This window comes from Variovorax sp. MPBD4-3 (assembly GCF_058809745.1).
Genome location: NZ_JBXASW010000049.1, coordinates 1 through 47,265, shown reverse-complemented (window position 1 = coordinate 47,265; position 47,265 = coordinate 1). Strand labels below are relative to the sequence as shown.

The 47,265-nt window shown below is 67.3% G+C and carries 38 protein-coding genes and 1 tRNA gene; 30 read left to right on the top strand and 9 right to left on the bottom strand.

Features of this window, described 5'->3' with window-relative positions; all coding sequences use genetic code 11:
- Positions 1–57: 57 nt before the first annotated feature.
- The 3 genes from AC1RVW_RS23490 (at position 58) to AC1RVW_RS23480 (ending at position 3,985) form a co-directional block, all read left to right on the top strand.
- Positions 58–771, top strand: coding sequence for a 4Fe-4S dicluster domain-containing protein (locus AC1RVW_RS23490; RefSeq protein ID WP_493202841.1), 714 nt, complete (start codon positions 58–60; stop codon positions 769–771).
- 4 nt (positions 772–775) lie between these two features.
- The gene (locus AC1RVW_RS23485) at positions 776–1,708 is read left to right on the top strand and encodes a dimethyl sulfoxide reductase anchor subunit family protein (RefSeq protein WP_493202839.1); all 933 of its coding nucleotides are present in this window, start codon (positions 776–778) and stop codon (positions 1,706–1,708) included.
- Between the two features lie 114 nt (positions 1,709–1,822).
- Entirely contained in the window at positions 1,823–3,985 is a 2,163-nt protein-coding gene (locus AC1RVW_RS23480) for a histidine phosphatase family protein (RefSeq protein WP_493202837.1), read from the top strand.
- 40 nt (positions 3,986–4,025) lie between these two features.
- Here AC1RVW_RS23480 and AC1RVW_RS23475 read toward each other — a convergent pair whose 3' ends face one another.
- From AC1RVW_RS23475 to AC1RVW_RS23465, 3 genes are all read right to left on the bottom strand, one after another.
- A complete protein-coding gene (locus tag AC1RVW_RS23475) occupies positions 4,026–4,850 on the bottom strand; it encodes a hypothetical protein (protein ID WP_493202835.1) in 825 nt (274 codons plus the stop codon).
- An 82-nt stretch (positions 4,851–4,932) separates the two neighbouring features.
- The gene (locus AC1RVW_RS23470; RefSeq protein WP_106937202.1) at positions 4,933–5,463 is read right to left on the bottom strand and encodes an Lrp/AsnC family transcriptional regulator; all 531 of its coding nucleotides are present in this window, start codon (positions 5,461–5,463) and stop codon (positions 4,933–4,935) included.
- An 89-nt stretch (positions 5,464–5,552) separates the two neighbouring features.
- Positions 5,553–6,341, bottom strand: a complete 789-nt coding sequence (locus tag AC1RVW_RS23465) for a DeoR/GlpR family DNA-binding transcription regulator (protein ID WP_493202832.1) — start codon at positions 6,339–6,341, stop codon at positions 5,553–5,555.
- 225 nt (positions 6,342–6,566) lie between these two features.
- On the opposite strand from AC1RVW_RS23465, the gene deoC reads away from it, so the two are divergent.
- The 9 genes from deoC (at position 6,567) to AC1RVW_RS23420 (ending at position 20,096) form a co-directional block, all read left to right on the top strand.
- Positions 6,567–7,634 carry a deoxyribose-phosphate aldolase gene (deoC, locus tag AC1RVW_RS23460; RefSeq protein WP_493202831.1) on the top strand — a complete coding sequence of 356 codons (1,068 nt, stop codon included), beginning with the start codon at positions 6,567–6,569 and terminating at the stop codon, positions 7,632–7,634.
- A 5-nt stretch (positions 7,635–7,639) separates the two neighbouring features.
- The gene (locus tag AC1RVW_RS23455) at positions 7,640–10,081 is read left to right on the top strand and encodes an aldehyde dehydrogenase family protein (RefSeq protein ID WP_493202829.1); all 2,442 of its coding nucleotides are present in this window, start codon (positions 7,640–7,642) and stop codon (positions 10,079–10,081) included.
- A gap of 126 nt (positions 10,082–10,207) precedes the next feature.
- Positions 10,208–10,660, top strand: coding sequence for an RbsD/FucU family protein (locus AC1RVW_RS23450; protein WP_493202827.1), 453 nt, complete (start codon positions 10,208–10,210; stop codon positions 10,658–10,660).
- 6 nt (positions 10,661–10,666) lie between these two features.
- The gene (locus tag AC1RVW_RS23445) at positions 10,667–11,614 is read left to right on the top strand and encodes a ribokinase (RefSeq protein ID WP_493202825.1); all 948 of its coding nucleotides are present in this window, start codon (positions 10,667–10,669) and stop codon (positions 11,612–11,614) included.
- 25 nt (positions 11,615–11,639) lie between these two features.
- Positions 11,640–12,692: an ABC transporter permease gene (locus AC1RVW_RS23440; protein WP_493202823.1), complete on the top strand. Its 1,053-nt coding sequence runs from the start codon at positions 11,640–11,642 to the stop codon at positions 12,690–12,692.
- A gap of 13 nt (positions 12,693–12,705) precedes the next feature.
- The gene (locus AC1RVW_RS23435; RefSeq protein WP_081271245.1) at positions 12,706–13,710 is read left to right on the top strand and encodes a substrate-binding domain-containing protein; all 1,005 of its coding nucleotides are present in this window, start codon (positions 12,706–12,708) and stop codon (positions 13,708–13,710) included.
- Positions 13,711–13,721: 11 nt separating this feature from the next.
- Positions 13,722–15,299, top strand: coding sequence for a sugar ABC transporter ATP-binding protein (locus tag AC1RVW_RS23430; protein WP_493202821.1), 1,578 nt, complete (start codon positions 13,722–13,724; stop codon positions 15,297–15,299).
- Complete coding sequence (locus tag AC1RVW_RS23425) at positions 15,296–16,333, top strand: ABC transporter permease (RefSeq protein WP_493202819.1); 1,038 nt, start codon at positions 15,296–15,298, stop codon at positions 16,331–16,333. Before AC1RVW_RS23430 ends, AC1RVW_RS23425 begins: the two co-directional genes overlap by 4 nt.
- Positions 16,334–16,484: 151 nt before the next feature.
- Positions 16,485–20,096 carry an indolepyruvate ferredoxin oxidoreductase family protein gene (locus tag AC1RVW_RS23420; protein ID WP_493202817.1) on the top strand — a complete coding sequence of 1,204 codons (3,612 nt, stop codon included), beginning with the start codon at positions 16,485–16,487 and terminating at the stop codon, positions 20,094–20,096.
- A 10-nt stretch (positions 20,097–20,106) separates the two neighbouring features.
- Here AC1RVW_RS23420 and AC1RVW_RS23415 read toward each other — a convergent pair whose 3' ends face one another.
- On the bottom strand, positions 20,107–21,060 hold the full coding sequence (locus AC1RVW_RS23415) for a phosphate acetyltransferase (RefSeq protein ID WP_493202815.1): 954 nt from the start codon (positions 21,058–21,060) through the stop codon (positions 20,107–20,109).
- Between the two features lie 97 nt (positions 21,061–21,157).
- Between AC1RVW_RS23415 and AC1RVW_RS23410 the strand changes: the two genes are divergently transcribed.
- The 18 genes from AC1RVW_RS23410 (at position 21,158) to AC1RVW_RS23325 (ending at position 41,483) form a co-directional block, all read left to right on the top strand.
- The gene (locus AC1RVW_RS23410) at positions 21,158–21,874 is read left to right on the top strand and encodes an SIR2 family NAD-dependent protein deacylase (protein WP_493202813.1); all 717 of its coding nucleotides are present in this window, start codon (positions 21,158–21,160) and stop codon (positions 21,872–21,874) included.
- A gap of 269 nt (positions 21,875–22,143) precedes the next feature.
- Positions 22,144–22,269, top strand: coding sequence for a hypothetical protein (locus AC1RVW_RS23405; protein WP_493202811.1), 126 nt, complete (start codon positions 22,144–22,146; stop codon positions 22,267–22,269).
- A 117-nt stretch (positions 22,270–22,386) separates the two neighbouring features.
- Positions 22,387–24,378, top strand: coding sequence for a type VI secretion system Vgr family protein (locus tag AC1RVW_RS23400; protein WP_493202809.1), 1,992 nt, complete (start codon positions 22,387–22,389; stop codon positions 24,376–24,378).
- A 37-nt stretch (positions 24,379–24,415) separates the two neighbouring features.
- The gene (locus tag AC1RVW_RS23395) at positions 24,416–26,155 is read left to right on the top strand and encodes a DUF4150 domain-containing protein (RefSeq protein ID WP_493202807.1); all 1,740 of its coding nucleotides are present in this window, start codon (positions 24,416–24,418) and stop codon (positions 26,153–26,155) included.
- Positions 26,156–26,194: 39 nt separating this feature from the next.
- Positions 26,195–27,211, top strand: a complete 1,017-nt coding sequence (locus tag AC1RVW_RS23390; protein WP_493202805.1) for a beta propeller repeat protein — start codon at positions 26,195–26,197, stop codon at positions 27,209–27,211.
- Between the two features lie 19 nt (positions 27,212–27,230).
- Positions 27,231–27,743 (top strand): hypothetical protein, encoded by a 513-nt coding sequence (locus AC1RVW_RS23385; RefSeq protein WP_493202803.1) that lies wholly within the window; start codon positions 27,231–27,233, stop codon positions 27,741–27,743.
- A complete protein-coding gene (locus AC1RVW_RS23380) occupies positions 27,740–28,048 on the top strand; it encodes a sulfurtransferase TusA family protein (RefSeq protein WP_285414668.1) in 309 nt (102 codons plus the stop codon). Before AC1RVW_RS23385 ends, AC1RVW_RS23380 begins: the two co-directional genes overlap by 4 nt.
- Positions 28,049–28,081: 33 nt before the next feature.
- Positions 28,082–29,224: a DUF2169 family type VI secretion system accessory protein gene (locus AC1RVW_RS23375; protein WP_493202801.1), complete on the top strand. Its 1,143-nt coding sequence runs from the start codon at positions 28,082–28,084 to the stop codon at positions 29,222–29,224.
- Positions 29,225–29,446: 222 nt separating this feature from the next.
- A complete protein-coding gene (locus AC1RVW_RS23370) occupies positions 29,447–29,929 on the top strand; it encodes an Hcp family type VI secretion system effector (protein ID WP_081271256.1) in 483 nt (160 codons plus the stop codon).
- A 41-nt stretch (positions 29,930–29,970) separates the two neighbouring features.
- The gene (locus tag AC1RVW_RS23365; protein WP_493202799.1) at positions 29,971–33,144 is read left to right on the top strand and encodes a type VI secretion system Vgr family protein; all 3,174 of its coding nucleotides are present in this window, start codon (positions 29,971–29,973) and stop codon (positions 33,142–33,144) included.
- Between the two features lie 4 nt (positions 33,145–33,148).
- Positions 33,149–33,592, top strand: coding sequence for a hypothetical protein (locus AC1RVW_RS23360; protein WP_106937212.1), 444 nt, complete (start codon positions 33,149–33,151; stop codon positions 33,590–33,592).
- 23 nt (positions 33,593–33,615) lie between these two features.
- Positions 33,616–34,059, top strand: coding sequence for a DcrB-related protein (locus tag AC1RVW_RS23355; RefSeq protein WP_106937213.1), 444 nt, complete (start codon positions 33,616–33,618; stop codon positions 34,057–34,059).
- A 26-nt stretch (positions 34,060–34,085) separates the two neighbouring features.
- On the top strand, positions 34,086–38,525 hold the full coding sequence (locus tag AC1RVW_RS23350) for an RHS repeat-associated core domain-containing protein (protein ID WP_106937214.1): 4,440 nt from the start codon (positions 34,086–34,088) through the stop codon (positions 38,523–38,525).
- A gap of 2 nt (positions 38,526–38,527) precedes the next feature.
- Positions 38,528–38,854 carry a hypothetical protein gene (locus AC1RVW_RS23345; protein ID WP_106937215.1) on the top strand — a complete coding sequence of 109 codons (327 nt, stop codon included), beginning with the start codon at positions 38,528–38,530 and terminating at the stop codon, positions 38,852–38,854.
- Between the two features lie 36 nt (positions 38,855–38,890).
- A complete protein-coding gene (locus tag AC1RVW_RS23340; RefSeq protein WP_267898700.1) occupies positions 38,891–39,025 on the top strand; it encodes a hypothetical protein in 135 nt (44 codons plus the stop codon).
- 89 nt (positions 39,026–39,114) lie between these two features.
- Positions 39,115–39,453: a hypothetical protein gene (locus AC1RVW_RS23335; protein WP_159053725.1), complete on the top strand. Its 339-nt coding sequence runs from the start codon at positions 39,115–39,117 to the stop codon at positions 39,451–39,453.
- Positions 39,454–39,685: 232 nt separating this feature from the next.
- The gene (locus tag AC1RVW_RS23330; protein WP_199851897.1) at positions 39,686–39,958 is read left to right on the top strand and encodes a hypothetical protein; all 273 of its coding nucleotides are present in this window, start codon (positions 39,686–39,688) and stop codon (positions 39,956–39,958) included.
- A 325-nt stretch (positions 39,959–40,283) separates the two neighbouring features.
- Positions 40,284–41,483, top strand: a complete 1,200-nt coding sequence (locus AC1RVW_RS23325; protein WP_106937217.1) for a restriction endonuclease — start codon at positions 40,284–40,286, stop codon at positions 41,481–41,483.
- A 53-nt stretch (positions 41,484–41,536) separates the two neighbouring features.
- Here the strand turns inward: AC1RVW_RS23325 and AC1RVW_RS23320 are convergent.
- From AC1RVW_RS23320 to prfB, 5 genes are all read right to left on the bottom strand, one after another.
- Positions 41,537–41,612: transfer RNA gene (locus AC1RVW_RS23320), tRNA-Thr, on the bottom strand.
- A 25-nt stretch (positions 41,613–41,637) separates the two neighbouring features.
- Positions 41,638–42,651 carry a class 1 fructose-bisphosphatase gene (locus AC1RVW_RS23315; protein WP_106937218.1) on the bottom strand — a complete coding sequence of 338 codons (1,014 nt, stop codon included), beginning with the start codon at positions 42,649–42,651 and terminating at the stop codon, positions 41,638–41,640.
- A 23-nt stretch (positions 42,652–42,674) separates the two neighbouring features.
- The gene (gene pepN, locus AC1RVW_RS23310; RefSeq protein WP_106937219.1) at positions 42,675–45,368 is read right to left on the bottom strand and encodes an aminopeptidase N; all 2,694 of its coding nucleotides are present in this window, start codon (positions 45,366–45,368) and stop codon (positions 42,675–42,677) included.
- Positions 45,355–46,041: an HAD family hydrolase gene (locus AC1RVW_RS23305; RefSeq protein WP_493202794.1), complete on the bottom strand. Its 687-nt coding sequence runs from the start codon at positions 46,039–46,041 to the stop codon at positions 45,355–45,357. The genes pepN and AC1RVW_RS23305 overlap by 14 nt, the downstream gene beginning before the upstream one ends.
- A 5-nt stretch (positions 46,042–46,046) precedes the next feature.
- Positions 46,047–47,151 (bottom strand): peptide chain release factor 2 gene (gene prfB / locus AC1RVW_RS23300; RefSeq protein ID WP_106937221.1). Its coding sequence is split into 2 segments (ribosomal slippage): positions 46,047–47,069 and positions 47,071–47,151, totalling 1,104 coding nucleotides; the frame shifts between segments, so codons are not numbered across the junction.
- Positions 47,152–47,265 lie beyond the last annotated feature (114 nt).

Sequence of the window (47,265 nt, the reverse complement as noted above, 5' to 3'; positions counted from 1 at the left end):
GGCGGGGGTGGGGGCATCGGCGTTGGAGCTGGAAGCCTTGTTGCATCGAAGGTCGGCGTGCCCCCACCCCGATCCTCCCCCAGAGGGGGAGGGAGCAATGCAACCCAGCGCGCAGAGCAGGGCGAAACCCTCGCCAAGCAACTCGCCCTCGTCATCGACCTCAACGTCTGCGTCGGCTGCCACGCCTGCGTCACCTCCTGCAAGCAATGGAACACCTCCGGCAGCGCAGGCCCGCTGGCCGATGAACGCCCCTATGCCGCCAACCCCACCGGCACCTTCTTCAACCGCGTGCAGACCTACGAGGCCGGCGCCTTTCCCGTCACCGAGACCATCCACTTCCCCAAGAGCTGCCTGCACTGCGAAGACCCGCCGTGCGTTCCGGTGTGCCCCACGGGCGCGAGCTACAAGCGCAAGGAAGACGGCATCGTGCTGGTCGACTACGACAAGTGCATCGGCTGCAAGTACTGCGCATGGGCCTGCCCCTACGGCGCGCGCGAACTCGACGAGGAGCGCCAGGTCATGACCAAGTGCACGCTGTGCGTGGACCGCATCTACGACGAGCAGTTGCCCAAGGAAGACCGCAAGCCGGCCTGCGTGAAGGCATGCCCCACAGGCGCGCGCATCTTCGGCGACGTGAAGGACCCGGACTCCGAAGTGTCGAAGGCCATCCGCGAGCGCGGCGGCTACCAGCTGATGCCCGAGTGGGAGACCAGCCCGGCCAACCAGTACCTGCCCCGGCACATCACGCAGCCGGCGGACGCGAAGGAGTAGCCGCATGCATCCCGCGTTCTCGATTCTTTTCTTCACCACGCTGGCCGGCGCCGCGCAGGGACTGGTGTTCGCGCTGGCGCTGGCGGTGCTGTTCGGCCTGGAACTGGCGCCGGGCTTCCTGGGCATCGCGCTGGGCGTGGCCGAGGTGCTGCTGGTGGCGGGCCTTGCCGCATCGTTCATGCACCTGGGCCGCAAGACGCGCGCATGGCGGGCGGTGCTGATGTGGCGCACTTCGTGGATGTCGCGCGAGGTCATCGTGCTGCCGGTGTTCATCGCGCTGGTGGCGTCGTGGTGGCTGTCGCTGCGGCTGGGCGCCGGCGCGCCGTGGTCGTGGCTGTTGCCGCTGCTGGTGCTGTGCGGCGCGATGCTGCTCTGGTACTGCACCGCGATGATCTACGCCTGCCTGCGCTTCATCGAGGAATGGGCGCACCCGCTGACGGTGCTCAACTTCACGCTGATCGGGCTGTCTTCGGGGCTGGTGCTTGCATGCGCGATGGCGACCCTGAGCGGCGAGGCGCGCTTCGTGCAGATATTCGGGCCATGGGCGCTCGTCGCCACGCTGGCCGCCTGGGCGGCGCGCGGCGGCGCCTTGCGGCGCAACGCGCGCCTGCGCCACAAGTCGACCTTGCAGTCGGCCACGGGCATCCGCGCGCAGAAGCTGGTGCAGAAGTCCATGGGCATGTCTGCCGGGTCGTTCAACACGCGGGAGTTCTTCCATGGCGTGTCGCTCGCGGCGCTCGGGAACATGAAGCTCGGTTTTCTGCTGCTGGCCTTCGTGCTGCCCGCGTTGCTGGCGGCATGGGGCATCGCGAGCGCGTCGGTGCTGCCGTGGCTGCTGGCGGTCGCCGTGCAGGCGCCGGGCCTGCTGGCCGAGCGCTGGTTCTTCTTCGCGCAGGCCAGGCATCCGCAGAACCTCTATTACCAGGTCGTTTCCTAGGCTTGTTGCTGTTTGCGCCACGGGTCATCGGCGCGTCATGCATGGATGGAAGGATTCGAAACTTTTGTTTCCTGCCCTTCCTCCATGTTGCCGAACCTGCCCCTTCCCCGTGCCTTGACCGGCCTGCCGTCTTCGTCCCTCGGCCTTGTTGCGCTGCTGCTGGCCTCTTGCGGCGGTGGAGGCGGCGGTGGCGGCGGCGTTCCTTTCGCGCTGCCTCCGGCCGCCACGACGCCCGCGCCCGCACCTGCCGCTTCGTCGGACGTGAGCGGTGTGGTCGTGGGAAGCTATTTCGTCAACGCGAAGGTCTGCCTCGACATCAACGCCAACGGCCGCTGCGATGCCGACGAACCCTCCACGCGCACCGACAAGCAGGGCGGCTTCACGCTGGCTGGCGCAAGCGCAGGCATCGTGGCCGAGATCGGCACCGATGCCACCGAACTCGACCCCGCCACCTCCACCTCGAAGCCCGTGACCTCGCGGCTCGTGCTGCGCGCTCCGAAAGAGGCACCGGGCGTCGTCGACTACCAGTCGACCGCCGTGGTCGCCGAAATGGAAGCCGGCGGCCTGGACTTCAAGGCGGCCAGCAGCAAGGTCGCCATCTCGGTCGGCGTGGTGGCAGCCAAGCTGCTCGGCGACTTCAACACCGAGAGCGATCCGGTGACCAAGGCCGCGCTCAAGGCCGCGTCCGACGAGGGGCTGCAGCGCATCCGCGATGCGCTTGCGTCGGCCGCCGCCGGCGACGACGTCAAGGCCGTGCTGACCGCCGCGGCCCTGACCGACCGCTACTACCAGACCAAGGCCCCGTACCGTCCGCAGCAGGACGTGAGCACCTACGAGGCGCCGCCCGCGGGCTTTGCGCCGGTCTACACCGAGATGATCGCGCGCCACGGCTCGCGCGGACTGTCCAGCCTCAAGTACGACCTGGCCGTCTACAACATGTGGGAGAAGGCACGGGACGATGGTGCGCTCACGCCGCTCGGGCAGAAGCTCGGGCCCGACGTGCTGAAGATCATGAAGGCCAACTTCCTGCTGGGCTACGGCGTGGCGGGCATCAGCACGCCTGGCTACGGCAACGAGACGCAGGTCGGCATCAACGAGCACACGCAGTTGGCGGCGCGGCTGGTGCAGCGGCTGCCGGCCTACTGGAAGCAGGTCGGCGACAGCGCCGGCTCGGCGCCCCGGCAGATCGTGACCGTCACTTCCGGCGTCGACCGCGCGGTCGACAGCGGCAACTTCTTCGTGCAGTCGCTCAAGGCGGCGCAGCCGGCGCTGGCGCCGCTCGTCACCTATCCGCCCGCACCGGCGCCTTACCCCGACACCGGCACCGCGGTGAGCCAGCCGGCCGGCACCAACCGCTTCCTGCTGTACTTCCACAAGCTGGTGAAGGCCACCGACCAGGTGACCAAGCCGGCGGACCCGCTCTACACGACCTACCAGGACAGCCAGGCCTACCAGGCCTACAAGTCCGGCGACGCCGACCTGGCCGCCAAGCAGAGCGGCCTCACCGTCACACCCGAGGCCGCGGCGGCCGGCCGGGTGCTGCTGGAGCGCCTGTTCGCCAAGAGCTTCGTCGACAAGATCGCCGACGGCAGCTACAGCTTCGCGAATACAGGCACCCGCACTTTCGCGAGCGACGACGGCAAGTTTTCGTCCAGCCTGAGCGGTGACGGCAAGACCACGATCAAGTCCCTGGGCGATGCCGGCTCGCTGCTGTACGAGCTCTACGTGATCGCGCCGGCCATGCGCAGCGAGGCCGGCGTCGACTTCGCCGCCTACATGCCCGCCGCGCAGGCGAAGTTCTTCGCCGCGCTCAACGACGGCTCCGACTTCTACGACAAGGGCCCCGGCATGACCGAGAAGGGCGACATCACTTCGCGCATGTCGCAGATCCTGGTGGACGACATGTTCAACGAGGTCGACGCCATCGCGCGCGGCGACCGCTCGCACGCCGCCAAGCTGCGTTTCGCGCACGCGGAAATCCTCATGCCGTTTGCCGTGCGCATGGGCCTGAAGGGCGTGGACCAGAGCGTGCCCAAGGCCGCCAACTTCAGCTACGGCAGCAACGCATGGCGCGGCGAGTACGTGTCGCCGATGGCGGCCAACATGCAGTGGGACGTGTATGCCGACGCCAGCGGCAAGCTGCTGGTGAAGATGCTCTACAACGAGAAGGAAACCGACTTCAAGGCCGCCTGCGACGGCGCGAAGAAGGCGGGCACCGCCCACTACTACGACTACACGGCCCTGAAGGCCTGCTACGGCCACGCGGTGGCGCAGTAGGCCTGCCTTCCGTTGCAGCGGCGGCCGGTCGCGGCTGCGCCTACTTGCGTAGCGGTTCGCGTATCGCGGCCCGCGCAAGCCGCCACGCCGCGAACAGGAACACCAACGGCAGCACGATGGTCTGCAGCACGAACAGGGCGATCAGCTTCACGATGCGCTCCGCCCAGTCGGAGGCCGACTTCAGGATCTGGTCGTACGTCGCCTTGAGGTTGGGCAGCTTCGGCAGCCAGCGTTCGACGCGGTCGCGCCAGCCTTCCTGCGCCACGGGGGCCTCCTGCGTGGCATCGACCACGGCGGTCGGCGACTTCTCGATGCCCGAGAGCGCTGCCTGGTAGTCGTTGGCCATGAACACGCGGTAGAGGCCTTCGTTGGCCACGGCCGCCAGCGGCACCGCGAAGCGCACCAGCAGCAGGCCGATCAACGCCGATTGCAGCCAGCGCGGCGAACTGCCGCGCCGCCAGCGCCACACGATCCAGGCCAGCGCCACCGCGCAGACCAGGTAAGACATGAGGTGGTGCGCGCCGATGCTCAGCAGCACCAGCTGAATGCCGAACGACACGCTGGCCGCCAGCATCACCGCCGCGAATTGCTCGATGAGTTCGTTCAGCGGCTTCAGCGCCTGCCCCGGCGCGAAGCTCACGCCCACGCCGCCCGGCGTGGCGTCGACCTGCGTGCCCTGCGCCACCGACACCACCGCGCCCAGCGCGCGTGCCGCGGCAAAGGTGGTCAGCGCGCGCTTCAGTCCGTCGTTGACCTGGGCTCGCGCGGGCGCGTCGATGGGCGCGACCCAGCAGCCGGCGAACACCAGCACGGCGATGAGCAGGAGATAGGCGCGTTGCAGCAGGAGGGGCTTGGGCAGGGGCATGGTCGAGGCGCGGTCGGGGCGGAGGATGCGGCCATTCTCCACACGGCCCCCGGCACGCCGTGCCGATACCCTTGAGCGGCGTCTAGCTTCTGCGCGACCCCGTGGCGCGCGGCTTGCCGGGGGTGCCCGGCAGCAGGTGGTCGAGCGGCAGCGCCGTTTCCGACTTGATCTCGCGCAGCACGATGCTCGAGCGCACATGCGTCACGCCCGGCAGGCTGAACAGCACCTCGTGCAGGAAGCGCTCGTAGTGCTTCATGTCGGGCACGGTCACGTTGAGGATGTAGTCCGCCGGGCCGGTGGCCGACACGCAGCGGATGATCTGCGGGCTCGCCGCCACGGCTTCTTCGAAGCGCTGCACCATCGCCTCGCTGTGGCGGTCGAGGTTGACCTCGGCCACGGCCGACACGTGCAGGCCGACCTGCTCGGGGTCGACCAGCGTGGTGTAGCCGCGAATGACGCCGGCCGCCTCCATGTCCTTGATGCGCTTCCAGCAAGGCGTGGGCGACAGCCCGATGGTCTCGGAAATCTGCTGCACGGTCTGTCGCCCGTCGTGCTGCAGCGCGGAGAGGATCTTGAGGCAGTGCTCGTCGAGTGAAACGGTGCCGGCATTCATCGCGGGATCGCAGGTAGTGGCGTCGCAGCGATTCTCACTGATCGATGTGTCCGGCCGGTGCCGTGCCGCGGCCGCCGCCGGCGCCGAAGCTATGCGTCGCGGGCGCGCGCGAATTCCAGCGGCAGGTCCTTGAACTGCTTCTTCAGCGAAGCGTCGGGCGAGCCGCCCACCACGATGCGCGCGAAGGCATCGAGCGGACTGAAGAACGCCGGGCGCAGCGTGCCGAGCTTGCTTTCGTCCACCACCAGGAAGCTCTGCGACGCGCAGCGGATGGCCGCCTGCTTCACTGGCACTTCGTGGAAGTTGGAGCAGCTCGCGCCGCGTTTCAGGTCGATGCCGCCCGCCGAGATGAAGGCCTTGCTCACGCCCAGCCTGGCGAGGTACTGCAGGCCCTCGTCGGAGAAGAAGGTGGCCGAAGAGGCGTGGTAGAGCCCGCCCATCAGCATCAGCTGCGTGTTCGGACGGCGGCTCAGCACCTGCGCAATGTTCGTGGAGTAACACGCCACGCTCAGCGGCATCTCGGGTGGCAGCGCCTCGGCGAAATGGACCATGGTGGTGCCGCAGTCGATGAACAGGCTGTCGTGCGGCTGCACCAGCCTGGCGGCGTGTTCGCAGGCCAGGCGCTTGTTGGCCGCGTGCTGGTCGCTGGCCTCGTCGAGCGAGTAGCGCTCGGCACCGGGCAGCGTGGTGGCCAGCACGTAGCCCCCGAGGGCGGAGAGGGGCGATTCGGCCGACGACAGGTCGCGGCGGATGGTCATTTCCGTCACGTCGAGCTGCAGCGCCGCCTGCTTGATCGGCAGCGGGCCGCCGGCCTCGACGAGTTCCTGCATCCTGGCCAGGCGCATGGCCCGGGCTTCGGCTCCGGCTGTTCTTCGCATGTTCGGTTTTCTCAGATCCACGTGGCGGAGTATCGGTCATGGCACGCTGGATTAATGTTTCTTGAAAAACATATTGCGCTGATAAATGTTGTTGTAATAACATTTAGGCCAACACGAACAGCATCAAGGCTGAGCAGCCACGCGGCGCAGCCCGGAGACAAAAGACATGCCCATTGCCTGCCCGCCGCAGCCGCGGCCCATGCGCCTGACCGCGCCCGCCCATCCATGACCTCCACTTCCCTCGTTCGCCCCAGCGGCGCGGTGCGCTCGCGCCCGGCGCCGCCGGCTTCTGCCAATGCGGATGCCCCGGCCTCGCCGGCGGCACCCGCGCAGGCGCATGCCGCCGCTGCCCGCAACACCGCCCAGCCGTTCGACGCGGGCTGGATCGAAGGCATCCGCTTCAACCTCTCGGCTGCGGAGCGCCGCGTGGCCACGCTGCCCGGACGCCGCTCGGTCAAGAAGGACGCGCAGGCCGGCTGGCTGCTCAAGGCGATCACCTGCATCGACCTGACCACGCTCAGCGGCGACGATTCCGCCGAGCGCGTGAAGCGGCTGTGCGCCAAGGCCGCGATGCCGGTGCGCCCGGACCTGCTGGCCGCCCTCGGCTTCGCCGACCGCAAGCTGCACACCGGGGCGGTGTGCGTGTACCACCGCTTCGTCTCGACCGCGGTCGAGGCGCTGGCGGGCACGGGCATTCCGGTGGCGGCGGTGTCCACGGGCTTTCCGGCGGGCCTGATTCCGCACGAGCTCAAGCTCAAGGAAATCGAAGCCTCGGTGCGCGACGGCGCCTCGGAGATCGACATCGTCATCACCCGCGAGCACGTGCTCACCGGCCAGTGGAAGAAGCTCTACGACGAGATGCTCGATTTCCGCCGCGCGGCGGGCGCGGCGCACGTGAAGGCGATCCTCGCGACGGGCGAGCTCAAGACGCTGCGCAACGTCGCCAAGGCCTCGATGGTCTGCATGATGGCCGGCGCCGACTTCATCAAGACCTCCACCGGCAAGGAGGGCGTCAACGCCACGCCGCTGGTCACGCTCGCGATGCTGCGGATGATCCGCCAATACGAGGCCCGCACCGGCCTGCGCGTGGGCTACAAGCCGGCGGGCGGCGTCTCCACCGCCAAGACCGCGCTCGACTACCAGGTGCTCATGAAGGAAGAGCTGGGCCGCGACTGGCTCGAGCCCGATCTGTTCCGCATCGGCGCTTCCACGCTGCTGGCCGACATCGAGCGCCAGCTGGAGCACCACATCACCGGCCGCTACTCGGCCTACAACCGCCACCCGATCGGATGAGCCCGATGAGCAGCAGCAACAACAACTCCGCCGCCGGCAGCAGCGTCGCGCGCTATTTCGACACCATGGACTACGGCCCCGCGCCCGAGAGCGACACCGACGCACGCGAATGGCTCGCGCGCCATGCCGAAGGCTTCGGCCACTTCATCGACGGGCGCTTCACGCCCGCTTCCGGCGGCGTGCATTTCGACACCGCCGAGCCGGCCACCGGCCAGCGGCTGGCGCGCGTTGCGCAGGGCTGCGCGAAGGATGTGGACGCCGCGGTGGCGGCGGCGCGCGCCGCGCAGCCCGGCTGGCTTGCGCTCGGCGGCCATGGCCGCGCACGGCACCTGTACGCCCTGGCGCGCATGGTGCAGCGCCATGCGCGCCTGCTCGCGGTGGTCGAGGCGCTGGACAACGGCAAGCCGATCCGCGAAACGCGCGATCTCGACGTGCCGCTGGCCGCGCGCCACTTCTATCACCACGCCGGCTGGGCGCAGCTGCAGGAGCGCGAGTTCGCCGACCAGGTGCCGCTGGGCGTGGTCGGCCAGATCATTCCGTGGAACTTCCCGCTGCTGATGCTCGCGTGGAAGATCGCTCCCGCGCTGGCGCTGGGCAACACCGTGGTGCTGAAGCCGGCGGAGCTCACGCCGCTGAGCGCCTTGCTCTTCGCTGAACTGGCGGCGCAGGCGGGCCTGCCGGGCGGCGTGCTCAACGTGGTGACGGGCGACGGCGCCACGGGCGCTGCGCTGGTCGCGCACGAGGGCGTGGACAAGATCGCCTTCACCGGCTCGACGGAAGTAGGGCGGCTGATCCGCGCCGCCACGGCGGGCACGGGCAAGTCGCTCACGCTGGAGCTGGGCGGCAAGTCGCCCTTCATCGTGTTCGACGACGCGGACATCGACGCCGCCGTCGAAGGTGTGGTCGACGCCATCTGGTTCAACCAGGGCCAGGTGTGCTGCGCCGGTTCGCGGCTGTTGCTGCAGGAAGGCATCGCGGACGACTTCATCGCGCGCCTGAAGCGCCGCATGCAGACCCTGCGCGTGGGCCTGCCGCTGGACAAGGCGATCGACATGGGCAGCCTGATCGACCCCACGCAGCTCGAACGCGTGCGCTCGCTGGTGGCCGCCGGCGTGCGCGAGGGCGCGACCTGCTACCAGGCGCCGGGCGAGTTGCCGCCGGGCGGCAGCTTCTTTGCGCCGACGCTGCTGACGGGCGTGCAACCGGCATCCACCGTGGCGACCGAGGAGATCTTCGGGCCCGTGATGGTGACGATGACTTTCCGCACGCCCGACGAAGCCGTCGCGCTCGCCAACAACACCCGCTACGGCCTCGCCGCCAGCGTATGGAGCGAGACCATCGGCCTCGCGCTGGGTATCGCGCCGCAGCTGCAGGCAGGCGTGGTCTGGGTCAACGCGACCAACCTGTTCGACGCGGGCGTGGGCTTCGGCGGCTACCGCGAATCGGGCTACGGGCGCGAGGGCGGAAGAGAAGGCTGCTACGAATACCTGAAGCCGCGTGCCTGGGCGCAGCGCAAGCCGCGCCTGGCAGATGTGGCCGCTGCGGTGGCAGCGAACGAAGCCGCCGCGAAGACCGGGAACGGTTCTTCGCCCGCGCTGCCCGCCATCGACCGCACCGCCAAGCTCTTCATCGGCGGCAAGCAGGTGCGGCCCGACGGCGAGCTGTCGCGCCCGGTCTTCGCGGCCGGCGGAGAGCGTGCCGGCGAAGTGGGGGTGGGCAACCGCAAGGACATCCGCAACGCGGTGGCCGCTGCGCGCGCCGCGGCGAGCTGGTCGAGCGCGACGCCGCATCGCCGCGCGCAGGCGCTTTATTACCTCGCGGAAAACCTCTCGGCCCGCGCCGGCGAGTTTGCCGCGCGCATCGCGAGCCTGACCGGTGTTGGCGCGCAAGCCGCGCAGGCCGAGGTCGACGCATCGGTGGGCCGCCTGTTCGCCTACGGCGCCTGGGCCGACAAGTACGAGGGCGCGGTGCATGTGCCGCCGCTGCGCGGCGTGGCGCTGGCCACGGTCGAGGCGATCGGCGTGGTGGGGGTGGTGTGCCCCGACGAGGCGCCGCTGCTGTCTTTCGTGAGCCTGCTCGCGCCCCTCATGGCCATGGGCAACCGCACGGTGATCGTGCCCGGCGAGAAACACGCGCTGGTCGCCACCGACTTCTATCAGGTGCTGGAGACCTCCGACCTGCCGGGCGGCGTCGTCAACCTCGTGACCGGTCCGGCCGCGAGCCTCGCGCGCACGCTGGCCGAGCACGACGATGTGGATGCGCTGTGGGTCTTCGGTGCGAAGGAACTGTCGCGCGATGCCGAGCTGCTGTCGGTCGGCAACCTCAAGCGCACGCTGGCCGACCACGGCCTTGCCACCGACTGGCACGACCCGGCCTCGGCCGAGGGCCCTGCATTCCTGCGGCACGCCACGCAGGTCAAGAACATCTGGATTCCCTATGGCGAATGAGCGGGCGGCCGTCGTGCCCGTCACACGAACCAAGGGAAATCCCCAAATAGCAAACGTTTGCGCAAACGTTTTCTTTACTTAAGATCGCAACCGCGACAGCCGTTCCAATTCGAGGAGACAGACCGCATGCTGAAGTCCATACATCCGCTGCTCAACGCCGACGTGCTCTACGCCCTGCGCGCCATGGGCCATGGCGACGAACTGGTGCTGTGCGACGCCAACTTCCCGGCCGACTCGGTCGCACGCCAGACCACGCTGGGCCGGCTGCTGCGCATCGACGGCGTGGGCACCACCGAAGCGGCGCGCGCCATTCTTTCGGTGCTGCCGCTGGACAACGCGGTGGACGACCCGGCGCGGCGCATGGAAATCATGGGCCAGCCCTACGAGATCCCGCCGGTGCAACTTGAAATGCAGCGCGAGATCGACGCGGCCGAAGGGCGCCCACGGCCGATGGGCTCCATCGAGCGCTTCGCCTTCTACGAGGCCGCGCGCCGCGCGTACTGCGTGATCGCCACCGGCGAGCGCCGCTTCTACGGCTGCTTCGTGTTCAAGAAGGGCGTGCTCGCCCCCGAGGCCTGAATCGCGATGACCGCCTTTTCCTCGCAGCAGCACGGCGTGGCCGTGCTCGGCATCTTCGTGGCCGACCTCGCCTTTCGCGCGGCCGATCTTCCGGGCGTCGGCCAGACCATCGCCGGCTCCGGCTTTGCCATGGGCCCCGGCGGCAAGGGCTCGAACCAGTCAGTGGCGGCCGCACGCGCAGGCGCGCAGGTGACCTTCATCTCCAAGCTCGGACAGGACTCCTTCGGCGCCAACGCGCTCGCACTGTGGGCGCAGGAAGGCATCACGCCGCGCGTGCCGCAGGTGACGACGCAGCCGACCGGCGCGGCCTTCATCTACGTGCACGAGGTCACGGGCGCCAACGCCATCATCGTGGTGCCCGGCGCGGCGGCGCTCATCGACACCGCCGACGTGGATGCCGCCGCCGATGCCATCCGCGGCGCCCGCGTGTTCGTCACGCAACTGGAGCAGCCCGCCGGCGCCGCGCAGCGCGGCCTGGAACTCGCGCATGCGGCAGGCACGGTCACGGTGTTCAACCCCGCGCCCGCGTTGCCCTTCGACGATGCCGTGTACCCGCTGTGCGACTACATCACGCCGAACGAGCACGAAGCCGCCGCGCTCAGCGGCATTGCCGTCGAGACCGTCGAGGACGCGCGCCGCGCTGGCGATTTCTTTCTTTCCAAGGGCGTGGGCTGCGCGCTCATCACGCTCGGAGACAAGGGCGCGCTGCTGCACAGCGCGAACCAGTCGGTGCACCTGCCCGTGTTCAACGCCGGCGCGGTGAAGGAAACGGCCGGCGCGGGCGACGCCTTCAACGGCGGCTTCGCGGCCGCGCTGGCCGAAGGCGCCTCGCCGCTGGAAGCCGCGCGTTTCGGCTCCGCCGTGGCGGCCATTTCGGTCACGCGCGCGGGCACCGCGCCGTCGATGCCCACGCGCGCCGAGGTCGACGCGCTGCTGGGCCGGGCGGCAGCCTGAACCGCGAACCGCAAAGGAGTCTTTCGTGAAATTCAGGTTCTCGGACCGCGAGCTCAACTTCCTGGTCGGCATCAACGTCGCGATCCTCGTGGTCGCCACCGTGCTTTCGAAGGGCGACTTCCTCGACGTCTACAACTTCCAGTCGATGGGCGGCCAACTGCCCGAACTCGGCCTGCTTGCCATGGGCGTCGCGCTGTCGATGATCTCAGGCAACGGCGGCATCGACCTCTCCGGCGTGGCGCTGGCCAATCTCTCGGGCGTGGTGGCTGCCACGCTGGCACCGATGCTGGTGCAGCCCGATGCATCGCCGTGGCTGTACACCGGCGCGTTCGCGGCCATTGCCATCGCGGTGGGGCTGGCGGGCGGGCTGCTCAACGGCGTGCTGATCGCGCGCGTCGGCCTCACGCCCATTCTCTGCACGCTGGGCACGCAGTTGGTCTACACCGGCCTGGCCGTGGTGCTCACCGGAGGCTCCAGCCTGCGCGTGGGCAATGCCGATCCGCTGTCGGCCATCGGCAACGAGACGGTGCTGGGCGTGCCGATTCCGTTCGCGATCTTCGTGGTGATGCTGCTGGCCATCGGCTGGCTGCTCAAGCAGAGCCCGTTCGGCATCCGGCTCTTCCTGCTGGGCACCAATGCCAAGGCGGCGCGCTACGCGGGCATTCCGCAGGGCCGCATGCTGATAGCCACGTACGCGCTGTGCGGCGTGCTGGCGGCGGTGGCGGGCGTGATCATCGCGGGCCGCACGGCCAGCGTGAAGTCGGACTACGGCAACTCCTACCTGCTGATCGCCATCCTCATCACGGTGATGGCGGGCGTGCGGCCGCAGGGCGGCTACGGGCGCATGGTGTGCCTGTTCTTCTCGGCCGTGGCGCTGCAGCTGCTGTCCAGCACCTTCAACCTGCTGGGCATTTCCAACTTCTTCCGCGACTGCGCCTGGGGCCTGCTGCTGCTGTTCTTCCTGGCATCGGCGCGCCTGAGCCTGGGCGACCTGCGCAGCTTCATTTCCGTTTCGCGCACCAGCGCACCGCCGCATCAGCCCCCTCCTGGCGCGACGCAGAGAACCACCGAGGGCTAGGAGACATACGAACATGCTGAAGAAAACCAAGATCGCCTGCACCGTGCTGGCACTGGGCACCGTGGCTTTCGCGTCGGCGCTGCATGCGCAGGGCAAGCCGCAGGACATCGTCACCGTGGTGAAGATCACCGGCATCAGCTGGTTCAACCGCATGGAAGTGGGCGTGAAGGAGTTCGGCGCGAGCACGCCGGGCGTCGCCACGCGCCAGATCGGCCCGGCCCAGTCCGACGCCGCGCAGCAGCAGCGCCTGGTGGAAGACCTGGTGGCCAAGAAGGTCGACGCGATCGCGGTCGTGTCGATGGACCCGCCCACGCTGGAGCCGGTGCTCAAGCGCGCGATGGAGCGCGGCATCAAGGTCGTCACGCACGAGGCGGACAACCAGAAGAACACCATGGTCGACATCGAGGCCTTCGACAACACGGCCTACGGCGCGCGCATCAACGAGCGCCTGGCCGCCTGCATGGGCCAGCAGGGCAAGTGGACCTCGCTGGTCGGCTCGCTGGGCAGCCAGTCGCAGGTGCAATGGGCCGACGGCGGCGCGGCTAACGCGAAGAAGTACCCCAAGATGCAGCTGGTCGACGCCAAGAACGAGTCGCTCAACGACGCCGAGAAGGCCTACGGCAAGGCCAAGGAAATGCTGCGCAAGCATCCGGACCTGAAGGGCTTCCAGGGCTCGTCCTCGCTGGACGTGCTGGGCATCGGCCGGGCGGTGGAAGAGGCCGGCCTGCAAGGCAAGGTCTGCGTCTTCGGCACCGGGCTGCCGAGCGAGGCGGCCAAGTTCCTGGAGTCGGGCGCGGTCGGCGGCATCGCCTTCTGGGACCCGAAGGACGCCGGCATCGTCATGAACAAGGCGGCCAAGATGCTGCTCGACGGCAAGACCATCACCGAGGGCACCGACATGGGTGTGCCGGGCTACAACAAGGTCTCGGTGAAGAAGGGGCCGGGCGTCGGCATCGTCGTCACGGGCCAGGCCTGGGTCGAAGTCGACAAGCAGAACTACAAGAAATACGCCTTCTGAGCCTGCGAGCCATGACCCTTGAAGCGCTCTCTACCCACGCCCCGGCCGCGCCGGCGGGGCGCCGCGTCTTTCTCGAGGTGCAGGACGTGCACAAGCGCTTCGCGGGCGTGCACGCGCTGCGCGGCATCGACCTGACCATCGAGGCCGGCGAGATCTACCACCTGCTCGGCGAGAACGGCTGCGGCAAGAGCACGCTGATCAAGATCATCTCGGGCGCGCAGCCGCCGAGCCAGGGCCGCATCGTGATCGACGGCAAGCCGTACGAATCGCTGTCGCCGCTGCAGGCGCTCGCGCTGGGCATCGAGACGGTCTACCAGGACCTGTCGCTGCTGCCGAACATGAGCGTGGCCGAGAACGTCGCGCTCAGCGAGCAGCTTGTCGCCACCGGCGGCAGGCTGGCGCGGCGCTTCGACCGCAAGGCGCTGGCGGCCACGGCCGCGCGTGCGCTGCAGGCGGTGAAGCTGCCGACCGACGCGGCGTTCCTCGCGCGGCGCGTCGACGAAATGCCCATTGCCACGCGGCAGCTCGTGGCCATCGCGCGTGCCGTGGCCACGCGCGCGCGCATGGTCATCATGGACGAACCCACCACCTCGCTCACGCAGAAGGAAGTGGACAACCTCGTGCACGTGGTGGAGGCGCTGCGCGAGCAGGGCGTGGCCGTGCTGTTCGTGAGCCACAAGCTCGACGAGTGCATCGCCATGGGCGGCCAGGCCATCGTTTTCCGCGACGGCACGAAGGTGGCGCAGGGCCCGATCCGCGACTTCACCAAGGCCGAGCTCGCACACTGGATGACCGGCAAGCACCTCGACGGCGAACGCTACCGCCACGGTTCGCACGGCGGCGAGGCGCTGCTGAAGGTGGAGTCACTGGGCCGCGGCGCGCTGTTCAGCGACGTGAGCTTCACGCTGCGCAAGGGAGAGATCCTCGGCGTGACCGGGCTGCTCGACTCCGGCCGCAACGAACTGGCGCTGGCGCTGGCGGGCGTCCAGGCCGCCGACCGCGGGCGCGTGCTGCTCGACGCACGCGAGATCACACTGAAGACGCCCACCGACGGCATCCGCCAGGGCATCGGCTACGTGCCCGAAGACCGCCTGAGCGAGGGCCTGTTCCTCGACAAGCCGATTCGCGACAACATCGTCACCGCGGTGCTCGACCGCCTGCGCGGGCGCTTCGGCGCGCTCGACGCGCGGCAGTGCCAGGCGCTGGCCGAGCGCACCGTGGCCGATCTGCAGATCGCCACGCCCGACGTGGACCGGCCGGTGCAGTCGCTGTCGGGCGGCAACCAGCAGCGCGTGCTCATCGGGCGCTGGCTGGCCATCGGGCCGCGCGTGCTGATACTGCACGGCCCCACCGTGGGCGTGGACGTGGGCTCCAAGGACACCATCTACCGCATCGTGCAGCGGCTGGCCGAGCAGGGGCTGGGCGTGATCCTGGTGAGCGACGACCTGCAGGAACTGCTGCAGAACTGCGACCGCATCCTGCTGATGCGCAAGGGCCGCATCGCCAACGACTTCGACGCGCCGGGGCTCGCCGAGAGCGATCTCTATCACGCGCTGGTTTCAGACACACCTTCTCCCGCATTCCCATGACGGCTTCCACCATGCAAGCGCATTCCGCGCCGGCCACGCCCGCGCCGCAGGCGCGGGTCTCCCTGCGCGGCTGGCTCGCGCAGCGCCCCTCGGTCTTCACGCTGGCGCTGATCGTGCTGGCGAGCCTGGCGGTCGGCGCCATCAACCCGAGCTTCTTCCAGCTGCCCGTGCTGTTCGACATCGTGCGCGCCTGCACGGTGCTGGGCCTGTTCGCGCTGGGCGTGCTGATCGTGCTGGCGGCCGGCGGCATCGACGTGTCGTTCGCAGCCATTGCCGCGCTCACCATGTACAGCATCACCAAGCTGGTGCTGAACTACTTTCCGGAAGCGCCCATCGCGCTGCTGCTGATAGCCGGTGCCGCGAGCGGCGCGGTGCTGGGGGTGCTCAACGGGCTGCTGGTGCACTGGCTCAAGGCGCCTTCGCTGATCGTGACCATCGGCACGCAGTACCTGTACCGGGGCATTCTTCTGACCTTCGTGGGCACTGTGTTCTTCATGAACGTGCCGGTGCCCATGGACGCCTTCGGCAAGCTGGCGCTCTGGCGCTTCGACACGCCGCAGGGCCTGCACGCGGTGCTGCCGGCGACCGTGCTGGTGCTCGCCTTCGCGGCGGTGCTGACATGGTGGCTGCTGAACCGCACGCTGATCGGGCGCGCGGTGTACGCCATCGGCGGCAGCCTCCCCATCGCGGAGCGGCTCGGCTACAACCTGCGCACGGTGCATGTCTTCGTGTTCGCGTACGCGGGCTTCCTGTCGGGGCTGGCGGGCATCGTGCACGTGTCGAGCACGCGGCTGGCGAACCCCTTCGACTTGGTGGGCAACGAGCTGGACGTGATCGCCGCGGTGATCCTGGGCGGCGCGCGCATCACTGGCGGCAGCGGCACGGTGGGCGGCACGCTGCTTGGCGTGGTGCTGGTCACGCTGATCAACAACGTGCTGATCATGGCCGGTGTGCCGAGCACCTGGCAGAAGGTGATCATCGGCGCGTTCATCCTGGTGGCGGGCGGCTTCTTCGCGATGCGCAGGCAGGACTGAGCGCGGCCGGTCGGGTTTTCTCGGGATTCAGGTAATAGGAGAAGAGGAACGACTTTTTCTTCCTTATAGAAGTTAATTCTTCTCCAAACAAGGGTCTGCGCTAGTGCATTGAAGAAGCACTTCCCCGGAATGCGGCAGAACAATTCCGGGCATGAACGCCCCACACAACGCGACCGCGCTCAAGCGGCCCGGCTACCAGCTTTCCGACAATCTCTGGGCCCCTTCGGGCTCGGTCTTCATCACCGGCACCCAGGCGCTGATCCGCGTGCTGGTGATGCAGGGCTGGCGCGACACGGCGCGCGGCCTGCACACCCAGGGCTTCGTCAGCGGCTACCGCGGCTCGCCGCTGGGCATGGTCGACCAGGCCATCTGGAAGGCGGGCGAACGTTTCAGGCAGACGGGCATCCGCTTCGTGCCGGCGGTGAACGAAGAGCTTGCGGCCACGCAGGTGCTGGGCACGCAGCGTGTCGAGTCCGACCCCGAGCGCACCGTCGACGGCGTGTTCGCCATGTGGTACGGCAAGGGCCCGGGCGTGGACCGCGCGGGCGACGCGCTCAAGCACGGCAACGCGTACGGCTCGTCGCCGCACGGCGGCGTGCTGGTGGTGGCGGGGGATGACCACGGCTGCGTGTCGTCGTCGATGCCGCACCAGAGCGACCACGCCTTCATGGCCTGGCGCATGCCGGTCATGCAACCGTCCAGCGTGGCCGAGTACCTGGAGTTCGGCCTGTACGGCTACGAGCTGTCGCGCTATTCGGGCGCGTGGGTCGGCATGGCGGCGCTGTCGGAAGTGGTCGAAAGCGCGGGCACGGTGGACCTGGACGTGGTCAACGCGCGCGTCGACGCCTGGGAAGACGCCGACACCGTGCGCGCCGCCACCGGCCACAGCGCGCCGGCGGACGGCCTGCACTACCGCTGGCCCGACCTGCCTTCGCTGCGCATCGAATCGCGGCTCGAAGACAAGCTCGCGGCCGTGGCTGCTTTCTCCAGGCGCAACAGCATCGACCGCGACGTGATCGTGAGCGAGCACGCCAAGGTGGGCATCGTCACCTGCGGCAAGGCGCACCACGACCTGATGGAGGTGCTGCGCCGGCTCGAGCTTTCGCCGGAGCAGCTGGCCCGCGCCGGCGTGCGGCTCTACAAGATCGGCCTGAGCTTCCCGGTCGAGCAGACGCGCATCAAGGCCTTTGCGAAGGGGCTCGAAGAAATTCTCATCGTCGAGGAGAAGGGCGCCGTCGTCGAGACACAGCTGCGCGACATCTTCTACAACGCACCGCCCGATGCGCGGCCCGCGCTCGTGGGCAAGCACGACCGCGAGGGGCAGCCGCTGGTGTCGGCGCTCGGCGAGCTGCGGCCGTCGCGGCTCATCGAGCTGGTGGCGCACTGGCTGGCGGTGCACTTTCCCGACAACCGCGACCTGGGCGACCACCTGCAGCATGTGCGCGACTTCACGCCGCCCGAGCTGCTCGGCAACGCGAGCGATGCCGTGAAGCGCCTGCCTTACTTCTGCGCGGGCTGCCCGCACAACACCAGCACCAAGGTGCCCGAAGGCTCCACCGCGCGCGCGGGCATCGGCTGCCACTTCATGGCCAACTGGATGGACCGCAGCACGGCGGGGCTGATACAGATGGGCGGGGAGGGCGTCGACTGGATCTCGCACGCCATGTTCACGAAGACGCCGCATGTGTTCCAGAACCTGGGCGACGGCACCTACTACCACTCGGGCTACCTCGCCATCCGGCAGGCCGTGGCGGCCAAGGCCACGTTGACCTACAAGATCCTGTTCAACGACGCGGTCGCGATGACGGGCGGCCAGCCGGTGGACGGCGTCATCAGCGTGGACGCCATCGCGCGGCAGGTGGAATCGGAGGGCGTGAGCAAGGTCGTGGTGGTGAGCGACGCGATCGGCAAGTACGACGACATCAAAGGCCGCTTTCCGCAAGGCACCGAGTTCCACGACCGCGCCGCGCTCGACGACGTGCAGCGTCGCCTGCGGGAAATCAAGGGCGTGACGGTGCTCATCTACGAACAGACCTGCGCCGCCGAGAAGCGCCGCCGCCGCAAGAAGGGCGAACTGGCCGATCCGCCCAAGCGCCTGTTCATCAACGAGGCGGTGTGCGAAGGCTGCGGCGACTGCACCGTGCAGAGCAACTGCGTGGCCGTGCTGCCGCACGAAACCCCGATGGGCCGCAAGCGCAAGATCGACCAGACCAGCTGCAACAAGGACTATTCCTGCGCCAAGGGCTTCTGCCCCAGCTTCGTGGGCGTGACGGGCGGCAAGCTGCGCCGCAAGAGCGGTGCGCTGGCGGCGGGGCGCGATGCGTTCCTGCATCGCGTGGCCGCCTTGCCGCATCCGGCCGCGCACGCGTGGAGCGCGCCCTACGACCTGCTCGTGACCGGCGTGGGCGGCACCGGCGTGGTGACGGTCGGCGCGGTGATCGCGATGGCCGCGCACCTGGAAGGCAAGGCCGCCAGCGTGCTCGACTTCATGGGCTTCGCGCAGAAGGGCGGCTCGGTGCTGAGCTTCGTGCGGCTCGCGGATTCGCGCGAGCGGCTGCACCAGGTGCGCATCGACACGCAGCAGGCCGATGCCATCCTGGCCTGCGACGTGGTGGTGGGCGCATCGGCCGACGCGTTGCAGACCGTGCGTCACGGCCGCACGCGGGTGCTCGCGAACATCCACGAGATTCCGGTGGCTGAGTCGCTGCGCAACCCGGACGCCGACCTGCACGTGGACCTGCTGCTGGAGAAGATGCGCTTCGTGGCCGGCGAAGAGCAGGTCGAGACCTTCGACGCGCAGAGCCTGGCGGAAGAATTCCTGGGCGACACGCTGGCGGCGAACATCGTGGCGACCGGCTATGCATGGCAGCGCGGGCTGGTGCCGCTGAGCCTGGAGGCGCTGATGCATGCGATCGAGCTCAACGGCGTGGCCGTGGCCGCGAACCAGTCGGCTTTTTCGCTGGGCCGGCTGGCGGCGGGAGACCCCGCGGCGCTCGACCAGCTGCGCGCCGCGCCTGCCGCCGATGCGCAGTCGTCGCAGGCCGATGAGCGTCCGCTCGACATGCTCATCGCCGACGCGCGCCGCCATCTGACCGGCTACCAGAACGCCGCCTGGGCGGATCGCTTCGAAACGCGCGTCCGCGGCCTGCAGGCGCGCGAGGCGGCATTGCAGGGCGGTGATGCAAGCCTGCCCTTCACGCGCAATGCCGCGCGCAGCCTGCTCAAGCTCATGAGCTACAAGGACGAATACGAGGTGGCGCGGCTCTACACCGATGGCGCGTTTCTCAAGAAGCTTTCGGAGCAGTTCGAAGGCGAGCTGAAGCTCGAATTCCACATGGCACCGCCCGTGGTGGCGCGCGGCACGCACGGCCGTGCGCCTGCCAAGATCCGCATCGGCAGCTGGATGCTGCCCGCGATGCGGTGGCTTGCGCATGGCAAGCGGCTGCGCGGCACCGCGTTCGACCCCTTCGGCCGCACCGGGGAGCGGCGCATGGAGCGCGAGCTGATCGCGCACTTCGACGGGCTCTTCGATGCGATGGCCAATGAGCTGTCAGTCGACAACCAGTCGCTGGCCGCGCGCATCGCCGCGCTGCCGATGTCGATTCGCGGCTTCGGTCACGTCAAGCTCGCGAACCTGGAAGCGGCAAAGTTGCGGGAGGCGGAGTTGCTGCATCGCTTTGCGCCGTCGCGCTACGCGAAGCCGGCGTCCGCATCGGCCGCCGGGCAGATCCGCGGCATTGCCATCGTGGCCGGCGCGCGCTGACCGTCGTCGTTCAGCCGACCGCCTTGATGAGCTTGTCGCGGCCTGCCTTGGCGAGCATGGATGCGACCGCGCAAGATGCCAGCCGGGCCGGCTCCGAATCGGCCCGGCTCGTGAGGATCACCGGCACCTTGGTGCCCAGCACGATGCCCGCCGCATAGGCGCCGCCAAGAAAGGTCAGGCTCTTCGCGAGCATGTTGCCGGCATCGAGGTCGGGCACGATCAGCACGTTGGCACGGCCCGCCACCGGCGAGTTGATGCCCTTGATGCGCGCGGCCTCGGCGTCGATGGCGTTGTCCATGGCCAGCGGACCGTCGAGCACTGCGCCGGTGATCTGGCCCCGGTCGGCCATCTTGCACAGCACGGCGGCATCGAGCGTCGACGGTACCTTCGCATTGACCGTTTCCGTGGCTGACAGTATTGCCACGCGCACCGCGGGCATCTGCAGCGCGTGCGCAAGATCGATCGCGTTCTGCACGATGTCGACTTTCTCTTCGAGCGTGGGCGCGATGTTGATGGCCGCGTCCGAAATGATCAGCGGCTGCCCATGGCCCGGCACGTCCATCACGAAGCAATGGCTGATGCGGCGCGAGGTGCGCAGTCCGCCTTCGCGGCGCACCACCGCGCCCATCAGTTCGTCGGTGTGCAGGCTGCCCTTCATCAATGCATCGACCTCGCCGCGAAGAGCCATCGCGACCGCTGCGTCGGCCGCGGCATGGCTGTGCGGCGCATCGACGATGGGGGTGTTCGAGAGATCGATGCCGACCTCGCGCGCCGCCGCTTCTATCTTTGCGCGCGGCCCGACCAGCGTCGGCGCGATCAGGCCCAGGGCTGCTGATGAGAAGGCCGCTTCGAGCGACACGGCATTGGCCGGATGAACCACGGCCACGCGCAACGGCGGCAGGCTGCGTGCAGCGGTGATCAGGCGGTCGTAGTGCGGATGTGCTGCAAGGGGCGAAGACGCCATGCGGGCTCCTGGAGGTGAAGGGGAGAATGCGTTGCCGCAACGGTACTTGAAAAAATCTGCTCGAAGATGCTGACGGTTGCGTAAAGAATATCTGCACATGAAGCCCCAGGTCCAACCGAACAAGATCGTCGTTCTCTCAGGCTCCGGCGTCAGCGCCGAGAGCGGCCTGCCCACATTCCGCGATGCCAAGGGCTTGTGGAACACCTACTCCTGGCAGGAACTCGCAAGCCCCGAAGGCTGGCGAAAGCACCCCGAGGCGGTGCTTGCCTTCTACAACGAGCGGCGCGCGAAAGCCTGGCAGGCGCAGCCGAATGCGGCGCACCTTGCCATTGCATCGCTCGAGTCGGTATACGAAGTCGTGATCGTCACGCAGAACGTCGATGCACTGCACGAGCGCGCGGGCTCGCGCAACGTGCTGCATCTGCACGGCCAACTCGCGTATGCGCGCGGCACGTCGGAGCCGGAACCCAGGCGCTACCGCGTGGACGGCGAACCCATCGCCATGGGCCAGTTGTGCGAAGACGGCACTCAGCTGCGGCCCGACATCGTGTGGTTCGGCGAAGCGGTGCAGCACTTCGAGGAAGCGGAAATGCATGTGGCCACCGCGGCGCGCGTGCTGGTGGTGGGCACGTCGCTTACCGTCAACCCGGCGGCGTCGTTGGTGCGGTATGCGGATCGCTCTGCGCAGAAGGTGCTGGTTGCGCTCGACATGGAAGACGTGCCGTACGGATTCACCTTCCTGCAAGGCAGGGCCACCGATGTGGTGCCCACGCTTGCCGCAAAGTGGTTGAGCGAAGCGCACGGAGCCCTGTAGCCGTTCCCGGTGCAGACAAATGGAAGGGCCCGCCATCGTTTGACGGCGGGCCTTTTTACCTGCGAGATGAAGCAGGCTAAAACTAATTGCCTTATTTCCTGGGCGATATGTCTGGCCACGGGAAATAAATCGTGAGGAATGGCGAAATCAGGATAGCGATTTGTCCAGATTCAATCGATTTGTCACAGTCGCGCCCGAACATCGCGCTCAAGAGTTTGCAAATGTGGATTCTCTTGATCGTGATGTGACAACTCAGGGAGCCCTCAATCATGGCAGTAGCCGCGAAGGTGAAGCAGCATTACCGGGAGCAGACCGCCAGGGGCGGCAAGGGCGCCGAGACGGTGCCGGGGCTGGAACATCAAGGAAAACAAGGAAGCCTGATCCCTCTTGCGTGAGCCGCGAGTGCCGGCTTGCCGTCTTGCCTTTCGTGCGTTGATCAGATTTGGAGGGAGAGTGCCATGCCAACAGGCGCAGCACGGTCAATCCGCGTTCTCACCGCTTCTTGTGCCGCCATGCCCACACTGGGCGGGCAGCCCGCACTGGAGCCGTTGGCCATGGAAGGCGACGAAGGCCTGAGCAGCCTGTTTCGCTACACCGTCACGTTCAGCACGCCCGAGCAGGCCGGCTACAACGAGCGGCAGGCCGCCAACGTGAACATCAAGCAGCTCGTGGGCGAAACGCTCACGGTGCACATCGTGCTCGACGGTCGCCCCGGCGCCGGCGAAGCCAGGCGCCATATCTCGGGGCTGGTGACGCGCGTGCGCTTCCTGCGGCTGGAGAACCGCCGCGCGTTGTACGAAGCGGTGATGGAGCCTTGGCTCGCGCTGGCCACGCGCACGAGCGACTACCGCATCTTCCAGAACAAGACCGTGCTCGACATCCTCGGCGAGGTGTTCTCCGACTACGAATTCGCCCATGAAGTGAAGTCTGCCCGCAGCTACCCGACGCGCGAGTTCCAGGTGCAGTACGGCGAGAGCGACTTCGACTTCGTCGCGCGGCTGATGCACGAGTGGGGGCTGTACTACTACTTCGAGCACGCCGAAGACAGCCACAAGCTCGTGATCGTGGACGACATGTCCGCGCACCAGCCGTACGCCAATGCGGGCTACCGGAAGATTCCGTTCTACGGTGCCGACGACACCGTGCGCGCCGAGCACTGCGACCGCTTCAACGCCTGCGAGACGCTGCAGAGCGGCCAATGGGTGACCGACGATTTCGACTTCAAGCGCCCCAAGGCGCGGCTGCAGCAGGTGAGCGCCATGCCGCGCAAGACCGCGCAAGGCAGGCAGGAACGCTACGGCTGGCCGGGCGACTACGTCGTCGAATCCGAGGGCGAGCAACTCGTGCGCACGCGCATGGAAGAGACCGGAAGCCAGGGCGAGCGCGCCAGCGGCTCGGGCAACCTGCGCGCCGTGGTGCCGGGCTGCCTGGTAACGCTGGAGCGGCATCCGCAGAACGAGGCCAACCGCGAATACCTTGTGACCGATGCGCACCTGCGGCTGCAGGACGTGGGCGACGCGAGCGCGCAGCAGGAGTTCGAATGCCGGGTCGACTTCGACGTGATCCCTTCGAGCAAGGTCTTTCGCGCGCCCGCGCCCGAGGCGCCCCGTCCGCGCACCACGGGGCCGCAGACCGCCATCGTCACGGGTCCGGCCGGCCGCGAGATATGGACCGACGAGTACGGACGCGTGAAGCTGAGCTTCCACTGGAACCGCTATTGCACGAAGGACGAGAACAGCTCGTGCTGGGTGCGTGTTTCATCGCCCTGGGCCGGCACCAACTTCGGCGGCATCCAGATCCCGCGCATCGGGCAGGAGGTGATCGTCGACTTCGAGAACGGCGACCCCGACCGGCCCATCGTGACCGGCCGCGTCTACAACGCCGACAACATGCCGCCGTGGACGCTGCCCGACAACGCGACGCAGAGCGGCCTGCTCACGCGCAGCTCCGAAGGCGCGACCGACGCCAATGCCAACGCGCTGCGCTTCGAGGACAAGAAGGGGCAGGAGCAGGTCTGGCTGCATGCCGAGCGCAACCAGGACATCGAGGTCGAGAACGACGAAACCCACTGGGTCGGCCGCGACCGCAGCAAGACCATCGAGCGCGACGAAACCGTGAACGTGGGCCATGACCGCACCGAAACCGTGGGTCACGACGAAACCATCACCATCGGCAACAACCGCATGGAGACGGTCAAGGCCAACGAGCTGCTGACAGTGCTGCAGAACATGAACCGCTTCGTCGCGCTCACTTCGTCGGAGGAAGTCGGCATCGCCAAGACATCGCTGGTCGGGCTGACCCAGACGGTTGCGGTGGGCAAGAGCAAGAATGAAACCATTGGCGAAGATTTTTCGCTCGACGTCGGCGAGAGGCTCGTGATCACCGTGGGCAAAAGCCGGCTGGAAATGACGAAGGACGGCCAGGTGACGCTCACCGGCGCCAAGTTCGATTTCCGCGCCACCGGTGCGGTACGGATCAACGGCAAGGTCATCGACCTCTGCTGAGGTCCGAAGACCCGAGAAGACCAGGACACCGCGATCCATGGCTCTGGACCCCAAGGCCACCGCGTCGTCGGCCTTCCTGTCTGCCTCCCCGGGCGGGGCGTTTGCGGGCGGCGCGGGGCCGGGCCGTATCGCCCGCCTGGCCGTCATCGTCGGCAGGCCCGCGCCCAGGTCGCCCGCGAGTGCGGCGCCTCCGGAGGCGGGCCGGGACGCGGCGCAGGCGATCGTGGTGTGCACGGCCCCCGATGTGTGCAAGACACCCATCGGCTCGGCCACGCCGCCCATTCCGTACCAGATCACCGGCAAGCTCGGCGATGACTCCAACACTTCGCAGGACGTGTTCCTCACGGGGCTGAAGGCCTTCAGGTTCGACAGCGTCGTCACGAACGTCAAGGGTGACGAGGCGGGCTCGGCCACTGGCATCAAGTCGGGCACTGTCGGCGACATCGCGGAGCCGAAGACTGCTTCGACAGTCGTCCGGGTCAATGGCCAGTGGCTGGTACGCGACGGCGACACCTTCTGGATGAACCGGCGCAACACCATTGGGGAGCTGAACTACAAGAAGGACCGCGGCACCTACTGGTCGCCCGACGACGGCAGCACCATCGACGACAGCGAGGCCGAGGCGCTTCTCGCGAAGGCGAGTGCCGATGGTGCCGTCATCGAGTACTACGAGACCGACCAGGAGAAGACCGGCAAGGCGCGCCTCATCCCCGCGACGGGCATGGCCGACTACGCAAGCCTGGTGCGCACGGCGATGGGCGAGAAGCCCATCCTGCTTGCACAAGCCCAGCTGCAGCAGATGCCGAATGCACCGGTCAGCGACGTGCGCCCCGGCGTCATCCCGCAGACGCGGCCGGCTCCGACCCCGAGCTTTCGGCCCGGCCCGGCGGCCAACGACAACGTCTTCCGGCCGCCCGCGGGCATGCCCCGGCCCGGAGGCAGCGCCGGAATGGCCGGCAAGGCCGCCGGCATCGCGGGGAAGATGCTCTTCGTGCTCTGGATAGCGCAAGGTGCGCCGATGCCCGGCGACAGCCTCATCCTCGGCAAGTCCGCAGCCAGGTCCGTCCTGGAAGGCATCAACCCGCAGACCCCGCAAGAACAGGCCATCTACGACCAGGCCTTGAATCATCTTGCCGAATACAAGGCCGGCGTCTATGACTCGTGGTGGCCCACGGGTGCGGACAAGTTCGACGCTGAAGTGCGCAAGGCCGTCGAAGACCAGATCGCCCAGGAGCGTACGCGCGCCCAGCAACAGGCACAGTCACAGGCTTCGCAGGCTCAGCCCGCGGCCAACCCCGACCCGGAGGCCGGCGTGCGCGTCGAGGGCAAGCCCGACCCGTGCAATCCGGGCGCGCACGGAAAGAACGATTGCCCGCCGGGACAGGATTCCCATCACATCATTGCCGACTACATATTGCGGCTCGGAACCCGCAAGGCGCCCGGCCCGCGGGTGCCGGGCGCGCCTTCGCTGGACGAAGGCCCGGCGATCTGCCTCTCCGAGAGCGAGCACCGCGAGGTGCACCGCCTGATGGACAACGCGATCCGCACGGCGGGGGGCGCCACCGGCACCGTGCCCTTCGAGAAGGTCAAGCAGATCGCCTACGACGCGCTCGGCAAGGCCAAGCCCGATTGCAAGGGCAAGTTCGAGGCCGCCACCGACGAGTTCTTCAAGAAGATGTCGAACGACGCGCTTGTACGGGCCTACAAATCGGCCTCCAAGGCCGTGAAGGCGGCTGCGCGCGATGCGCTCAAGGCCTCTGGCTGGCCGATCGAATAGAGTGAAGCGAAACACCCGCACAACCCACACCGCACGTACATGGAACAGTTTCCGCCCCCTCCCTCCACGCCCCGGTTGCGCATCGAAACCGGTGTCGCGGTGAACCGCCAGTTCCTGATCGTCTCGTGCTCGAAGCTCGAGGAGCGCTTCGACGGCTTTGCGCGTCTTTGCCTCTTCACGCCCGACAAGCCCATGCAGTGGCGCTACTTCGATCTGCCGCTGACCATCAGCGCCGCGGCGCTGCAAAGCGCGGGTGGTTCCGACGGCTCGGCGCAGGCCTTTGTCTTTGCCGCCGAGGACGGCGACATCGTGCGGTTGCCGGTCGGCAAACCGCCGGTGATGGAGCGCATTGCGGGTGCGGGCCTTCGGGACGACGACTCCGAGGGCTGGGGCTACATGAATGCGGTGCGCCAGATCGGTGCCCGCCTGTACGCCTGCGGCGACGGCGGCCAGGTCTATTGCCGTGAGAACGATGGAGAGGGCGACAGCGAGGGCGAGGGCGAATGGGTGCACGTCGACCACGGCCTGCTGCAGCCCGCGGAAGGCGAGCACAACCTGATGCTGAACGCGATCGCGGGGCCTGGCGAGGACTCGATCTACCTTGCCGGCTGGGACTCGGACCGCAACGCCGGCCTGCTGTTCCATCGAGGGGCCGATGGCGCCTGGACGCCGGTTCCGGTCGAAACCGCAAAGCTCACCGGACTGTGCGTGGAGGGCCCCGACGCAGTCTGGGCGTGCGGCCACGGAGGCGCGCTGCTGCACGGCAGCCATGCAGGCGGCTTCACCGACGTCTCGGCGCTCGACGACACCCGCAACTACAGCGACGTGGCGATCTACGGCGGCAAGGTCTACCTCGCCACTGCCGAGGGGCTGTTCGTGCGCGAGGGCGATGCGGTCGAGCCGGTGGACACCGGCCTCGTGCCGGCGTATGCCGACGGCCACGTGCTGCAGGCGGTCGACGGTGTGCTCTGGTCGATCGGCTACCGGGACATCGCGCGCTTCGACGGCACCAGCTGGGAGCGCATCGTCTTCCCGGGCAACCCGCCCATCGCCTGAGCCGGGCGGAGCCGTGCCCTTGTGGAAGCGCGATGTGGAATGGGTGGCCGAGGCTGCCCAGCGCATCGGCTGCCATGGACTCGGCGACTGGCTGCCCGGCTTTGCCGACTGGGCGGAGTTCACGCCGGCGGCATGCCCGCCACCGGAGCCTTCGCATGCGCTTGCTCACTACGCCAGCCTGTCGCGCGGCCTTCGCATGCTGCTGCGCGGTGCCTTCGCAACGCAGGCCGTCGACCCGGAGCACTGGGTGCTGCACGAACTCGAGATCGATGCCGCCAGGCTGCCGCTGCCCTTCGGTCTCGATGCCGGGCGAGAAACTCCGCTGGGAGCGCGAGCAAAACTGTCGGCGGACACAGCCTTCGGCCGCAGCGTCGACCTGCGTGCCGGCAGGCGCCGCATCGTTCACTTCCTGGCGGACGGTCGCGTAGTGGGCGTGGACTTCAAGGCATCGATGGTGGGAATCGAATCCGTGCTCCTGCAGCGCGTGGTAGCCATGCCCGATTTCCGGACCATGAAGGAGGAGGCGAGTTGACGTCCTCCGGTGCCGGCCCGAGCCCGGCCACCGCGTTCCTGCCTGCGAGCACGGGGCCTGCGTCCGAAGTCGCAGGCGGAATGCATGCGCTGCTCGTCGACACCCGCGGCACCCGCTGCCCCACGCCGCTGCTGCGTCTGCGCAAGGCGTTGCGGCGCTGCGAACCGGGGCGGGTGCTCGAACTCGCAGCCGACGACCCGGCCGCCTTCATCGACATTCCACGCGCGCTCGCCGAGTTGCCGGCGCAGTTGTTCGCCGTGCGCGACGAGGGCGCGTCCAGGGTCTTCGTGATCCTGCGCTGCTGACCGGAGCGCGGACGCTTCCTGCTGAACTCCACAATGGCTCCGCACCTCGAGAATCGCACGCCTTTTTCCGCACTCGCCTTTTCGCAGTTCCATCGCGACGGCACCGACATGGCCGTGCTGGCGGTGCGCGGAAGCTTCCACGTGGTGGCGAATGCGCCGCTCGTGCTCGCACCGCGGCAGGAAGAACTCGAACTCGCCGACCGCTACGAGGGTGATCCCGCCGGTGGCCTGCTGGTGCGGACCTGCGACATCGTGCCCTTCAAGCCGGCGGCCGATGTCACCATCCTGGGGGCGAGCTGGGCACCGCAAGGGGTGGCGTCTGCCTCGTGGCTTGCCGGCGTGCGCCTGGGCAGGCTCGAGAAAGTCGTGCGGGTGCACGGTCCCAGAGCCTGGCAATGCGCCGCGAAGCCGGAGGGCGACGAGAAGCACGGAGCTCCCGGGAAGAAGAAAGAGTGGGTGCTCTCGCCGGCCACGCCGGTGAAGGCCGTGGCGCTCGACTGGCGTGGCGCTTTCGGAGGCGAGATACCCGGAACGGGCGACGGGCAGGCGCCCGCCGACGTCCATCGCCACAACCCCATCGGATGCGGCATCGTGGACGCGGAGCACAGCCCCGGCGATATCGACATTCCCGCGCCCTGCATCGAAGACCCCGCCGACCCGGTGCTCGACTGGCGGCGCCACGACTACGTGCCGCAAGGCTTCTCCCCGTTGCCGCCGGTATGGCGGCCGCGCCAGCAGTTCACGGGCACCTTCGACGATGCGTGGCTGCAGGCAAAGCATCCGCTGCTGCCCGACGACTTCGACTACCGCTTCTATCAATACGCCGCGCCCGGCCTCATTCACGAGGAGCGCCTGAGCGGCGATGAAGAACTGCAGCTTCTGCACATGCATCCAGGCCACTCTCACATCCAGGTCTGGCTGCCGGGCGTGCGCCTGTCTGCCGCCGCGCATTGGAAAGATGGAGACACAGCCGCGCTGGAGATGACCCTCGACGGCGTCCACGTGGACATGAACGCCGGCCTGGCGTCTGTCTATCTGACGTGGCGCTGCTGGGTGCCCAAGCGATCAGGCATCCGGCTGATGGAACTGCGGATCGAGAACCCGTCCAGGCTGCTGGAAATCGGGAGCCGGTATGTGGGGTGCGAGCGCATTGCGGGCGCGCCGTACCCGTTGTGAGTAGTTCAGCCAGCGCCTGTAGTTCTTTTTGCGCATGCCGTTTGGCACTGGCCCGCGGTGGGTGCCTGGCTTAAGGTACGGACGGATTCGATGCGCCGACGTCGCTGTGTCACCAGCGCTGGCGTCATCCGGTTGTGATTCGCTGCCGTCCTGCTGCAAGGGCAGGGCGGCTGGTTCCACGGTGCCCTGCATGGGCACGCAATTTCTGAGGGAGTTGATCTCATGGCAGTAGACATGTTCATGCGCGTCGAAGGCGCGAACGGCGAATCCAAGGATTCGAACCACAAGGAGTGGAGCGACATCAAGTCGTTTGCGTGGGGCGCAACGCAGCCCGGAAACATGGTCAGCGGCGGTGGCGGTGGAGTCGGCAAGGCCAGCTTCAACGACTTGCAGGTGCTCGCGCGCATCGACAAGGCGGCACCGTCGGTGCTGAAGAATTGCGCCAGCGGCAAGCACCTGAGCAAGGTCGAGGTGTCGGTGTGCAAGGCCGGCGGCTCGCAGATCGAATACACGCGCATCACGCTCGAAGAAGTGCTGGTCACGTCGGTGCAGTACACGGCCGAGCAGGGCTCCGACGCGGTGTTCGTGCAGTACGCCTTCCAGGCCGCGAAGGTGAAGCAGCAGTACTGGGAACAGACCGACAAGGGCGGCAAGGGCGCCGAGACGGTGCTGGGTTGGAACATCAAGGAAAACAAGGAAGCTTGAGTTCCCTTCGTCGGGTGCGTTGACCAGGGAGCCTTCCACGAATGACCCGCAGCTTCATCGCCCACAGCGCGTTGGGCGAGCGCCTGAAGTTCCGCTCGATGACGGGACAGGAGCGCATTTCCGCACTGTTCGAGCATCGCGTGCGGCTCATCAGCGACATGCCCAACATCCAGCCCAAGCGCATGCTGGGCGAGGACATGAGCATCGAGGTGAACCTTGCCACCGAGCTTGGCGGCGCCGGCAAGCGCTTCCTGAGCGGGCAGGTCACGCGCTTTGCCTACGTGGGCAAGGACGACGGCGACATGTCCGTGTACGAGGCCACGCTGCGCCCGTGGCTGTGGTACGCCACGCGCCGCTCCGACTTCAAGATCTTCCAGTTCAAGACGGCGCCGCAGATATTGCAGGAGGTGCTCGCGCCCTACGGCTTTGCCATCGACGCGCGCCTGGGCGGCAACTACCGCACCTGGGACTACTGCGTGCAGTACGCCGAGAGCGACTTCAACTTCGTCAGCCGGCTGATGGAGCAGGAGGGCATCTACTACTTCTTCTCGCACGCGCAGGGCAGCCACCAGCTGGTGCTGTGCGACGGCCCTGATTCGCACACGCCGCTGCCCAACGGCCCGGTGAAGGTGCCCTATCACGCGGGCGTGCTGGCCGCGCAGATCCTCGAGCAGGACTTCATCGACAGCTGGAGCCATTCGGAAGACATCGCGTCGGGCAATTTCGCGGCCGACGACTACGACTTCAGGAAGCCCAACGCCGAGATCGACACCGTGCGCCAGCAGCCGGCCGGCCACAGCCGCGACAACTTCGAGATCTACGACTGGCCCGGCGGCTACACCGAGCTTGGCGACGGCGAGAACTACGCGCGCCTGCGGCTGGAGCAGCTCGCCGGGCGCCGCGAAATGGTGAGCGCCGAAGGCAACCTGCGCCACATGGCGCCGGGCTACCTGTTCGAGCTGGCGCGCCACCCCAACGCCGAAGACAACCGCCGCTACCTGATCGAAGCCGTGAGCTATGACTTCCAGGAGAACGCGCTGCGCGTGGTGGGCGCGGCGGACGCGGCCTACAGCGAATCGACCAGCAGCACCAGCTACCGCCAGACCTTCGAGGTGCTGCCCGACAGCGCGCCCTACCGGCCCGAGCGCGTCACGCCCCGGCCGCGCACCACCGGGCCGCAGACTGCGGTGGTGGTCGGCCCGGCGGGGGAGGAGATTCACACCGACGAATACGGCCGCATCAAGGTGCAGTTCCACTGGGACCGCTATGGCCGGCGCGACGAGAACTCCTCATGCTGGATCCGCGTGTCGCAGACCTGGGCCGGCAGCAACTACGGCGCCATGCACATACCGCGCATCGGGCAGGAGGTGATCGTCGACTTCCTCAACGGCGACCCCGACTACCCGATCGTCACCGGCTGCGTCTACAACGCCGCGCAGATGCCGCCCTGGGAGCTGCCGCGCCACAAGACCCAGACCGGCTTCCAGACGAACTGGAGCAAGGGCGGCGGCGGCAAGCACATGCTGCGCTTCGAGGACAGCCGCGGCACCGAGCACATCGAGCTTTCCACCGACCACGGCAACACCCACCTGCACATGGGCTACCTGATGAACCAGGGCAGCGGCGTGCAGCGCAGCTACGGCTTCGAGCTGCGCACCAACGAGTGGGGTTCCATCCGCGCGGACAAGGGCCTGCTGCTGACCACCTACACGCAGGACTACGCGCAGCGCGCCTCGCGCGACAACCCCGACGGCCACGAGCACATGGGCGCCACGCTGGCGCAGAGCAACGCGCTGATGCAGGCGTCGGGCCAGGCCGTTGCGGCCACCAAGGCGCTGGTGGGCGCGATGGCGCAGGGCAAGAACCAGACGCTGATGGGGCTGGTGCAGGGCGTGCAGGCCGCGGGCGGCGTTGCGCAGGCCGTGGCGGCGCTGGCCGCGGGCGGCACGCCGGAGGCGGGCGTTTCCGACAACCCCGACCCGGCCATGGCCGACGCGCAGCAGATGCTCGACCTGTCGCGCAAGATCGACAAGCCCGTGGTCTCCATCGTCAGCCCCGAGGGGCAGACCATGATCAGCCCCAAGCCGATCGTGGTGAGTTCGGGGCAGAGCGTGTCGGTGCGCGCCACCTCGGCCATGACGCTGACCACCGGCGCGCAGCTCACGCAGCTGGTCACTGGCGGCATGCTCACGCAGGTGAGCGAGGGCGGGCAGGTCAACGTGGTGTCGGGCGGCGACATCGTCTCGCACGCCAGCGCCGGCGCCGTCAACCTGGTGTCGAAGACCGACGCCTCCATCACCTCGACCGACAGCAACGCCAACATCACCGGCCGCAAGTCGGTGGTGATCCAGGCGGCCGACCAGGACGTGTTCGTTACCGGCAAGACCAGCATCTCGCTGATCTGCGGCAAGTCGTCCATCGTGCTGCTTGCGGACGGCACGGTGAACATCAACGGCGTGAAGGGCCTCGTCAACTTCACGGGCGAACTCGACCAGCGCGGCAGCAAGATCTTCCTGAACTGCGACGCGCCCATCGGCAGCGAGCCTGAAGAAGCGGTGGTGGAAGACGGCGTGCCCGTGGCGCCCGCGGCCGCCGCCACGTCGGCCGGGGCATCGGAGCATGCCGTGCCCGCGGCCGCGCCGCCGGGCTATGTCACCACCGGGCTCGGCAAGGGCGTCGACGCCATCGCGGCGCGTTCGCCCACGCTGCAGAGGCAGGTCAAGTTCCTGCAGGGCCAGGGCTGGAAGATCGGCTACGGCGCAGCGGGCGGAGGCACATATGCCGACACCAACCCCGCCGTGAAGAAGATCGTGATCGACGGCAACTACGCGAGCGACCCGTACAAGACTGCCGCGTCGCTGTCGCATGAGGTCGGGCACGCGGTGTATTCGTACCGCTTCAAGCCCGACATGTCCTCGAAGACCGCGTTCGTCAACAGCATGCTCGGCTCCGAGGGCGAGGCCGCGCTCAACCAGATCCAGGTGCAGCGCGAAGTGTGGCGCGCGGCCAAGGTCGACATCCTCAAGGGCGCGAACCCCGCGAACGTGGAAGCCTTCAACGATGCCTACAACAGCATGGTGAAGGGCGGCACCCGGGAGGCCGCAAGGGCCGCGGCCGGCAAGTACTACGGCACGCTCACCACGTCGACCACCGGCGAGCAGTACACGCAGTACTACGGCAACTCCTACGACAAGAAATATGCCGGGAAGCACTGAAACCATGAACCCGCAAGCCACGGCCATGACGCTCTGGCAGGCCATCGATGCGCTGGCGGCGCAGCTGCCGTTCTCCATGCAGAAGGTGGGCCGCACGCTGTCGACCACCCTGAGCGACACGCATGCCGAAGGCGGCACCGTGTTCCAGTTCTTCGAAGGCACGCCGGTGCGCCTTGTGGATGGCGCCGAGCTTGCGCGCATCGACCTGCGCATCAAGCGCGAAGGCGCGCATCCCGGCTTCCTGGTGCTGGAGCTCAAAGGCCGCTGCGTGCCCTTGGCCGAAGTGCGCCAGCACTACCCCGCGCTGGAGATCACCGGCGTGCCGCGCGGCCGTTCGCTCGATGAATCGACCAGCCACACGGCCACGCGCGGCTGGGGCCGGTTGTCGTTCGGCTTCACCGAGCGCAACCCCGATTGCCTGGCCTTCGTGGCCTTCGACCCCACGTAGAACACCCGCAAGAAAGCAGCCTGATGAAGTACCACATCCAGGAAGGCCGGTTCGACGTGCCCGACGACGGGCGCATCGACCGCACGATGAACGTACTGGCCATGCCCGACGGCTCGGGCACCACGCTCATCGTGAGCCGCGACGCGCTGCGCGAGCAGGAGAGCCTGGCGCAGTTCGTGACGCGGCAGATGAACGACCTGACGCGCCAGGTGAGCCAGCTGAAGGAGGTGTCGCGCACCGACATTTCCGTGGGCCCGGCCATCGCGAGCCTGCGGGCCATCGAGCTCGCCACGCAGTTCAGGCAGAACGGGCAGGCGCTGCACCAGCGCCAGGCCGTGTTCGTGCTGCCGCAGGACCCGGCGGGCAAGGCCGTGCTCATTCTCACGGCCAGCAGCCCCGTGCCCTTCGATGCCGATGCGCTCGCGCTGTGGCGGCGCACGCTCGAGAGTTTTCAGCCCAGGGCCTGACATCTCCATGAAGGCCACGAAGACCCATGGCCGGTAAACCCGCCGCCCGGCTGCACGACCCCATTGCTCACACCAATGCGCACGCGCGCTTCTGGGCCAAGTTCGCGGGCGGGCTGATCGGCGGCATTGCGGTGGGCTTTGCCGCGGGCCTGGCGGCGGCCGCCGTGGTCGGCACCGGGGGGCTTGCGGGGCCGCTGGTGGCGGGCGCCGTGGTGGTGGGCGCGCGCATGGCCGGCGGCTATCTCGGCGCGAGCCTGGGCGAGTCGATCGCCGATGCGCTGGTGCCCGAGACCCTCACCGTGACCGGCATGATCACCAGCGGATCGTCTGACGTGTTCATCGACAGCAAGGCCATGGGCGCCGCGCGCGCCTCGCCAGAGATGCCGATGGACACCGTGAGCTGCAAGAACGACTCGCCGCAGATCCTTCTTGCCGAGGGCGCGGAGACCGTGTTCGTCAACATGGGCGTCGCTTCTCGCAAGGACGACCACACCGAATGCGGCGCCAAGGTGAGCGAAGGCTCGCCCACCGTCTTCATCGGCGGGCCGACCGCGCGCGTGCGCGAGGTGGCCGATGAGGTGCCGCTCATCTCGAAGGTGCTGGTGACCGTGTTCAACCTGGTCATGATCTACCGCGGCCTGCGCTGCCTGCCCAAGCTCGCGCGCCAGGGCAAGAACGCGCTGCCTTGCCTGATCGAAGGCGCGGTGGGGCTGGGCATGGGCATCCACGGCATGGTCAGCTCCTTTGGCAACCCGGTGCATGCGGCGACGGGCGGCAAGTTCCTGGGTGGGGAGAGCGAGCTCGACTTCACGCTGCCCGGGCCGCTGCCCATTGCCTGGCAGCGCTTCTACGGCAGCCACGACCTTCGCCGCGACGGCGCGCTGGGGCAGGGTTGGAGCCTGCCCTATGCAATGGAGCTGCGCCTGGGCAGCGATGACCAAGGCCAGCCCATCGTCACGCTCATCGACGAGCAGGGCCGCCCGATGGTGCTGCCCGACATCGAGCCCGGCACCCGCCAGTACAGCCTGCGCGACGGCCTGGACCTGTGCCGCACCGAAGGCGGCCACTACTTCATTCACGTGCCGGGCGGCCTGTTCTTCATGTTCGAGCCGCCGGCCGAAGGCGGGCCGCACGCGCAGACGCTGAAGCTCGCGCGACTCGAAGACCGCAACGGCAACTTCATCGACCTGCGCCACGACGCGCTGGGCCGGCTCGCGGCGCTGACCGACAGCACCGGGCGCCTGCTGGCGCTCGACTACCCGGGCGAGAGCCGCCGGCTGGCCGCGGTGCGCCTGGCCGCCGGCGCACCCGGCGAACTGCCGGGCGTGCTGGTCGCCTACCGCCACGATGCCGAAGGCCGCCTGCTCGACGTGACCGATCGCAACGGCGCGGTGGTACGCCGCTTCGGCTACGACGCCCAGGGCCTCATGAGCTTCCACGCCGACGCTGCGGGGCTGGAGTGCCACTACGAGTGGCGCGGCTCGGCCGGCGACGCACACGTGGCCCGCCACTGGACCAACGACGGCGAGAGCTACACCGTGCGCCGCATGCCCCCCGCCGCCGACGACGCACTGGCGCTGGGCGAGACACTGGTCGTCGACCAGCTCGGCCGCGAGTTCGCCTGGCACTGGAACGCCGACCATCAGGTCACCGACTACACCGACGCGGCCGGCCGCCAGTGGCATGCGGAGTACAACGACCTGCGCCAGCTCGTCGCCATCACCGAGCCCGGCGGTGCCACCACGCGCTGCACCTACGACCCCATGGGCTTCATGAGCAGCCGCACCGATGCGCTGGGCCGCACCCGGAGCACCGGCTGGACCGAGTTCGGCGAGCCATGGCGCGAGACCCTGCCGGACGGCAGCACATGGACCTACGCCTACAGCGACCAGGGCAACCTGGTGCGCGAGACCGACCCGCTGGGCCGCACCACCGAGTACGCCTACGACAGGCGGGGCCTGCCCATCGTCGTGACCGACGCCAAGGGCGGCACCAACCGCATGGCCTGGAACGAGTGCGCGCAGTTGCTCTCCCTGACCGACTGCTCCGGCAAGACCACGCGCTACGCCTACGACGGCTGGGGCCACCTGCAGAGCGTGACCGATGCCGCGGGCCAACGCACCCGGTTGACACACGACGCCATGGGGCGTCTGCTGTCGGTGTCGCTGCCCGACCAGAGCCACCAGTCGTTCCGCCGCGACGCAGCCGGCCGCATCGTGGCTGCCACCGATGCGCTGAGCCGCAGCACGCAGTTCGCATTCGGCCTGCGCGGCCAGCCGCTGGCGCGGCAGGACGCAGAGGGGCGCCGCATCGCGTGGCACTACGACAGCGCCCAGCGCCTGCAGTCACTCGTCAACGAGAACGGCCTGCACTTCGAGTTCGTGCGCGACGCCGCCAACCGCGTGGTGGAAGAGCGCCGCGTGGGCGGCACGCGCGTGCAGGTCGAATACGACGCCAACGGCTGGCCGGTGTGCATCACCCATGTGCCGGGCATCGGCGACGAAGACCTCGCGCTCCACGACGGCACCGCGCCACGGCCCGCCGCGAGCCGGCCCTTGCGCACCGAACTGCTGCGCGACGCCGTGGGCCGCCTCGTCGCAAAGCGCACCGGGAGCCACCACTACCGCTACAGCTACGACCAGCTCGACCGGCTGACCGAGGCGGTCAAGCTGGAGGCGCTGCAACCCGGCACCGGCGGCGAAGTGCGCGCGCTGCACCGCACCGTGTTCGCCTACGACAAGCTCGGCCGCCTCATCGAAGAGACCGCCATCGACGAGCTCACCGGCGAGACGCACACCCTGCGCCACGCGCACGACGAACTCGGCAACCGCACGCAGACCGTGCTGCCCGCCGTCGCGTCGCAGCCGGGCGTGCAGCGCGCGCTGAACTACCTGTACTACGGCTCGGGCCACCTGCACCAGGTCAACCTGTCGCAGCGGCACGGCGACGCACCCGAGGTGCACCAGCTCATCAGCGACATCGAGCGCGACGACCTGCACCGCGAAGTGGCGCGCAGCCAGGGCGCGCTGCACACCCGCTTCGCGCTCGACCCGCTGGGCCGGCGCGCCGCGTCGTGGTGCCGGGCCGGCGGGCTGGACGCGGCCTTCACCACCCAGGACCCGGGCTGGCGCCAGGCCATCGACAGCGCCGGCACCCCCGGCGCCCGCGTGCTCGACGGGCTGATGAAGGAATACAGCTACGACCCCGTGGGCGAACTGCGGCAGAGCCGGCATTCGCTGCAGGGCACCACAGCGCACAGATACGACGCCACCGGACGCATCGAGCAGACCGTGCACAGCGCGGCTGCCGCCAACAGCGAACGCTTCGCCTACGACCCCGCGGGCAACCTGCTCGACCCATCGTCTGGCGCGCCCGGCTACGTGCGCGACAACCTCGTGCGCGTGTTCGAGGACAAGCGCTACAGCTACGACGGCCATGGCCGGCTGGTGCGCAAGAAGGCGGGCAGGCACACAGAGCAGCGCTTCGAGTGGGACGAGGAAAGCCGCCTTGTGGCCGTGCACACCACCCGGCGCCCGGGCACGCCCGAAGCCACCACGCAGCTCACGCGCTTCGACTACGACGCGATGGGGCGTCGCGTGGCCAAGCACGACGCATTCGGCAGCACGCGGTTCATCTGGGAGGGGATGCGGCTGATAGAGGAGCGCAGGGGCTCGCAGGTGGTGAGCTACGTGTACGAGGCGGGCAGCCACGTGCCGGTGGCGCGGCTCGATGCGAAGGCCGAGCCCGCCTCGGCATCGACCACGGCGCAGGTCTTTCACTTTCACAACGACACCGCCGGCCTGCCGGAAGAACTGAGCAACAACGAAGGCCAGCTGTGCTGGCGCGCGAACTACAGGACATGGGGCGCGACCGTTACCGAGCAGTGGGAGGTTACGGCCCTGAATGGCCGCGCCGTTGCATCGACCGGCACGGTGCCCCAGGCCATCGAGCAGAACCTGCGCTTCCAGGGCCAGTACCTGGACCGGGACACGGGGCTGCACTACAACACCTTCCGGTTTTATGACCCGGACATTGGGCGGTTCATCAGCCCTGACCCGATCGGGCTTGCGGGCGGCGACAACCTGCATAGCTACTCGCCCAACCCCATCCGATGGATCGACCCGCTGGGTTGGATCTGCGGCGAGACGCTCGCACGGCCGGTCGGCTTCAACAGGGGCAGCCGCAACTTCACGCTGGAGCAGGGCAACGCCACCTCGGGCTGGAAGCACATCTACGACCGACACGTCGACCCGGCGCGGTTCCCCAACAAGTCAAAGTTCAACTCCAGCATGAGCCAGGGAGAGATTTCCTCGCTGCTGGGCAAGACGCTCAAGCACGGCAAGGAGTCGAGCTACGAGGGGAAGGCCGTGTTCGAGTCCCGGCTGAAGTACGACGGACAATACAAACGCTATCGCGCCACCGTCAACGAAGACGGAACCGTTCGAACCTTCCACCCGCTGGACTGACTATGCTGGACATCTACTACACAGACCCCTCCACAACGGACATGCCCGAAGACCCGGGCAGCCTGGAACTGGCGGGTTCCATCGAACTCGATGCGCACCGTTCGCTGGCCGTCTTGTTCGACAAGGGCAGCAAGGCCGGTGCAAGTTTCAAGTATTTCGAAGATTCCCTGTTGACGCCTGCACAGGTTGCAACGCTGCTGAAAATCTTCACTTCGAATGTGGGAGAACTCGGCGGCAACCGCCAGGCGCTTGCGGCGTTCGACGCGATGCGCGGCATCTTTGAAGGAGCGGTGAGCAAGGGCGCAGGGCTTGTGGCGTTCGGCGACTGAGCCTGTGGTCAGACCGAATGTTCCTTTGACCAAGTGGTGCTGCTTCCATCCAGCGTCACGGTTCATTTCCGCAAGGAGGAGGGCGACGTGCAGGTACTGACGAAGATCGCCGGTGCTCTGCTTTCTTCCGGCGCACTCGCGGACCACTACCGCTCGATGCTGCGGCGCTGAGCGATGGCCCCGGCTGTACGTACTCATGCTCGACAAGGGACTAGTAGATGGCACAGTGCCAGCCTGCTTCTTCGAGAGCCTGTAAGCCCATGACCGCAATTGCTCCCGGCAAACTATTGGCATATTGGGCAGCGCGGCCGACCGTGATGCCGATGCAGGAAGAACTGAGCCTGATCCGCGATATACGCGCACTGGACACTGCCGACATCGCGGAGGATCTTGCGTCGTTCGTCTCGCTCATCGAACTCGTCCAGCGATCGCATGCGAGCAACGGAATTTTCGAGATGACCGAGGCCGACGAAGTGCACACCGCCGGCTTCTTCCAGTGGCTCAAGAGCCTGGAAAGGACGCTTTGCGTGCCGTTGGCAATGCACGCTGATGGCCTTCAGCTAACCTGCGCGGAACTGCAGAAGCGGATGCCTCGATAGCAGCGAGTTCCGGGTGCGGGCAAATTGCGCGGATACGCATTGTTCGTGTGCCACGGTGTGCCCAATGCGGCACTTCCCTTCGTACATTTGTTGGTCGCCGCGCCTCACGGCGAGACATCGATGCACACCGCGCGATGTCGATGTGAGGCACAAAAGGCGACGGCCAAGGTGCGCTAACACCATGGCCGTCTGACCACCTGACGTGCACATCTTTGGAAAGGCAGCACACCAAATGGCTGATCAAATTATCGCCGGGCAAAACGCGCCCACCTTCCACAGCGCAAACGCCTCATCCGACGCGGCTGATCTTCTTGAGAAAAAGTTGTCCCAACTGCAATCCTTGCTGAAGTGTTGCTACGGGGACGGATGTGATTGGTTCGACGCGATCGGGGCAATGCATCGAGACCGCGTCATGTGGATCGCGGCAGACCTTGCCGACGATGCGGCGCAACTCTCTCAGGAACTGCTGAAGCAGATCAATGCGACGGACCTGCCGAGGGCTTGACTAGCAATCGGCCGCTAGGCGGAGGCACCCAGCAAATTAGGGGGGTGCCGCCTCTTCATCAGCGCTGTCGCCAGCGTCCCCTCCCTAGTTCGTGCGCCGAAGGAGAGCAGTCCTAGAACCTGGGTCGAGGTCGGCGCGAAGCCGCCGGCAAATTTCAGGCGAGGCTCTATGAAACCAATGTAGCCAGGATGGGGTGGCAGCGCCCTATTTCATCGGGGATCGACCCTATGAGTTGGGTTGAGTTGTTTAAAGATTGTTAAATTTATGCACTGGCGCCTATCGCCTGCACATTTTTGACCAATCTGCCTCGACCCTCTGCTGCGACATGACCCGCATATTCAGCTTCGACGACTTGCCGACGGCCGACCTTGTCGTGGATGCGATTTATGAAGGGGGGAGCGCCAGCAACACGGGCAGTGACCCGATCGCCAAACTGCTTCCCGGGGCGGGCAACCAGGGTGGATTCAGAGCGTCGGGCCCAGGCTTGAAGAAGAGGTTTGTCGTTCTGTATTCCAGCGGAGAAGAAGGTGACTGGCCCGATCGCTTGGACTTGAACACCGGGCAGTTCATCTACTACGGCGACAACCGTACGCCGGGCCACGATCTTCATGACACCACGCGACGCGGCAATCTTCTTTTGAAGGCGGCCTTTGAGAGCGCTCATGGAGATGCGGCGAAGAGGGCGGAGGTGCCGCCGTTCTTTGTCTTCACCAAATGCCCTACTGCAAAGAGCAATCGGTCTGTCCAGTTCAAGGGGCTCGCGGTGCCGGGCTTTCCAGGTCTTCCCATGGCAGAAGACTTGGTGGCCGTTTGGAAGACGACTGCGGGGGAGCGATTCCAGAACTACCGCTCGGTTTTCACGGTTCTCAACGCGGCGACGGTCTCGCGCGCGTGGATCAATAGTCTCTCGGCTTCGGCGGTTGCGCCAGCAGTTGCGCCTAGCGCATGGCGTTCATGGATAGAGACTGGGGTCTACATGCCGCTGACCTCCGAACCAACGAAAGTGATCCGAAGCGAAAGCGAGCAGCGTCCGGATACGGCCCTCAAAGCGGCAATCCTGGAGCGGGTTTGGACCCATTTCAAAGACTCGCCACATGCGTTCGAGTCTTTTGCTGCCCGGATCTATCAGCTCTCAGATCGGCGCGTGATCATTGATGAGATCACTAGGGGCAGTGTGGATGGAGGACGGGACGCAATCGGCAGGTACTTGCTCGGACTGAGTGGTGACCCGGTCTACGCGGAGTTTGCCTTGGAGGCGAAGTGCTATCGGCCCGCGTCCGAAGGCGTGACGGCGAACACGGTTGGCGTGCGTGAGGTCGCTCGTTTGATCTCTAGGATCAGGCACCGGCAGTTCGGCATCTTGGTAACCACGTCATTGATTGCAAGACAAGCCTACGAGGAGGTGCGTGATGACCGTCATCCGATCGTGTTCATCTGCGGCAGAGATATTGCCGAGATACTGATTCAAGCCGGTTACAACTCGCCGGAGCGCGTTGGCGAGCTGCTCGCCGAATGGCCGGCATGAATCCCGCATAACGGAAAAAGCCCGCTACCTTGTGGATAGCGGGCTTTTAGTTTTGGTGCCGGAGAGATGAATCGAACACCCGACCTTCTCATTACGAATGAGCTGCTCTACCGACTGAGCTACACCGGCGAAGCCTCAGATTATAGACAAAAAATCAGGCTTTCTCTGCGTGGTACTTCGTCAGGCGCTCAACTTCGTTTCTAGAACCCAACATCACGCTCACGCGCTCGTGCAGTTTGGAGGGTTGCAGCTCCAGGATGCGCTGCTTGCCGTTGGTGGCGGCGCCGCCTGCCTGCTCGACCAGCCAGCTCATGGGGTTGGCCTCGTACATCAGGCGCAGCTTGCCGGCCTTTTCGGGCTCGCGCTTGTCCCACGGATACATGAAGACGCCGCCGCGCATCAGGATGCGGTGCACGTCGGCCACCATGCTGGCAATCCAGCGCATGTTGAAGTCCTTGCCGCGCGGGCCTTCCTTGCCGGCCAGGCATTCGTCGATGTAGCGCTTCACGGGCTCGTCCCAGTGGCGCATGTTGCTCATGTTGATGGCAAATTCCTTGGTGTCAGCCGGAATCTGGATGTCTTCCTGCGTCAGCACGAAGCTGCCTTGCTCGCGGTCCAGCGTGAACATGGCCACGCCGTTGCCCACGGTCAGCACCAGGGTGGTTTGCGGGCCGTAGATGCAGTAGCCGGCGGCCACCTGCTGGGTGCCGGGCTGCAGGAAGTCGCTTTCCTGCACGCCGGGGTGGTCGTCGGGCTTCTTCAGCACGCTGAAGATGGTGCCGATGCTCACGTTCACGTCGATGTTGCTGCTGCCGTCCAGCGGGTCGAACATGAGCAGGTATTCGCCCTGCGGGTAGCGGTTGGGCACCACGTGGATGGATTCCATTTCCTCGCTGGCCATGGCCGCGAGGTGGCCGCCCCATTCGTTGGCTTCGATCAGCACTTCGTTGGCGATGATGTCCAGCTTCTTCTGGATCTCGCCCTGCACGTTCTCGCTCTCGGCCGTGCCGAGCACGCCGCCCAGCGCGCCCTTGTTGACGGCCTGGCTGATGCTCTTGCAGGCACGGGCGACCACTTCGAGCAGCAGGCGCAGCTGGCCGGGAATGAGGCCGTCGGCGCGCTGTTGTTCGACGAGGTAGCGGGTGAGGGAAATCTTTTGTTGAGCCATGTGTCTTGTGGGGTTCGGTTGCTTCAGTTTCCGGCGAGAGCGCGCGTCACCACTTCATGGGTGTCCTTGCTCAGGTCGGGCTTTGCGGCCACGCGGGCAATGGCTTCGCGCGCGGCGCTGCGGTATGGCTCGGCCAGCTTGCTCCAGCGGTCGAGCGAGCGCGCCAGGCGCGCGGCCACCTGCGGGTTGATGGCGTCCAGTTCGATGACGCGTTCGCTCCAGAACACGTAGCCGGCCGCGTCGGGGCGGTGGAAGGCGCCGGGGTTGGCGCTGCAGTAGCTGAAGATCACGCTGCGCGCGCGGTTGGGGTTCTTCAGCGAGAAGTCGGGGTGCTTCATCAGCTGCTTGACCAGCGGCAGGATGTCGCCGCCGCGGTCGCTGGCGCCGGCCTGCAGGGAGAACCACTTGTCGATGACCAGCGCCTCGTCCTTGAAGATGGCGTGGAAGCGCGCCAGCGCCTGCGCCGCCAGGGTGTGGCCCGACGACACCAGCGCGTTGAGCGCGTTGAAGCGGTCGGTCATGTTGCCCGCGTCCTTGAAGCGCTGCAGCGTCTTGCCCGGCCACACCACGTCGCCGGAGGCGCGTGCCGCCAGGCACAGGAAGTTGAGCGCCATGCCGGCCAGCGCGCGGCGGCCCGACGAGGTCGGGTCGGGGCTGTAGGCGCCGGTGTCGTGGTTTTCTTCGTAGGCCTGTTGCCAGTCGGCGAAGAGGGCGGTGGCCAGCTGGGCGCGCATGGCTTCGCGCACCAGGTGCACGCGCTGCGGGTCGACCACTTCGAGCTGCTCGGCAATGTAGGTTTCCGACGGCAGCGTGAGCACCAGTTCCTTGAAGGCGGCGTCGAGCTGCGGGTTGCGCAGCACGCTGCGCATGGCGTCGATGTAGGCGTCGTTCAGCACCGGCGTGGTGTCGGTGGCCAGGGCGGCAATGCCCTGCAGCGCGGCGCGCAGGCCCAGGCGCTGGCCGGCTTCCCAGCGGTTGAACGGGTCGGGGTCGTTGGCCAGCAGGGTCAGCAGCTGGGCGTCGGTGTACTCGAAGTCGAGGATCACCGGCGCGCTGAAGCCGCGCAATATGGAAGGCACGGGCTCGGCGTCCAGCCCTACGAAAGTGATCTGCTCGCCGGCGCGCGACAGCACCAGGGTGCGCGTGCCGCGCGTCACTTCGCTTTCGCCTTCGAGCTGCAGCGGCAGTTCGCGGCCGTTGGCGTCGAGCAGGCCCACGTTCAGCGGAATGACGAAGGGTTCCTTGACCGGCTGGCCCGGTGTGGGCGGGCAGCTCTGCACCACGCTCAGGGTGTAGCTGCGGTTCGCGGGGTCGTACACGCCGTGGGCCGCAAGGCGCGGCGTGCCGGCCTGGCTGTACCAGCGCTTGAACTGCGGCAGCAGGCGGGCCAGTTCGGAGTCGGGGTTGGCGTCGGCAATGGCCTGCGCGAAGTCGTCGCAGGTCACGGCCTGGCCGTCATGGCGCTCGAAGTAGAGCGTGATGCCCTTCTCGAACCCTTTGCGGCCGACCAGCGTCTGCATCATGCGCACTACCTCGGCACCCTTTTCGTAGATGGTGACGGTGTAGAAGTTGCTGATCTCGATGTAGCTGTCGGGCCGCACCGGGTGGGCCATGGGGCCCGCGTCTTCTGGGAACTGGGCGGTGCGCAGCACGCGGACGTCTTCGATGCGCTTCACGGCGCGGGCCGAGGCGTCGGCGCACAGGTCCTGGCTGAATTCCTGGTCGCGGAAGACGGTGAGGCCTTCCTTCAGCGAGAGCTGGAACCAGTCGCGGCAGGTCACGCGGTCGCCGCTCCAGTTGTGGAAGTACTCGTGGCCGACCACGCTTTCGATGTTGCTGTAGTCGGCGTCGGTGGCGGTGGCCTGGTTGGCCAGAACGTACTTCGTGTTGAAGATGTTCAGGCCCTTGTTTTCCATGGCGCCCATGTTGAAGTCGCTGGTGGCGACGATCATGAAGCGGTCCAGGTCCAGCGGCAGGCCGAAGCGGGCCTCGTCCCACAGCACCGAGTTGATGAGCGAGTTCATCGCGTGCTCGGTCTTGTCGAGGTCGCCGGCGCGCACGTACACCTGCAGCAGGTGGTCCTTGCCGCTGCGCGCCTTGATGCGCTGCTCGCGCGCTACCAGCTTGCCCGCCACCAGGGCGAACAGGTAGCTGGGTTTCTTGAACGGGTCGACCCACTTGGCAAAGTGGCGGCCTTCGGGCAGTTCGCCCTGTTCGACCAGGTTGCCGTTCGACAGCAGCACCGGGTAGGCGGCCTTGGCGGCGCGCAGCGTGACGGTGTAGCTCGCCATCACGTCCGGACGGTCGAGGAAATAGGTGATGCGGCGGAAGCCCTCGGCCTCGCACTGCGTGAAGAAGGTGTCTTCGCTCACGAACAGGCCCATCAGCTTGGTGTTCTTGATGGGGCAGCAGGTGGTGAAGATCTCGAGCTCGAAGGCATCGGGCAGGCCGTCGATGACGAGCTGGTCGCCTTCCATGCGGAACGACGCGCCCTGGCCGTTGACCAGCACGCGCGCCAGATTCAGTTCGTCGCCGTCCAGGCGCAGCGGCTGCACCGGCACATCGGGGTTGCGGCGCATCTGCATGCGGTTGAGCACGCGGGTCTTGGCGGGGTCGAGGTCGAAGGTCAGGTCGACGGTGTCGATCCAGTAGGCCGGAGCGGCATAGTCTTCGCGGCGAATGGCAATGGGTTGCCCTTGGGCGTCACGCTGCAGCATCGAGGGTCTCCAGAAAATTTGAATGGGCGAGTTCGTTGTAGTCGCGAACGGCGGCGATCACGTGGGGGCCTGCCAGCTCGGCGGCGGTATGGGTGCTGCAAACGGCCACGGCACGCATGCCGCCGCGGCGCGCGGCCTCGATGCCGAAGGGCGCGTCTTCGAACACGATGCAGCGCTCGGGCGCCACGCCGATGCGGCGCGCGGCTTCGAGAAAGATGGCGGGCGTGGGCTTGCCGGTGAAGCCTTCGTCGCCGCCCACGATGGCCAGCGGCAGCGGGTCCATCTTCAGCCGGGACATGGCGAACTCGATGTTGTGCTTGTCGCCCGCCGTGCCCACCGCCACCTTGAGCCCGCGCGCCTCTGCCGCCTTGGCGAAGGCGGTGAAGCCGGCCACTTCGGTGAAGTTGTCGTGGAACATGGCGCGGTAGATCTCTTCCTTCTCGTGCACCATGGCCAGGCACTCGGCATCGGACAGCTCGCGCTCGAACAGCTCGCGCATGCACTCGGTGCCGGTGCGGCCGGTGGTGCGCGCGAGGATGTCGCTCACGTCGAGCTTCAGGCCGTGGCGCGCCACGAATTCGATCCACGACCGCGCATGCCAGGGCATGGAGTCGATCATGGTGCCGTCCATGTCGAAGATGAAGGCTTCGACCTTGCCGTGCATCGGGCTCATTGGGGTTACACGCCTTGCTTGAGAGAGGCTTCGATGAACACGTCGAGGTCGCCGTCCAGCACCTTCTGGGTGGCCGAGACTTCGACGTTGGTGCGCAGGTCCTTGATGCGGCTGTTGTCCAGCACGTAGCTGCGGATCTGGTGGCCCCAGCCCACGTCGGTCTTGCTGTCTTCGAGCTTCTGCTGTTCTTCCTGGCGCTTGCGCATCTCGTGGTCGTACAGGCGCGAGCGCAGGCGCTTCCACGCCACGTCGCGGTTGCTGTGCTGGCTGCGGCCGTCCTGGCACTGCACCACGATGCCGGTCGGAATGTGCGTCAGGCGCACGGCCGAGTCGGTCTTGTTGATGTGCTGGCCGCCGGCGCCGCTGGCGCGGAAGGTGTCGGTGCGCACGTCGGCCGGGTTGATCTCGATCTCGATGGAGTCGTCGATTTCCGGGTACACGAAGATGCTGGCAAAGCTGGTGTGGCGCCCGCCCGACGAGTCGAACGGCGACTTGCGCACCAGGCGGTGCACGCCCGTTTCGGTGCGCAGCAGGCCGAAGGCGTAGTCGCCTTCTACCTTGATGGTCGCGCCCTTGATGCCGGCGGTGTCGCCCGGCGTTTCGTCTTCGATCTGCGTCTTGAAGCCCTTGCGCTCTGCGTACTTCAGGTACTGGCGCAGCAGCATGCTGGCCCAGTCGCAGGCCTCGGTGCCGCCGGCGCCGGCCTGGATGTCGATGAAGGCGTTGAGCGGGTCGGCCGGGTTGTTGAACATCCGGCGGAATTCGAGCTGCTTGATGTCGGCTTCGAGCGCGGCGGCGTCATCGGCGATGGACTGCAGGCCGTCCATGTCGCCTTCTTCCTTCGACATCTCGAAGAGTTCGGTGTTGTCCGACAGCCCGTTGGTGAGACGGTCGAGCGTGACGACCACGTCGTCGAGCGACTTCTTCTCCTTGCCCAGCTCCTGGGCCTTCTTCGGGTCGTTCCAGACGTTCGGGTCTTCGAGCGATGCGTTGACTGTCCTCAGTCGTTCAGCTTTGGCATCGTAGTCAAAGATACCTCCGTAAATCGACCGTGCGGGCGCTCAGGTCCGCGAGCATTGCGCCGATTTGGTTGATCTGTTCTGCGTCCATGGGGTGTCCTGACTGTGTTCGGGGGAAACCGGACATTTTCTCATGCTCCGGTGAACCGCCCGGCAGTGGCCCCGTATTGCTCCTTCCCCCGCTGGGGGAAGGCCGGGATGGGGG

Bases quoted from the DNA above. Each gene is read 5' to 3' on its own strand.
- AC1RVW_RS23450 (WP_493202827.1), top strand. From the start codon at position 10,208: ATGCTGAAGTCCATACATCCGCTGCTCAACGCCGACGTGCTCTACGCC.
- AC1RVW_RS23410 (WP_493202813.1), top strand. From the start codon at position 21,158: ATGAAGCCCCAGGTCCAACCGAACAAGATCGTCGTTCTCTCAGGCTCC.
- AC1RVW_RS23390 (WP_493202805.1), top strand. From the start codon at position 26,195: ATGGAACAGTTTCCGCCCCCTCCCTCCACGCCCCGGTTGCGCATCGAA.
- AC1RVW_RS23455 (WP_493202829.1), top strand. From the start codon at position 7,640: ATGAGCAGCAGCAACAACAACTCCGCCGCCGGCAGCAGCGTCGCGCGC.
- AC1RVW_RS23485 (WP_493202839.1), top strand. From the start codon at position 776: ATGCATCCCGCGTTCTCGATTCTTTTCTTCACCACGCTGGCCGGCGCC.
- AC1RVW_RS23475 (WP_493202835.1), bottom strand. From the start codon at position 4,850: ATGCCCCTGCCCAAGCCCCTCCTGCTGCAACGCGCCTATCTCCTGCTC.
- AC1RVW_RS23470 (WP_106937202.1), bottom strand. From the start codon at position 5,463: ATGAATGCCGGCACCGTTTCACTCGACGAGCACTGCCTCAAGATCCTC.
- pepN (WP_106937219.1), bottom strand. From the start codon at position 45,368: ATGCTGCAGCGTGACGCCCAAGGGCAACCCATTGCCATTCGCCGCGAA.
- AC1RVW_RS23325 (WP_106937217.1), top strand. From the start codon at position 40,284: ATGACCCGCATATTCAGCTTCGACGACTTGCCGACGGCCGACCTTGTC.
- deoC (WP_493202831.1), top strand. From the start codon at position 6,567: ATGACCTCCACTTCCCTCGTTCGCCCCAGCGGCGCGGTGCGCTCGCGC.
- AC1RVW_RS23350 (WP_106937214.1), top strand. From the start codon at position 34,086: ATGGCCGGTAAACCCGCCGCCCGGCTGCACGACCCCATTGCTCACACC.
- AC1RVW_RS23420 (WP_493202817.1), top strand. From the start codon at position 16,485: ATGAACGCCCCACACAACGCGACCGCGCTCAAGCGGCCCGGCTACCAG.
- AC1RVW_RS23465 (WP_493202832.1), bottom strand. From the start codon at position 6,341: ATGCGAAGAACAGCCGGAGCCGAAGCCCGGGCCATGCGCCTGGCCAGG.
- AC1RVW_RS23345 (WP_106937215.1), top strand. From the start codon at position 38,528: ATGCTGGACATCTACTACACAGACCCCTCCACAACGGACATGCCCGAA.
- AC1RVW_RS23315 (WP_106937218.1), bottom strand. From the start codon at position 42,651: ATGGCTCAACAAAAGATTTCCCTCACCCGCTACCTCGTCGAACAACAG.
- AC1RVW_RS23430 (WP_493202821.1), top strand. From the start codon at position 13,722: ATGACCCTTGAAGCGCTCTCTACCCACGCCCCGGCCGCGCCGGCGGGG.
- AC1RVW_RS23370 (WP_081271256.1), top strand. From the start codon at position 29,447: ATGGCAGTAGACATGTTCATGCGCGTCGAAGGCGCGAACGGCGAATCC.
- AC1RVW_RS23355 (WP_106937213.1), top strand. From the start codon at position 33,616: ATGAAGTACCACATCCAGGAAGGCCGGTTCGACGTGCCCGACGACGGG.
- AC1RVW_RS23305 (WP_493202794.1), bottom strand. From the start codon at position 46,041: ATGAGCCCGATGCACGGCAAGGTCGAAGCCTTCATCTTCGACATGGAC.
- AC1RVW_RS23395 (WP_493202807.1), top strand. From the start codon at position 24,416: ATGGCTCTGGACCCCAAGGCCACCGCGTCGTCGGCCTTCCTGTCTGCC.
- AC1RVW_RS23415 (WP_493202815.1), bottom strand. From the start codon at position 21,060: ATGGCGTCTTCGCCCCTTGCAGCACATCCGCACTACGACCGCCTGATC.
- AC1RVW_RS23435 (WP_081271245.1), top strand. From the start codon at position 12,706: ATGCTGAAGAAAACCAAGATCGCCTGCACCGTGCTGGCACTGGGCACC.
- AC1RVW_RS23425 (WP_493202819.1), top strand. From the start codon at position 15,296: ATGACGGCTTCCACCATGCAAGCGCATTCCGCGCCGGCCACGCCCGCG.
- AC1RVW_RS23365 (WP_493202799.1), top strand. From the start codon at position 29,971: ATGACCCGCAGCTTCATCGCCCACAGCGCGTTGGGCGAGCGCCTGAAG.
- AC1RVW_RS23375 (WP_493202801.1), top strand. From the start codon at position 28,082: ATGGCTCCGCACCTCGAGAATCGCACGCCTTTTTCCGCACTCGCCTTT.
- AC1RVW_RS23445 (WP_493202825.1), top strand. From the start codon at position 10,667: ATGACCGCCTTTTCCTCGCAGCAGCACGGCGTGGCCGTGCTCGGCATC.
- AC1RVW_RS23335 (WP_159053725.1), top strand. From the start codon at position 39,115: ATGACCGCAATTGCTCCCGGCAAACTATTGGCATATTGGGCAGCGCGG.
- AC1RVW_RS23330 (WP_199851897.1), top strand. From the start codon at position 39,686: ATGGCTGATCAAATTATCGCCGGGCAAAACGCGCCCACCTTCCACAGC.
- AC1RVW_RS23360 (WP_106937212.1), top strand. From the start codon at position 33,149: ATGAACCCGCAAGCCACGGCCATGACGCTCTGGCAGGCCATCGATGCG.
- AC1RVW_RS23400 (WP_493202809.1), top strand. From the start codon at position 22,387: ATGCCCACACTGGGCGGGCAGCCCGCACTGGAGCCGTTGGCCATGGAA.
- AC1RVW_RS23405 (WP_493202811.1), top strand. From the start codon at position 22,144: ATGGCAGTAGCCGCGAAGGTGAAGCAGCATTACCGGGAGCAGACCGCC.